Here is a 56,956-nt window from a genome sequence, read left to right on the forward strand (position 1 = left end):
CTCCAGAAATTTTTCAAGCTCTGTTTCAAGAGTGATGAGATCGAATCTTTCAACTGGGATTCGGCGCATAAGGGCTAGGACGTTGGTGTTGCCAAGTAAAATAAAGCGACATCCGTTAAGTTCCCCCCAGAAAAGGTTTAGTTGTAGTGCATCAGCAAACAGTTTTTCGTTTCCTACTGCAACCGGGCTTATAAGGAATAGGCTGTCTGTGGTTTGATCCAGTTCAAAATTTATTTCAAGCTCGTTGTCGAACATAAGCTTGCAGCTTCCGTCTTGATTAAGAGCAAGGGATTCAAGATCAATAATTTTGCCGAATTCTTTTAAAACACCCTGTATAATTGTATGGTTGTCCATAATCTGAACCTTTCTGTATTGGTTTATTAGAAGCCGGCGAGTAGGCGAGCTCGACTTTTACCTTTTACTTCATCTATTTTAATTATCGCGATTTCTTTAAAGTTTTCCCTGCCAAGCATAACGCCTTGCTTTTCTGCTGTGTATGCAGCGGTGCTTATAGCTTCTTTCATAGCAAATTTGGTTTGAGCATCATTGAGAGATATGCCTTTTTCTTGTGCAACCTTTGTAATAAAATCGCGAGTGATTATTTCTTTAGCGTTTTTCTTAACTTCGGAGGAAAGAGCTTTAGTATCGGCTTTAAAGTTGCTGTCGGTGCTATGTAAGTGTTTCTCTGTTCCAATTTTGATTGCTTCAACACGGTTCCAAGCTGAAGAATGCTTTAACGCTGTTTCGAGCGCGTGTTTAGCCATGCGGTGCAGATCGTTTTCTGTAAGCTCTTTGTCGGTTGCCTGTGCGTGGACCTCTTTTAAAACGTGTGAGGCAACGTATTCAGCACGGGAGCTTGTGAGTTTTTCTGGCGACGCTCCCATTTCCTTGAGAATTCCCTGCAGCTTGCTTTCATCTTTAACAAAATCTTTTGCCAAGGAGTGTTTTTTAATAGGGTCAGTGATTAATTCTGCATTGCTTAGGGGCGCTTTGACAGTGTTAGGGGTGGATTGTGCTGCTGTTGTGGTGCCTGTTTGAGCCTGTGAAGATACCGAATGCTGTGTAGCTTTTGGTGACAGTTTTTTTAATGGTTTAAGTTCTTTAAGTAGTTCTGTCTGGATTTCTACTTCATGCACGTTAGGTGTATCTGTCTGAGTTCCCATTTCGCAGGTTTGTGGCTTTGGATGCAATTCCAAAAACTTACTAACAGCAGCGGCTTCGTTAATGACAGAACGTGCTTCACCACATGTGAGAAGAGTCTCCTGATCTTTCATGCCGAGATCAATGCCTTTAATGAAGCGTACTTCGTCCATGCCGTGGAAACGTTGTTTCGTGTTTTCAAGGGCTGCGTGTAGGGAACGAGCACCATATTTTTCTTCCAAAACTTTTGAGAGCTTCCATGCTGTATTCCTGCTTCTTGCGACTTCTTGTTCGCGAAAATCAGTGCAGTATTTTTTGAAAATTCCAACTGTTTCAAGCATGGAAACGATACGTCCTTTCCACGATTTGCCTGCGGTGAGTTGGCGTTTATCGTTGAGGCTTATTGGATCTTTGTCATGTCCGATTTTGTAAAATTCCGTCAACTTAAGGGGTTGATTAAAGGACAGCTGTTTGTTTTCTAAAGCTTTCATATGGTAGTTTCTCCGATATATTGGGATGTACCCGAGATGAAAAAAATTGGTATGGTTTACAGAATAATGAAAGCAGGAATTGTACCAGCAGCTTAATTTTTTAAATTGGGTATCTATCAAGCTTGTTTATTTAAGAAAATTCAGGGGGGCGAAGATTTTTTTATGAGGGGGTATTTTTAGGATGTTGAGTTTTAAACGTATGTTGTAGGAATTTTGTTGGTGGTGCCTACAAAGTTGGCAGATGGAAGGTTGGATATCTGTGGTGGGTTTAAGAACGGGCGGAGCCTCAACAGAATGGTCAAAGAGCTTTCTGCATATTTTTTAGCAGTGGTGGATGGCTGCTATTTCAACCTATGTCTTTGCTTGCGGTAAGAAGCATAACTTATTAATTTCTATACAACAAAAAAAGCCCCCTGTTTGATTGGTCTGATCATTTAGGGGGCTTTTTTGTTTGAAGGGAACGAACGTTTTAGTTCAGCTCTTTGATAATTTGCTGAATACGTTTGCGGGCGTGTGATACGAAGTTGTCAAATTTTGCCTGGCAAACTTCAGAAAGTCCAATATTCCAAGTTGTAATATCGTAAGGCTGCATGCCGATAATCTCCATTCGTGGGCGCGTGCCGCAGCGCATTTCGCACATCTGGAGTGAGTCGAGCATGTCGATATCATGAATTGAAACTCGTTGTTTTTCGTTTGAGCGAAGATCGTCTTCTGTAAGTTCGTAGATTGTGCCCGGCTCATGTTCAGCGTGAATAACATCAAGAACTAACAGTCTGTCGTAGCCTTGGAATAGAGCATATATGTCTTGAGTAAATGTTCCTGCTTCCATCACAGTAACATTTTCCGGCCATTCTTCTTTCCAAAGAACTTCAGCAGCGTGAACGCCAATACCGTCGTCGGTGAGTAGGGTATTGCCGATGCCTAATACTAAAAGCTTTTTCATGACTAGTCCTTTAAGCAACAAGGTGAAAACTGTAGTAATGAGGTCCTCTATCAATAAAAAGATATTGATAGCTGGGCAAGGTGTTTTATTGAACTCTATTCTAAAAAAATGTTGGCAAAAAAAGAGGAACCCGAAGGTTCCTCTTTTATTAGGCAAGTTCAGGAGCGAGTCTTATTCGAACTCAACAACGGAAACTTTACCGGTCTCTGCGTTCATCACGTGAACGGCACAGCCCAGTCATGGATCAAAGGCACGAATGAGACGCGCCACGTTTACTGGGTTATCAACGTCCGGTACAGGAACACCGATGAGAGCTTCCTCAACAGGACCGCGTACACCCTTGTCATCGCGAGGGTTACAGTTCCAGAGAGTTGCAGAAACAATCTGGTAGTTGTTGATTTTGCTGTCCTTAACGTCAAGGTAGTGGAGCAGAGCACCGCGAGGAGCTTCTGTGAAACCAGTACCTTCGCCAGATTCAGGGATTTCGTAAGCAGTGAAGGTTTCTTCGTTTGGTTTAACTTCTTTGAGCCATGCGTCAATGAAGTCAAGGATGTACCAAGTCTCTTCAGCACGAGCTACGTGGCGACCCATGAGGGAGAATGCTGCATCTTCACCGAGATCACGGAAGCGTTTAGCGTCCATGCCGAATTTTTCTTTCAGCATTTTCTGACCAACAGGTGAAAGTGGAGGGTTCTCAACCCACATACGTGCGAGAGGACCAACTTCACAAGCAACGCCGTTGTAGCGAGGAGCTTTAACGAAGCTGTATGCACCTTTTTTATTAGGAGCAGGGATAGTTTTACCTTCAGAGTAGTGCAGACCGGAAGTGGAATCTTCGAACCATGAGTATTTAACATCTTCATGGATTTTGGAAGGATCAAACTTATGGTCTTTACCGTCGAAGTATACACCAGGGTTCATCATGAACTTGGAGTGAGCATTATCGAGTGGGAATACACCGTATGCGATACATGCTTTATGACCCTGTCCAACTTTGAACAGGTCAGGGTATACAGAACCAACGGTGTAAACAGTTGGGAGGTATTTGTTATTAACAAAGTCGCGAACTTTCTTGAAACGTACTGCGTATTCAAGAATGCGATCTTTGGTAGGCATTTCAGTTGCGCCACCAGCTACGAGACCTTGTACGTGAGGCATTTTACCGCCCCAGATAGCAACCATTTCGTGACAGACTGCACGTACGTCGAGAGCTTCGATGTACTGATCAACAGCTGCTGCGTTAACAGCTTTAAGATCTTTGTTACGGTCTTCAAGAAGGTCGGATTTCTGGTAACGAGGTACAAACGGTGCGCTATCAGGACCCTGAACGAAGTCCTGTGCTGCTAAGTGGTAGAAGTGCAGGATGTGAGACTGCAGGTAGTTAGCACCGAGTATGAGGTTACGGGTAACGCGAGCATTGTCAGTAACTTTTACGCCAAATGCTGCGTCCTGAGCCATAATAGAAGCAGTTGCGTGCGCTGTTGGACATACGCCACAGATACGCTGAACGATCTGTGAAGAGTCACGAGGATCGCGACCACGAAGGATCTGTTCAAACCCGCGGTACATACCGCCGGAAAGCTTTGCGTCCACAACTTTGCCATTCTCAACGGTAACGTCAGCTTTCAAGTGACCTTCGATACGGGTTACCGGATCGATTGCGATGTGAGCTGTTTTACCGCTGGCTGCTGCTCCATTTCTTTTGCAACCAGACATGTTAATTCCTCCTTAGGAATGTATAAGGGCGCACAAGCCGTTAAGCTGGCTCGTAGAACGGGGACTTACCATCAGGGAAGTCTGGCTCAACGCAACCGATACATACAGCGTTCTCTACGCACCAGTTCATGCCGTTGTTCCATTTACGTTTGTAACAGTCAGAGTTGGTATCTGGACCTTTACAACCGAGTTCCATGCGACAACCTTTAACATCAGTAAACTTAGTTGCCAGAACGTCGTTATCAAAGTCTTCAAGGTATGGGCAGTTGTCATGAATGTTCTCGCCGAAGAACGGAGTTGGACGTCCTTCATCATCAAGAATTTTAACAACTTCGCCAAGACCGTCTGCAAGACCATGCTTTTTGATAGCGTCAAGAGCAACAGTTACTGTTCCAACGATCCAGTCAGGATGCGGAGGACAACCAGGAATGTTAACAACAGGAGTTGCAATTTCTTCTGCTTCAAAGAACTCGCGAACACCTTTGGCACCGGTTTGGCTGCCTGCTGCTGCAGGAATGCCACCGTATGCAGAACAGGTACCTACTGCAAGCACTGCTGCTGCTTTAGGTCCAAGTTCTTTCATTGCGTCAACCATGGTAATTTCTCTGTGACCGGCTTCACCGATAACACAGTATTTACCTTCTGCTTCAGTAGGAATGCTTCCTTCGACAACAAGGAAGAATTTACCGTCGTACTTGTCTGCAATTTTGTACATGTGTTCCATTGCAGGTTCGCCTTCCCATGCCATCACTGTTGGATGGAATTCAAGGCTAATAACTTTGAGCAGAACGTCTTTAATGTGAGGGTTAACAGAGTTCAGCAGTGATACGGAACAACCCGTACAGCCTGCGCCCTGTAACCATAAAACTGGAGGACGGTCGCCGTTAAGTGAACCGGAAATCGCTTCACATACAGCTGGGTTGAACATCTGGGAAATCCCGAGTCCAGCCACAGTCCCTGTACACAGTTTAACAAAATCACGCCTATTGAGACTCATCCCTGCCTCCTTGCATTTGGGCGTTTGTAAACCATTAAGTATCAAACGAATCATAACGTTGAAGAACAATAAAAGTCGTACATCTTGCTGGCAAAATGTGTCAATAAAATGCCGATATTTTCTCCTGTAATTCATAGAAAAAATTGATAATATGCTCTGCGTGTAATGGTTGTTTACTCAATCGCCATTCTTTGTGTTAAAAAAAAACAAATAGTAACACGACTGGTTGAGTAACTAGTTGGGAGGGTAGCAATTAGTGGGCGCTCTTATTGGCAATCGCACTGAATTGTATTGAAAAAATAAATATGGATAAAAGAGGGTAATAAAAAAAGCACCGAGGCTGTTGCCTCGGTGCTATCTCTTTGAGTTATGTTGAGAATTAATTAGTTTCCTAATCAAGTTGTGGCGAATTTTTTGAACCTATTCGCCTGATAAGATGCATGGTGGAGTTTCCAAATGGACACCTCCCTAAAACTTTGATGTAATCAGTTAAGTTTAGTGGTGAACTAACTAACTTCAGCTTTTTATGCTTATCTTGACTAAACTATATCCCGAAAAAATGAGTTGAGCAATAATTTTGTTGTAAAATAAAAAATAAATTTTTCAAGCAGTTGAGTGTGTTTTAGGAAGTTAATGTCATTTTTGTGTGTTGCTGGCGCTGAGTAAAAGCTCGAATTGTTTTACATCATTAGCAGAAAAATCTCTGTTATCTGTCACAAAATACGAAGCTTTTGTAGCCCCTTTGTACATTTCTGATAGAAGGGAAGTTGTCATTGTGTTCTTAGCAATACATTTTTTTTCTGACATAGCTACTCCTTTTTGTTGTGAGTATAGCATAAAATTGTATTCAAAAGAACGCTCTGAGGTTGTTGGATAAGTTGTATAGGTTCAATAAAAGTGAATTATTAATGAATCGAGCGTGATATGTGTTGTCCTTTCGGAAAGAAATAATACGATGGTGTATGTCTCTTTTCTTTTAGGCTGAGAAGAGCCTTAGAATTGATGTATATAGTTGAATGAGTGAGATGAACTGGTTGACTTATCATGCTCACCATGATTTCACCTGTGCATGAGTTCTACAAGTAATCTTGCAAAAATAGCTGCTGAAATTTGTCCTGCCGATTTGAATGATCGCAATGTTGTCAGGGGACGTTTTGCGCCTTCTCCAACAGGGTATATTCATCTTGGTAATGCATGGTCTTTTCTCGTGTGCTGGCTTGCTGCCAGAAAGGAGCATGGCAAGCTTGTCTTGCGGATAGAGGACATTGATCCTGATCGATCTAAGCCGGAATATGTAGATGGTCTTATTGAAGATCTGCATTGGCTTGGTTTGGATTGGGATGAAGGGGCAGATATAGGTGGTAATTACGCACCATATACTCAAAGTGAATCTACAGGATTATATGAGCGTGTGATTGAAGCTCTTCAACAGGACGGGCTTGTTTATCCGTGTTTTTGCACCAGGAAAGAACTACGCTCTTTGGCTTCTGCGCCACATAAAGGTGATTACGGAACTGCCTATCCTGAGCTTTGCTTGAACCTTTCCATTGAAGAGCGCAGCCAGCGTGAAGCTGAAGGGCGCAGAAGCTCTATGCGACTACACTGCGCAAAAGATCAAATCAATTTTACCGATGTGTTGCATGGCGAGTGCTGCATGAGTTGGAAAGATTGTGGCGGAGATTTCCCGTTAAGACGCTCGGACGGTGTTTTTGCATATCAGTTAGCGGTGGTTGTCGATGATATTCGTCAGCGGATTACGCAGATTGTCAGGGGTGAAGATATCTTACACTGCACGCCTCGACAGGTTTATTTATATGAGTTGTTGGGTTGCCCTCCGCCTGAGTACATTCATCTTCCACTTGTTGTGGATTACGAAGGAGAACGGCTGGCAAAGCGCCATGGGCATTTTGAATTGCGCAAAATGCGTGAAGCCGGAATTTCAGCTGAAGCGATTGTGGGTTATCTTGCGCACCTCGGCGGGTTGTTGCCAGTTTGCCAAACTATAGACGCCAGAGAGTTGTTGGAACATTTTTCAATAGATAAAATTAATACCAAAGTATTGCAGCTTGAAAAAGATGTGATAGCGCGTCTTAAAGAGCTTTCTGGTGTTGCTGACTTAGTATAAAATCTATACGGTGCTTATATGAGCAGTTTTGAGCATTGTTATGTAACAAAATTGTTGCTGAAAATAAGTGTGCACATTTGATATAAAAAGGTTGGGAGTAAGTTATGCAGTTTGATACCGTGTTTACAAAAGAAAAGCTGGAAGAGTTGTTTCCGGCTTCAAAAACTGATGAATTCTTCGACGCACTCTACGGAGAAGCAGAAAGTGGTGCTTATGACATTGAGCTTGCTTTTGTGAAAGGCTCTGAGGACACCCTTGAATTCGCCTTTTTTTTAAATCAGCGTAATGGTGCATGTCTTGCCTGTAATTTGACTTATGGTCTTCCGCAGGTGTTTATGCGTCATCCTATCATTAATGTGAAAGGATTGGTTGAAGAGATCGCATCGTTAGCTGGTATGGACGAAGTAACTTTTGAGCTTGGAAGAACTCAAGAGGAATCTTCTGCACGCCACATTATTCCGTTGGTGATTAAAGCTGCATAACAGGGCTGGTCAAATTTTGGGTTAACACGGGCACGTTGTTAACCTTTAGGGATTGTGCATAAAAAAAAAGGAAGAGATACATCTCTTCCTTTTTTTTTACGTTAGCAGTGTTTGCTAGTCGTTCTTAATACTACGTGAAATAAATTTGAGGACTTCATCGTAAAGGTTAGCTGGTGCATAAGGTGTTAAAAGTCGGGTTCGAATTGCACCAACAAGGTTACAGGTCAGGACTGAAGTGGTTTCATGAGCAGGTAAGTCTTTGATGGAGCCATCTTCAATGCCTCTTCGTACATGATACTCAAGTTCGCGAGGTACTTGGTTGAACTTTTCATACATAACGTCACGATCAGTTTGAGTTTTCATGTCTGAGTATGGAGAGCAACGTACGAGAACAAGAAAGTGTGATTCCGGCGCGATAGAATAGTCTAAGTAGGTACGACAAAAGTTCATAACAGAATCGTAGCCGGTGTCACCTTGAGCACATGCTTCTCTCAGCTTGATAATGAAGTCATCCAGAACATCCAGTCCTGCTGCAAGAAACAATTTTTCTTTGTTTCCGTAATGGTGTGTAAGGAGCCCGAGAGCAACTCCGGCACGTTCAGAAATCTTTTTAAACGTAGTCTCGGCGTAACCATACTCACCAAAGAGCTCTTTTGCAGCCAGTAACAGAGCTTCTTTTTTTGTCATTGTCATAGCTTGACCCAATAGTTTTAGGGTTAATCCAGTAGAGCTTCGCGGCAACTCGAAACTCTACCTATAAACTGTTTGAGCACGCAATAATGCTTAGCTTACAATTTTTTTTGCGTCAATGCATGAGAAAAATTTTCTGTATTAACACGCCGTTTTTTTGTTTTCTAAACGTAGGTGGAATAGGAAAAAGTAAATATTTTCAATGAGTCAAAATAGTTCTGAGAACGTCTACATGTTTTGTAAAATTTTATTGTTTTTTTTACAAAATATAATGCCAGCCGGTGGTCTTGTGGCTGGCATTAGTAATGACACAATGTGTGAACTGCCCCGATTCCTGTATGAAAAATGGGCTGATGTTTTGTTGGTTATTTGGTCCACTTGTTCAAGGAATATTCAATAAAGTTGCATACAGTTGCATGAGTCTCTTTACCATTGCCTTCAGGAATGATTGGAGTATCAAACGCAAAATGAACTTTTTTCAAAATGTCGATTGGACCGAATTCCTTACTGTATTTGCTATGGCCCCAGCAGTCAGTCTTTAACGCTAAAGGCACAACAGGAACACCGGCTTTTTTGGCAAGCTTTACGCCAATAGAGTTAAATTTACTGCGATCAAACTTTGTGCTTCTTGTGGACTGGGGGAAAACGATAATAGATTTTCCTTGAGCCAGTTTTTCGCATCCTTCAGACAAAACAGTTTTTAAATCTTCACGTGGATTTGTTCTGTTGACCGCAATCGGTTCTCTGGAAGCCATAAGGTCTCCAAAGAACGGATAGGTGAGTAGAGAATTTTTGATAACGAATGTCACAGGCTTATGAGGCTGGATAATCGCTGGAAGAACAAATGTTTCAAGTGTGCTCATGTGGTTTCCAATGAACACGCATGGGGATTTTAGTTCTGTAAAAGCAGAGATGTTTTCAAATGAAAGAGAAACCCCGACCCGTTCCAGCGCTTTAATAATTTGTAAACTTGCCTTGACCCATGCCTGATCGGAAGATTTTCCCTGTTTTGCTTCTCTGTTGGCAGAGTAAGCAATTTTAGCCATTGATGGATAAAAAAAGAGGGAAGGCAACTTGCTGGAAAGAAAGCCTTTAGCATCGCTTGGAGTAGTATATGTATTGCTGTACATTACAGAGTAATTTTCCATGAATTCTCCATACAGAGGAAATATATTTGTCAATTCGCGTTTTAGCTAGCACAGAACTAAATGGCATTTCAACGTATTAGATTGAGGAAAAAACGTTGATTGATATACGTGGTGAGTAGTTAGCGAATGGGAAAGAAGTGACGCGCTTTTCTGGACAATTTTCGGCAAATGCGCAAGAAGAGAAAAAAATATGCATCCGCGCAAAATAGACTTGTTCTGTTTGCCTCAGATGTTGAGCCTATTTTGGGATGAAATGGTAACAAAAACAAGTAACTGAACTGCAGTTTACTAGTAGATTCAAGGTGGTAATATGAGTCAGAACGAGCCGGATAAGATTATTTATTCGATGGTTCGCGTGACAAAGCGTCACGGTCAGAAAGAGGTTCTCAAGGATATTTCTCTTTCGTATTTTTATGGTGCAAAAATTGGTGTGCTGGGCCTTAACGGTTCCGGTAAATCTTCCCTTCTCAAGGTGCTTGCAGGTGTTGATACTGCGTTCGAAGGTGAAACCCATGTTTCTCCAGGTTTTACTTTAGGCTACCTTGAGCAGGAGCCTCTTGTAGACGAAACACGTACTGTACGTGAAGTAGTAGAAGAGGGCGTTGGTGATGTTATGGCTCTTATTAATGAGTTTAATGACATCAACGCAAAGTTTGCTGAGCCTATGGAACCTGAAGAAATGGATGCTCTTATCGAGAAGCAGGCTCAGGTGCAGGAGCAGATGGATGCCAAAGGCGCATGGGATATTGATTCCCGTTTGCAGATGGCTATGGACGCGCTGCGTTGTCCTCCAGCTGATACACCAGTAAATGTTATCTCTGGTGGTGAAAAACGTCGTGTAGCGTTATGTCGTCTGCTCTTGCAGAACCCGGACATCTTGCTCCTTGACGAACCTACTAACCATCTTGATGCAGAATCTGTTGCATGGCTTGAACGCTACCTTCAGAACTTCCCGGGCACTGTTATTGCTGTAACTCACGACCGTTACTTCCTTGATAACGTTGCTGGCTGGATTCTTGAGCTTGATCGCGGCCGTGGTATTCCTTGGAAAGGCAACTACTCCAGTTGGCTTGATCAGAAGCAGAAGCGTCTTGCTTTGGAAGAAAAAAGAGAGTCCGAACGTCAGAAAACTTTGCAGCGCGAACTTGATTGGATTCGCATGTCTCCAAAGGGACGTCATTCCAAGTCTAAAGCTCGCATCAGTGCGTACGAATCTCTTGTTTCTCATGAGTCTGAAGCACATGCTAAAGATCTTGAAATCTACATTCCACCGGGACCGCGTCTTGGTAAGCAGGTAATCGAAATGAAAGACGTTACTAAGTCTCTCGGTGAAAAACTGCTTGTTGAGGACATGAGCTGCATTATTCCAGCAGGTGCGATTGTGGGTATCATCGGTCCTAACGGTGCGGGTAAATCTACCACATTCAAAATGCTTATCGGTGAAGAAACTCCTGATTCCGGTGAAGTTGTGGTTGGTGAAACTGTACAGTTTGCTCATGTTGATCAGGGACGTGATTCTCTTGAGTCTGGAAAATCCGTATACGAAGTTATTTCCGGTGGGTATGAGACAATCAAACTTGGAACTCAGGAAGTTAATGCTCGTGCATACTGCTCACGCTTCGGTATTACCGGTGCAGATCAGCAGAAGAATGTAGATGTTCTTTCTGGTGGTGAGCGTAACCGAGTGCACCTTGCACAGATCCTTAAGTCCGGTGCAAACGTAATCCTTCTTGACGAACCTACAAACGATCTCGACGTAAATACCATGCGTGCGCTTGAAGAAGCTCTTGAGAACTTCGCAGGCTCTGTGCTGGTTATTTCTCACGACCGCTGGTTCCTCGATCGTATCGCAACCCATATTCTCGCTTTTGAAGGTGATTCTCAGGTTGTGTTCTATGATGGTAACTACACCGAATACGAAGCTGACCGTAAAAAACGTTTGGGCAAAGATGCAGATCAGCCTCAACGAATTAAGTACCGTAAGCTTACTCGATAGTATCAGAAGAGATTTTTGTACGTTTTACGTACCATCTTTTGTTTATTAAAAATGAAGCGGACTCGAAAGGGTCCGCTTTTTTTAGTTGAGTCGCTTGATGCGCAAAGTACGACAGTCGTATAACTCACAGCGTGGATTTTTCTTTCAGGAGATAGCCATCGTTATTTCCACGGAATTGGCTGGTTATGGCATGGTTGGTAGGGTTGATCACAATGTGATGGTTAGCTTTGTACTGTGCATTGAATAAAAAAGGCAGACTCACATGAGTCTGCCTTCTGCATTTATTGCACCTGAATATATGAGGTAACAGATCGAACTTTTGGAACGGCTCTGGCGTGTTGGGTGATTTTTTGTTTTTCTTTGTTTGTCCCTACAATGCCTGTAAGAACGATGTTGCATTGTACGACGTCAACAGAAACATTTGTCGACCAAATTTCTTTGTCGGCAATCAGTGCTTTGTTAAGCTGTGCACTCATTGTCACATTGTCAGTTGTGCCACAAAAGTCTTTCTCATTTTTGAGGAGCAAATATGGCACAACGCTTTGGACGCCCTTAGTATTGCGTGCAGTTGAAATGGCACGGCTACGTTGTGAAAGTGAGTCGACTTCTCCAATAAGGTAAACTTTTTTATTGTAGGTCTTAACTGAGACGTCTAGTGCATTACTTGTTTTTTCTTTAATCAGCTTGTTGAGCACAGTGGCGGTAATAACAGTGTCTGAATATTGCTCACTGATGTTACGTTCGTCTACAGCGGTGTTGTACACGGCACACCCTGATAGGGTGTAGCAAAGTGTAAGTACTACTGTAACGCAGAATAGCTTCTTTAGCATGTGTGTCTCTCCTGATGCTATAGGGAATTAACGGAAGCTTTTTCTGGCGCGAGCAAGCCAAGCTGTCAGGCGTGGTTCAACTCCTTGCTCTCGCTGCTGGTAGAATCTACGGCCTGCGAGATCGTCAGGAAGATATTGCTGGGGAACATAACCTTCTGGATAGTTGTGAGGGTATAGGTAGCCTTTACCGTATCCCCATTCTTTTTGAAGTTTAGTAGAGGGATTTCGTAAGTGCAGTGGTACAGGTTTTCTTCCGTGTGTTCGTATTTCCTTAGCAGCGGCCAAGTATGCTGCATAGGTTGAATTGCTTTTAGGCGCAAGAGCCAAATATGTTACTGTTTCAGCCAATGGAATGAATCCTTCCGGCATCCCAACAAATTCTACAGCTTGCTGGCATGATACAGCCAAAGGTAATGCATTAGGGTCTGCAAGACCTACGTCTTCTGACGCAGAAAGAATTAGCCTGCGGCATACAAAACGGGGATCTTCTCCTCCTTCCAGCAGACAGGCCAGGTAGTAGAGGGCTGCATCAACGTCGCTACCACGGATAGATTTGATCATTGCTGATGCAAGTTCGTAGTGGCTGTCACCGTTTTTGTCATGACGTGCGATGACGTCAGGGAGGGCAGCCTTAAGTTGATCCGGCTCTCTGGCTTCAGTTGGAAGTTGGGAAATATATTCGACAAGGTTTAGCATGGTGCGCGCATCACCGTGGGCAATCCCTGCAACCATTTCATAGACAGCTTCATCAAGTGTTACCCCACATGCTTCTGCCCCTTTTTGAGCCAGAGCCTGAAGTGATGTGTTAGGTAATGGCTTTAGCTTAAGTGTATGGAGTCGGGATAGCAGTTGTCTTGTAACGCTGAATGAAGGATTCTCCGTAGTTGTTGCAATGAGCGTGATTTCACCTGATTCGAGAATAGGAAGAAAAAAGTCCTGCTGAGCCTTAGAGAATCTATGTAATTCGTCCAGAACCAGAACCTCAACGCCTTTAAGGGACTTCCGTAGCTGAGTGAGGCCTGCTTCCGGAGCACTGACACGCAGCCACTTTAAACCAGTGTGTTTGGCAAGCAATAACGCAAGAGTCGATTTTCCACATCCCGGAGGGCCGAACATAAGCAAGCTTGGAAGGCGAGTTGCTTTAGTCAGTGCGGTAATACGCGCAGAAAGGTGTTCTTGCCCTGAGAATTCCTCGAAGGAGTTAGGACGAATTTTGTCTGCAAGAGGTTGCTTTGCCTCCATCGACATCTCCTTGCTAACGTGCAGCATTGTTCACTTCACCTTTCCACCAAGCTAGGCCGAGGCACAGCAGTGCCGCTGTTTCCCAGCGTAAAATTCTTTTTCCAAGGCTGACTGGTTTAGCGCCTTGTTCCTGAAAGTAGTTTGCCTCAGCGTCAGAAAAACCACCTTCTGGTCCGATGATAAACAGTGTTTTTCCTGAAAGATCTAGTTGGGCAGATGAGAGAATGTCAGATGGAGATTGACCTTCCCACAGCATGAATATGTTGTCGAATTCAGCTGCGCGATTCATGACGCCTTTAGCACCATCAGTAAATGTAGCAAGTTCGGGAACCCAAGGATTGTCGCATTGTTTTGCTCCGGCCTGCATTTGGCCTTCCCATCCTTCTTTAATTTCTACAGGAACTTTGGATTGTGAACGGTCTGCTTGCCAGAACCAAAGTCCGGCGGCTCCAAATTCAACAGCTTTCTCAAAAATCCAGCCACGACGTACAGATTTTCCCCAACCGATAGCAACATAGTGCTCTGATTCCGGTTTGGGATGTTCTATGATTTCCTGCTGTTCAAGCGATACTGTGTGCTTGGTCGTATCTGTAATGATAAATGTACCCTCACGGCCTTTACCATCAAGTAGGCGGACAGTGTCACCTGTTTTCATTCGCAGCACTTTAATGGCATGCTTGGCTTCTTGTCCATCGAGCACGCAGTGCTCGTCCCATTTATCTGCTTCAAGAAAAAATGTTTTCATGAATTTATATCTCGTTATTGTATGTAGCTCAAAGGCAATAAAAAAGGGAAGCCAAACGGCTTCCCTTTTAATTTATTCATTTGCATGCAGCTTAGTCAACAAGCTTCATACGTGCTGTGCCGTCTTTGTAGAAAGGCAGTTCTGCTTTCGTTGCTTCAAGTGATGTACGAGCACCTTTAACGAGGAATTTCTCATTATCAGCTGCTTCAACTTTTACATATGCTAACGCTACAGAATGACCAACGCTAGGGCAGTAGGAACCACTGGTAACGCGTCCAACCTCGGTACCGTCTTCAAGAGTAACGACATCATCATGACGTGCAGAACGGCGACCAGGAATGGAAAGAGGAATAAGAAGCTCAGTGCCTTCACGGTCTTTGCCCTTTCCAACGTAGTCTGCTTCGGAGCGGAGCATCCAGCCCATACCGGCAGCGGTAGGGGAGTGCGTAGTATCAAGGTCTTGTCCGTAGAGTGGAAGGCCAACTTCAAGGCGAAGAGTGTCGCGTGCGCCAAGTCCAGCTGGTTCAACTTCTTCCTGCGCCATAAGTGCTTCCCAAAGTGGAAGTGCATTTTCTGCTGGGAGGTAGAATTCGTAACCAAGTTCACCGGTGTACCCGGTGCGGCTGATAATAAGTGGCTGGTCGTTGAATTCTACAGTGCGGAAGTTGAAGTATTTGAGGTCACGAAGGGAGCTGTCGAAAACTTTTTCGAGCACTTCGTATGCCTTAGGACCCTGAAGGTCAATTTTTGCTGTCTGGTCAGACATGTCTTCCAGAGTGAGGTGCTCAGGAAGGTTTTCTTTAATCCAGTTAAAATCGCTTTCGATGCATGCAGCGTTAACTACGAGCAGATATTCATCTTTTTCAAGGCAGTAAATAATAAGGTCGTCACGGATACCGCCCTCTTCGTTCAGCAAGAAGCCATAACCACATTTACCCGGAGCGAGTTTGTCCAGATTATGGGTTACGATTTTTGATAGAGCTTCACAAGCGCCGTCGCCTACAAGACCAAATTCGCCCATGTGACAGATGTCATAAATAGATGCTAGTTCACGGCAGTGGGTGTGTTCAGCAATGATACCGGTGTACTGGATAGGCATTTCCCATCCTGCAAACGGAGCCATCTTGGCACCAGCAGCTTTGTGCCAAGCGGTAAGCGGGGTTTGTAAGAGTTCAGACACAGCATGTCCTCCCGATCTGGTTAAAGTGTTGGTTGTTGTGGTTGTGATCATTAAAGGTCGAAGCCTTCAATAGATTTGTTTCGAGCTTTGCGGATTGCCTTGATGTCGTCAAGCAAAGAGACCAGTTTGCCGTATTCTTTTTTTATGCCTAACCCGTACTCTGAGAGGTCGTCATCACGCTTTGTGATATAGTTTCGGCATAGGTAACGGTCATTTAAAATAGCCTCTGTAATGCTGATCATGGAGGCAACCAGCTCTTCGAAATATGTTGTGATGTCGAATCGAAGTTCTTGGAGGATGTCTACAGATTGCTCCAGCATTTCTGCATAAGGGATTTTTTCACCCTTAATTTTGCGTTTCTTTAACCGTTCAAGAACCATGATTTTACGGGCTTGCTCAATATAGTTGTAGCGAAATTGAACGTCATGGTAGAGGGCTTTGTAGCTGTCAAATGCTTCTTCTTTTTCTGCATCATACAGGTAGCCTTCAAGGACCCTTACGACATTTGCGTAAAATTCATCAGAGTAACTGATAATGCGGCGCTGATGTTTAGACAGCCATGAGTATAGGAATTTAAGTCGCTTTTCTTCAGTGTCTGTGTTTTCGACAAGCTCAATACGCTTATAGGTAATGTGCCCGATATATTCACCGCGAACAATATCGTTCAGGCGCAGGATCATGTTGGTCGTATCTTTTATGATGTTGAGATCATCGATTGACCGGCCTGTAATCGGGTGAATAACTTCCTGTTTCGTAACAGAAAGTGCACGTTCTTGTCGGACGTTTTCCGGGTTGAACTTATGCTGCGTGTACGTAACACGCAAAATTACAACATGACGCTTTCTGTCTACGAAAAAACCACCTTCTTCCAGACGGCGAATCACTTCAGATTGATCTTCATCTACTTGTACAAGAGCGATTTTTTCTACAGTAGGGTAGCGACGTTTTGTTGAAGTAGAGGATATTGTTGTGATGACTCGGTCGGTTTGTCCAAGTACACGAACCATGAATTTTTCACCGGCCTTATGTAAGCGGCGGGAAAATAACGCGCTGGAGGTTCTGCGTTCAGAGCAAATGGTGAAGCCATAAAGTTCCATAAGATAGTGGTAAACAAAAAGCCTGTTTTGTTCGTACTTCTTGTGGTTTCCAACTTCAAATTTTTTCGCTCGGAGACCAAAACGCTTGATTTCAGGATCGAGGTCAGAAGGGAACGAACCATACACACCTGCAAGATGGAAGAAGCCTGAGGAGTCCAACGCGAGCACATGCGCTCTGTCCATTTCTAAAATATATGGCAGGAGTTGTGGGTAGTAATCCAGTACAGATGTGTCGACTTTGCCGAACTCTTCTTTGAATAGCTCGTGAAATTTACGCGGAATACGGTTTTGAATTGTCTCGACATTTTGCTCGATAGTACAGCTTTCTAAAGGACATGCGTATCCATCAGCCTTAAAGGTGACGTCCATTAAGGAATGTAAAATGTCGAATTGGAAAATTTCGGAAAAATATTGAAGTTCTCGTTCAAAAGCTACTAGTGAAAAACCGGGCAGGTCTTTGTATTCGAAAAAGTCGCTTTCAAATGATGGGAGCAGCTCTCCGCGTTCAACTAGTGGGTAGTCCTCTTTTTCAAAAAAAGGACGCAACAGACATTGCGTAATCTGGACGGCATCAAGAAAATCTTTAAGTTCGGAAAGATTTGTGATGCTGATAGGTTCGCTGAATGAAAACGTGTCTTTCCATGGTAAGCCGCATTCGCGGAAGGCATCTTTCCAGTGTTTTGGCATCGGCAATCGGGCTGGCTGTCGTTAAAAAAAGTAAAATAACTGGTTACGCAATAGTGCAATTTGCTTGCTAATCCTTGCATACTATTTTTTTTTCTAAAAAAACTCTAGCATTTCATGGAAAAAAACCAGTACTCTCATTGCTTGGCGTCTCATTAAAAAAATGATAATAAATTCTGAGGGCTTTATCTTTATATAGAGACTCAAGGGCTAGCCGGAAAAATGATGGTTAACCTGTGTTCTGTACGTAAAAACCGTTATAGAATGTGCGCTGCAGATTTACTATTTGCTTCTGTACAGATCAGAATACTTTGACTGGGTTATGTCGGATGAATACAACCGCTTGTTATGAAAGAATTTTGGGCATTATTTGCAGTGTCTTTGATGCATACTCTGCTGTGCTGATTATGCCGGATCGTTCCGGTAGTCACTTTTCTGTGGCCAGCAGTTTTAGCCTTGGTGACATGGTGAATAAAGACGAGACCTTTACTGCCGGAACAGGAAAGGGGCTGGTTGGGTGGATCATTAGCAATGAAGCACCGATGCTGGTTAACGACTTTGACACCAGACAGTATTACCTTGGCTACTATGCTCAGAATGAAGAGACAAAAATTAAAGCCTTTATGGGGGTGCCGCTTAAAAACGGTGCCGGCGTGTTGTGTTTAGACAGTAAGCGACAGTATTCCTTTTCAAGTAAAGATCAAAAAATTCTGCAACTGTTCGGGGATCTCGTATATGAAGTGCACTCCCGTTCTTTTGTTGTAGAAGAACAAGTAAACTTATCGCAGCAGTACCATTGTTTGCAGGTTATTTATTCCTTACGAAAGCATTTGAAAAAGTGGGATTCTTTTTTATCTAAGTTTCTCGTTCTTCTTTCAGAAACCTCTCGTTTTGAATATTGCAGCCTTGCAACAAGGGATGAGGGCGGTCAAAATTATCATATTGAGGGTGAAAACTATCAACTGCTACAAGGTGAAGTGGAAGAAATTCCATATGGTAGCGGTTTGGTAGGCTGGGTGTTTAAAAATAGTACCCCTTTTTTTGTTGAAGGTGGTAAGGCTGCAAGTCAAACTTCTCCATTATATGGAAAGCAAAAGGGTGTGCCGCAATTTGTCAGTGTTATTTGTATTCCGCTGGAAATTGGTGGTATGACTCGTGGGGTTTTAACCCTTGCGAGTGAAAGCTCTAAAGTTATTCCAGAAGAGCTTAAGACATTTTGTCAGATGGCTTCAGAGCATCTTTCCTTATTTTTGGAGAATTTGTATTTACGCAGCAAGCTGTACGAAGCGCATCGACAGGTGGATGACCTGCAACGCGCAGCAGCTTACGAACATGAAAATGAAGAACTGTTTTCATTTTCATCTAAGACCCAAGAGAGCGAATAAATGCTAGGAAAACTCTTGAGCATGTTCGGGAAAGATCTGGCCATGGATCTTGGAACTGCTAATACGCTTCTATATACTAAAAAAGACGGGATAGTGCTTAACGAGCCGTCAGTTGTTGCGATTGATGTCGAACGCAACAGTGTTCTCGCAGTCGGGCGTGAAGCGAAAGAATTTCTTGGTCGTACTCCTCAGCGTATTCGTGCAATCCGTCCTATGAAGGATGGGGTGATTGCGGATTTTGAGGTTACCAAGCAAATGATTTCATATTTTATTAAAAAGGTTATTACAGGCTTCAGTCTGGTAAAGCCTAATATTGTTATCTGTGTGCCTACCGGTATTACTCAGGTTGAAAAGCGTGCAGTAATTGAATCTGCTCAGCAGGCAGGTGCACGAGATGTCAAACTTGTTGAAGAGCCTATGGCAGCAGCGATCGGTGCTTCGCGTCCTATCCATCAGCCTGTTGGTACAATGGTTGTTGATATCGGCGGTGGTACTACCGAGGTTGCGATTATTTCTCTCTCCGCTATTGCGTATGCAGAATCAGTTCGCGTAGCAGGTGATGCTCTTAACAGCGCTGTACAAAGATATTTTCAGGAAGAGTTTCAGCTTCTTGTTGGGGAAAATCAGGCAGAGAAGGTTAAAATGACTATTGGCTCTGCTTTTCCTTTGCCGGAACCTTTGGTAATGACTGTACCTGGTAAAGATATTGTTTCAGGAACACCGACTTCGGTTGAAGTTACTGATGAAGATATCCGCCTTGCGCTTTCAGAATCAGTAAAAGCAATTGTTTTTGCTGTGCGTAAAGCGCTTGAAAAAACCCCGCCTGAGCTAGCAAGTGACATTGCAGAACACGGCCTGCTGTTAGCAGGTGGTGGCGCGTTACTTAAAGGGCTTAATGAGCTTATTATGCAAGAGACTGGGTTACAGGTCGTCATTGATGAAGACCCGCTGACCACAGTTGTTCGAGGGACCGGTAAGACTCTGGAAGATCGGGTAAAGTTCTCGGATGTGTATATAAACTAAATTACTAAGGCGGCCCTTGGGTCGCCTTTTTATCTTGGAATACAGAATGGATTTACAAAAGTTGTTACCACAGGTTCGAGCTGCTGTTATTGAATCTGGTGCACTTATTCGTGAAGCATGGGATAAACCGCGTAAAGTTCGTTACAAAGGTCGAATTGACCTTGTAACTGAAACTGATGTGGCTGTTGAGCATGATCTTAAGGCTCGTCTCGCAAAAATCCTTCCTGTAGCAAGCTTTCTTGCTGAGGAGAGTGAAGCAGATGCTCCGTTGAGCGACCTTACTTGGATTATTGATCCGATCGATGGCACAACAAACTTTACACATCAGGTTCCATTTGTTTGTACCTCTGTTGGGTTATGGCATAAGGATCGAATTGTATTGGGCGTAATTAACGCTCCAATCATGAATGAATGTTTTTATGCTGCCTCAGGCCTCGGAGCATGGTGTAACGATAAGCGAATCTTCGTTACACGGAACGACAAGATCGAGCATTCATTGGTTGCAACAGGATTTCCTTATACGGTTTCCGAAGAAGCTGATGAGGTTACAGATCGCCTGCGTCGCGTGTTAAAAGCAGCACAGGGGGTGCGTCGTCTGGGCGCAGCGGCATTGGATTTAGCATATCTTGCTGCTGGTCGTTTTGATGTGTTCTATGAAAAAGGTTTAAAGCCTTGGGATGTTGCGGCAGGCTGGCTGATTGTAAATGAAGCTGGTGGCTGGGTGACAGAATACGATGCATCGAAGGATTTTTCTTTGTATTCACCAAATATTTTGGCAAGCAACACATTGCTACATGCACAGATGACTAAGCTTATGTAACTGGTTGTTGTGAGTTCTGCTTATTATGAGGTTGAGGCAAAGATGATATTTGCTTCTATAGCCCATACAAGAACTGGCGTGAGCATGTCGGGAAAGTGCTCGTAGAGAGACTGCAGCTCTTCAGCGTCTACATATAGTCCATCTTGAACTTCGTCCGGATTTGGTGTGAGAGTTTTTGTGCCGATATTGGCAGAGTAGATGGAGCTCCACAGAGTAGCGTCGTCAATGCGCACCTGCTGTGATTTTTGGTAATGTAGTTTTGCTGCTGTCAGGTTGAGTTCTTTTAACAATACTCGTTCCGCGGCGGCTTCAAGCGCTTCATCTGCACCTACGTGAGTTGCGGCTGAAATATCCCACATGCCGGGTGCTAACGCTTTATTGTCTGCCCTTCGTTGCAGAAAAAACTTCCCTTGCTTATTGTAGATAAGAACAAAGACAGACTTCATGGCAAGTTGCTGTTGGTGTGCTGTTGCTGATGGCATGACCATGAGAGGTTTGCCATTGCTGTCTACTACTTCAATATGACTTCCCCGGGAAACTGCATTGGCGGCGGAAGTATTTGGATATGTAATGTCTGACATATTTGCTAAGATCGGGCCGCTGGAAGCTGATGGGTATGTCTTTTTTCGGTTAGAGAAGAAAGACAGTGCTGAAGTTGCAGCTCTTGAGAAAAAATGTTTTTCAACGCCATGGACTGAAAAAGAGTTTAGTCTGTCTTTTGATCAGAATATTTTTGAGGTGTTCGGATTAAAGAAAGACGATACTTTAGTGGCCTATATAGCCATGTATCATACCGCTGATGAGTTGGAAATATTAAACATAGCTACGGACCCTGAATTAAGAAGAAAGGGCGCAGGAAAACGGTTACTTGGTCTTATGCTTTGCATTGGGCAAAAATTAGGTATACAACATGCATTTCTAGAAGTGCGCAGAACCAATATTCCTGCCATCAATCTTTATGAACAGATGTGCTTCAAACAAATTGGGGTGCGAAAAAAATATTATAAAGACACCGGCGAGGACGCATTGCTTTACCGATGTGATCTTGCGGCTCTCTCCGAATGTCCGTGCTAAGTAAGGAGTAATGACCCATGAAAAAGCTTATGGCTGCAAACTGGAAAATGTTCAAAACTGCTCAGGAAGCTAAAGATACTGCAGCTGGGCTTGTTGAACTTGTTGGCGAACTTTCTGATGACAGAGAAGTTGTTGTATTCCCTCCGTTTACTGCATTGCATGCAGCGGGCGAAGTTTTCTCTAAGCACGAAGGCTACTCTTATGGTGGCCAGAATGTATGTGCAGCTCTTGAAGGCGCATTTACTGGTGAAATTTCCCCTGTAATGTTAAAAGATGCTGGTTGTAGCTGGGTTCTTACTGGTCACTCCGAGCGTCGTTCTCTTTTTGGTGAAACCAGTGAGCAGGTTGGTGAAAAAACAACTTTTGCACTGAACAACGGTTTGAATGTTTGCCTTTGCATCGGCGAAACTCTTGAAGAGCGCGAAGCTGGTAAGCTTGAGGCTGTAATCGCTGAACAGCTCGAAAAAGGTCTTGCAACTATTCCTGATGTAGCTTCTGAGCGTCTTGCTATCGCATACGAGCCAGTTTGGGCTATTGGTACCGGTAAGGTTGCTGGCCCTGAAGAAATTGTAGAAGCTCATGCAATTGTTCGTGCTAAACTTCTTGATATTTTGGAAGGAAAAGCTAATACTACCCGCGTTCTTTATGGCGGAAGTGTAAAGCCTGAAAATGCTACTCAGATCATTTCACTTGACAATGTTGACGGTGTCTTGGTAGGAGGCGCTTCCCTGAAGGCTGAAAGCTTCAGCAAAATTGTTACTGCTTAGCAACCGATACGGATTGATATAGCTCTTAGGAGGACGTTTCGTGGAAACCTTGATTCTGACCCTGCACGTTGTGGTCTGTCTTGCACTCATTTTGCTTGTTCTTTTACAGGCTGGTAAAGAGGGCATGGGTGTTATTTTTGGCGGCGGCAACCAGTCTGCTTTTGGCGGTGCTGGTGCAGGCGGTCTTCTTGTGAAAGTTACTGCAACACTTGCAGCAATCTTCTTCATTACTTCTTTGAGCTACAACTATATCGCTAGTGATCGTACTTCTGAAGATTCATCTATCATGAATATTCAGATCGAGCAGAAAGCTCAGCCAAGTCCTGACCAGACTAAAAAATAAGTTCACAATGCGCGTTTAGCGTATCCTCAGTAACGTCCGCGTTACATATTTGCCCAGGTGGTGGAATTGGTAGACACGCTATCTTGAGGGGGTAGTGGGCCACGCCCGTGGGAGTTCGAGTCTCCCCCTGGGCACCATGAATATTTAGGGATCATAGATTATATCTGTGATCCCTTTTTTTGTTGCCTTGTGAGGAGAGCCTGTTTGATGAGGCTTTTTGCAGCGAGAACGGTAGAGGTGTCGACTCATTGAGAACGTCACAATTTAAGTTTCTGCATTGTCAAATAGAAGTGGAAAGTTGGGATGCGAGAGTCGGTCGTTTGGCGTGGCAGGAATGAGAATAGGCACGTTAGACGGTGATTAAGTGCTAACAGGTCGAGAGTCGGTATTAAAAAAGCCCGCATGCGCGGGCTTTCATTTTATTATTCTTCGTTTCGTAAGTCGAATACGCGTTTGGCTTTGCCTTGTGAGCGCTCAATGGAGCGCGGCTCAACCAGACGTACTTTTGTTGAAACGCCAAGGAACTCTTTAATAGTTTTCTGAATGCGCATTTCAATACGCTGAAGGTTCTTAATAGCATCAGAGAAGAGTGATTCGTCAATCTCAACCTGAACTTCAACAGTATCAAGGTTGCCCTCACGTTTAACAATGATCTGGTAGTGAGGTGATGCGCCTTCAGTTTCCAGAATGATAGATTCAATCTGGGATGGGAATACGTTAACACCACGAATGATGAGCATGTCATCGCTACGTCCTGTAATGCGGTTCATACGGACATGGGTACGGCCACATTTACATGGAGTATAGTTTAAGGAAGTAATGTCACGTGTTCTGTATCGAATAAGCGGAATGCCTTCTTTCGTCAGAGTTGTGATAACCAGTTCGCCGGTTTCACCAGCTGGAAGTTGCTCACCAGTTACAGGATCAATAATTTCAGGCAAGAAGTGGTCTTCAAAGATATGCATGCCATCTTTAGCCACAGCACATTCGATAGATACACCCGGTCCCATAATTTCAGACAGACCGTAAATGTTAACAGCGTCAATCCCCATTTTTTCCTGCAGGTCGTTACGCATTTCGTCTGTCCACGGCTCAGCACCGAAGATACCGACTCGAAGTGGAAGGTCGCGCATGTCGATGCCAACTTGCTTTGCAGCTTCATGCAATACAAGGCCATATGATGGAGTACTGCATATTACGGTTGCTCCAAAATCCTGCATCAGTGAAACCTGACGCTTAGTGCCGCCACCGGAAATAGGAATGACAGTCGCGCCGAGGCGTTCAGCGCCGTAATGTACCCCAAGACCACCTGTGAAGAGACCATACCCGTATGAGTTGTGGATAAAGTCACTACGGTCAGCACCTGCTGCCATAAATGAACGAGCCATAAGCTCAGCCCAGTTGTTTACATCGCGTTGGGTGTACCCAACAACTGTTGCTTTGCCTGTGGTCCCGCTGGAAGCATGAAGACGTACAATATTCTCTTTTGGAACAGCAAAAAGCCCAAACGGGTAGTTGTCACGTAGATCCTGCTTTTCAGTAAACGGAAGCTTAGACAAGTCGCTGAGGCTCTTGATATCGGCAGGAGTAACTCCTGCCTTAATAAACTGTTCGCGATAGTGAGGAACATTTGCATACACACGTTCACAGAGGTTCTGTAGACGACGTAACTGAATTGCTTCTAACTCTTCGCGAGGCAGTGTTTCTTGCTCAACATTAAAAATCATACATGACTCCTGATACAATAAGAATAAAATAACTACACGTTTCAGGCGGATATAATTAGTGTCTAAATTGACCCTATCATCGTTCCTGAATCCTTTTGGACCTAGCCAGCGTAGTGGCTGTAGCTATGTGCAAACATAGGGAATGCACCATAATCGGGAGGCGGGTCAAGCCTGTTTTTCAAAATTGTCATTTAAAATGAAAATTCTCTGCTTCTTGTTAATTGCGTATAGACCGTAAATAACGTAGGAAGGTGCAGGATTTTTAGACTGGTAAAGTTGGAGACATGTTTCTCCAGACTTTGCAGGAAGAGAATGTATATTGCCTCGTAGCGGCACAGGTGCTGCGAGGGATTAAATTATAAGCATTGCATGAGCTGTGCAGAGTAGCCTAAGCTTAGTCTGCAATATACAAGCGCAGCCCTAACGAGTGGATAAAAAAATGATCGGAAAAATGAAAAAAAAATACAGCACTGTTTCTTCTCAGGAAAAAGTAGCTAAAATTATTGAATGGCTTGAAGCCAAAAAAGCTACCAACGTAGTTGTACTTGACCTTGAAGGTGTTAACTCATTTACTGATGCTGTGATTATTGCCACTGCAAAATCTGTTCGTCAGGCAAAATCATTGGCAGATGAAGTGTCCATGCGCGCTAAAGGCGAAAACTACGAACATATGCGTGTTGAAGGGAAAGACAACGCTCAGTGGGTCCTCGTTGACTTGAACGATGTTGTTGTGAACATCTTCCAGGAAGATGTACGTGAAGCTTTCAACCTTGAAGGTCTTTGGGCTGACGCTAAAGTTTTATACAAATCTGAAGCTGAATAGGAAGACATACCATGACACCAACCCTTTTGCTGATTCTTGATGGTTGGGGCATTGCACCCGCAGGTGAAGGAAACGCAGTTTCTCTTGCTAATACGCCGAATCTTAATCGCTTGCTTGCCGAGAATCCAGTGTCACGCCTTGCCTGTTCCGGTCGTTCTGTTGGACTTCCGGGAGGTTTTATGGGCAACTCTGAAGTTGGACACATGAATATCGGTGCCGGTCGAACTGTCTATCAAGATATGACTCTTATTGATGTTGCGCTTGAAGATGATAAGTTTCAAAAGAATCTTGTCCTTAACAACGTTATGACATCTGTAAAAGCAAAGGGTGGAACCGTTCATTTAATGGGCTTGGTTTCTGATGGTGGTGTTCATAGTCATATCCGCCACTTGTTCGCGCTGCTTGAAATGGCAAAAAAACTTGATGTAGATGTTTGTGTCCATGTTTTCCTCGATGGTCGTGATACATCTCCAACAAGTGGGTTTGGTTTTGTTACTCAGCTCCAAGAAGCTATTGATCGTATCGGTGCTGGACGTATTGCCTCTATTTCCGGTCGCTACTACGCAATGGATCGTGATAAGCGCTGGGATCGCAACCAGCTTGCATGGGATTGCTTTGTTCACGGCAAGGGCAAAACCGCAACTGATCCATTAAAGGCTATTCAGGATTCCTATGACGAAGGGATCACGGATGAATTTTTTGTTCCGACTTCAATCATTGAAGAAGGCGGTCAGCCAACTGCAATGAAAGATGGTGATTCTGTCTTTATGTTCAACTTCAGGGCGGACCGCATGCGTCAGATCGCTCAGGCAATGTGTACTGACGATTTTACTGAATTTGACCGTGGTGAGTTCCCAAAACTTTCTGCCATTGCTTCAATGACTTGTTACGAGAAACACTTCGGTTTACCTGTAGCATTCTCTAAAGACGATTGTCCTGATCCGCTTGGTGAAGTCGTAGCAAGGCTTGGTGTGAAGCAACTTCGTATTGCAGAGACTGAAAAGTATGCACACGTGACATATTTCTTTAACTGTGGTCGTGAAGAACCTTTTGAGAATGAAGACAGAGTACTTATCAACTCACCGCGTGATGTCGCTACATATGATTTGAAACCGCAGATGAGTGTTGAAGAAGTAACTGAAAAGCTTATTAACGCTATTAATTCAAAAGAGTACTCATTAATTGTATGTAACTTTGCGAACCTTGATATGGTCGGTCATACAGGCATCATTGACGCAGCAGTCAAGGCCTGTGAAGTGGTCGATGCTTGTGTTGGTAAAGTGATTGGTGCTGTCCGTGAAAATGGCTATAGAGCACTTATAACAGCAGACCACGGCAACGCAGAAGAATTATTGAATCTTGAAGGAAAAACTCACACAGCCCATACTACAAACCCTGTACCGGTTGTTCTTGTTGACGAGAATGCTTCATGGAAATTGCGTGAAGAGGGGATCTTGGGAGATATTTCTCCGACGATTCTTGATATGTGGAATGTTGAGCAGCCTTCTGCTATGACCGGCAGCAGTCTTGTTTGTAAGGATTAGTTATGAGTAATTCTAATAAGCCGATTGCGCCAGTTAAGCCGGTAGGCATGGAAGTTATCTTTTTTTACCCATGTCCTCATTGTGGTCGTAAAGTGCCTATTATTGGTGCTGTACAGCCTTCAATGGAGCGTTGTGATGCCTGTCAAAATCTTTTTCCGATCGTCCCTGTTGATCGACGAACTTTGCAGTATCTGAAAATTTCGTTAGCAGATGGCGGAGCAGCAATCGATCCCGATTTTATGTAACGGCGGATCATTAGTTAATGAACAAAAAAAGCGGAACCTAGAGTACTGGGTTCCGCTTTTTTTGTTCTGATTTTAGAAGAATTATTTTTTCGCGCTGTTGTATGCGTCAGTAATTCTGTCTTTAATGTATGCACGCATTTCTGCATCGTCTTCGTCAAGGTTGAAGCAACATGCATCTTCACCCATCAGGCCACCTGGAACCCAGTCGCCAAGTTCATCTGCATCATTAATCATGTCTGCATAGAAGCAAACAGAAAGCCAGCGATCTGCTGGGTCATCATCTACAACGTCTACCAAAACAAACAGCTCACGTTCGCTCTGGTTTTCGTGTTTTGCACGCAGGGAAAAGCTTACTCCAGGTCTACCCTTGAAAGAAAGGCTCAGTCCTTCAAAAGAAAGAAGCAAGTCTTTGTATTCAATAAATGCAGCTTTTGTTTTTGCTTCAGATTCGGTCCAGTCTTCAAGAAGGGCGTCAAGCGCTTCACGATGAGAATTATCGGTAAACATACATCTCTCCTGAATAGAGTGTCGTGAAATTAATTACTAAAAGCACTGAAATTTCTCACGAGAGGAGGCTGGTGTCAATACTGATCAAGTCATCAAAGAAAGACCTAATAATGCATAAGGTGCGCATTTTAGTGCTAATCTGATAATGATAGAAATGAACATTTTGGTTAAATGGCAAGTCGACTATAACAACTTTCTTGTTATAGTTGGAAATATTGATATGGTTAATAAAACAGATAATTATCTTCATTTTTTTCAATTTTGAGAAATTTGATTGAACAATTCTGTAAGAAATGAGTAGACATTTTTGTGATCTGAACGTACTTCGAACTTAACGAATGGGAAGTGAACGCCTGATGCAGGCAACAGTTTTACAAATTTGAGAGTAAGCATCCCGACGATTGTGCCGAAAATATCGTCTGCTGCTACTGTATTCTTCAAATTGTAATGTTTATTCTGCTGAAAGGTGCATTCACTGTTGTGTGTTAAATTTAGTCGAGGTGTTGCTATGGAAAATCGTGAACAGTGGGGATCCCGCGCGGGATTCATTCTTGCTGCTGTTGGTTCTGCTATTGGCTTGGGTAATATCTGGCGTTTTCCGTACATGGCGTACGAAAACGGCGGTGGTGCATTCTTCATTCCGTACATTTTTGCACTGCTGACTGCAGGTATCCCGTTTATGATCATGGAATTTGGCCTTGGTCATAAATATAAAGGCTCTGCTCCTAAAGTTCTTGCCGCTGTTAACTCAAAATACGAATGGCTTGGTTGGGTTCAAATCGTTATCGCAGCAATTATTGCAGTTTACTACGCTGCAGTAATCGGCTGGACAATGAATTACCTTGGCTTTGCTATTGATGGTGCTTGGGGCACCGATACCAAAGGGTTCTTCTTTGGTGAGTACCTTGGTCTTACTTCTTCCCCGACAGAGCTTGGTGGAATTCGCTGGCCAATTTTTGGTGCCTGTGCACTGACATGGGGTTTAACATGGCTTGCTTGTAACTCAGGTATCCGCGGTGGTATTGAGCGTGCTTGTAAGATTCTTATTCCGCTTCTTTTTGCACTGGTACTCGTTTTCATTGGTCGCGTAATTACACTGCCTGGTGCTACTGTAGGTCTTGATTTCCTTTTCACTCCAGACTTTTCTAAGCTTACAGACTTTGGTGTTTGGGCAGCTGCATATGGTCAGATATTCTTCTCTCTGTCCATTGGCTTCGGTATTATGATCGCTTACTCAAGCTACCTGCCTAAAAATGCTGATATTTGTAACAACGCAGCGATGACAGTATTCATTAACTGTGGTTTCTCTATGCTTGCCGGTATCATGATCTTCTCTGTTCTTGGCAGCATGGCGCATTCTACAGGTCAGGCGGTGTCTGACGTAGCAGGTGCAGGTGTTGGTCTTGCCTTTGTCACCATTCCTGCTGCTATCAACACAATGCCAGCACCACTGTTCTTTGGTACTGTATTCTTCCTGTGTCTCACAATGGCTGGCGTAAGTTCCCATATTTCTATTGTAGAAGCGGTTGCTTCTTCCCTGATCGATAAATTTGGTGCTTCCCGTCAGAAAGCGGTAACAGTTCTCTGTATTGTCGGATTTTCTCTTACTGCTGTGTTCACCACAGGCGCTGGTTTGTTGATTCTCGATATCGTTGACCACTTTATCAACAACATTTGTTTACTCTTTGCAGCTCTCGTTGAAATTGTGCTCATTAGCTGGGTTATTGGACTTGATGAAGTTCGTGAAGATGTGAATGCACATTCCGACTTCTCTGTAGGCAAACTTTGGGCATTCAGCCTGCGTATCATTACAGTGCTTGTTCTTGGCTACTCTTTCCTTTCTAGCCTCTACAACAAGATTACTGTTCCATACGGTGGGTACCCAATGTCTGACCTTGTGATGTTTGGTTGGTCTATTTTGCCTCTGGCATTTCTGGTTGCAATTTTCCTCCAGAAAAAGCAGTCACATAAACAATTCCAGCACTACTCTTAATAGAGAATTTAAGGAGATAATATTATGACTACTTCAGCAATCATCATGATGGTACTCGGTCTTGGCGTAACTTGGGGCGGCGCAGCATGCTGCATCTCCCTTGCTATCCGCAAACGTGAAATCTAGACTGAACGATATATACGAATTAAAAAGACGCTGTCTCTGGACAGCGTCTTTTTTTGTTCGCAATAAGGAGAGAGGGTTACCTTACCTAATGAGGGACTGCTTTTGAACTATAGCGGTGAGATGTGAAAGCGGGTTGAGAACAGTCCATTTGTGTGGGGCAGGGAGGGCCGAGGTCTTTCATTGAGGAGAAAAGAAACGACGCAGCTTAAGGGCTACAGACAATAAAAAACCTCGCCGAAGCGAGGTTTTTTATTGAATACCAAAGTCGTTCTTACTTATTCATAGAAAGGAAGAACTCGTTGTTGCTTTTGGTCTTGCGCATTTTGTCGAGTAAGAAATCCATGCTGTCAATGGTGGACATTGGAGCAAGAATTTTGCGAAGAATCCAAATCTTATTGAGCATTTCAGTACCGAGAAGAAGATCTTCCTTACGGGTACCAGTGCGGTTGATATCAATAGCCGGGAAGACGCGTTTTTCAGCGAGATGACGGTCAAGGTAGATATCAAGGTTACCAGTGCCTTTAAACTCTTCAAAGATTACTTCGTCCATTCTGGAGCCAGTATCAATAAGAGCTGTGGCAATAATGGTTAAGCTGCCGCCTTCCTCAAGATTACGTGCCGCGCCAAAGAAGCGCTTTGGACGTTGCAGTGCGTTAGCATCCAGACCACCGGAAAGAACGCGACCGGATGAAGGTGTAACTGCGTTGTATGCACGTCCGAGTCGAGTAATAGAGTCAAGCAGAATAACAACGTCTTTACCGCGTTCTACGAGACGCTTAGCTTTTTCTTGAACCATCTCTGCAACCTGAACGTGGCGCTGGGGAGGTTCATCAAAAGTAGAGCTAATAACTTCTGCGTTTTTAACTGTACGCTCCATATCTGTTACTTCTTCAGGGCGCTCATCAATAAGCAGGATGATAAGGCATACATCCGGGTTGTTTGCATTGATGGAGTTAGCCAGAGACTGAAGAAGAATGGTCTTACCAGTTCGTGGAGGTGCGACAATGAGACCACGCTGTCCACAACCGATAGGTGCCATCAGATCGATAACTCTGCCGGAAAGATTTTCTTTTCCGTTTTCCATTACGAGCTGACGCTCTGGATAGATAGGAGTGAGGTTGTCGAAAAGGACTAAGTTACGGGATTTCTCTGGTGGTTCAAAGCCAATTTCGTTGACTCTGAGGAGGGCAAAGTAGCGTTCGCCTTCTTTGGGAGGTCTAATTTGTCCTGAAACTACGTCACCTTTACGTAGGCCAAAACGTCTAATCTGAGAAGGAGAAACATAAATATCATCCGGCCCAGGCATGTAGCTGTACATTGGTGAGCGTAGGAAGCCAAAACCATCTGGAAGGATTTCGAGAACCCCTTCGCCAAAAATAGCACCATTTTGTGCAGCACATTTTTGCAGTAACGCAAAAATTAGTTCCTGCTTGCGCATATTGCTTGGGTTTTCAATCTCGTATTCCTTCGCAAGCTCCATGAGCTCAGCTGCAGGCTTACGTTTCAGTTCAGAAAGATTGAGACCTTCGCTTGGATCGGCGTTTGGATCGGGGGTAAATTGAGGCGCTGGGGCTCGTCGGGATTTTTCACCGCGAGGAGCAGCAGGGGTTCTGCGTTTACGGGTCGTAGGACGAGTAGCTGTTGTTCTACGAGGTTTTTCCTGCTTCGCTTCTTCGACGTCTTTTTTAGTTGCCATATAGACTCAAAGGAAAGGTTTAATTTGAATAGAACATGTACGTGCGTACATAGAAAAGCTATGAGACATAGCCGATGACATAGTTAGGGAAGTATATGCGTCCCCCGACGGAAGGACAAAGACGTTGAGCAGTGTCAATTAGGGGGACTGAAGAAAACGTGTAACGTATCTAGAAGAAAATAGCTTATCAGGAAAAAAATGACAAGAAAGTGTGACTATTTTTTTTCCTGTGCAGCGATTACATCTGCAAACATTTCTTCAATTTGTTCTTGAACAGCTTCTTGGGTACGGTCAGTTGCGTGAGCAATTTCAAGGGTAATAAGACCCATTGCCTGCTCCAGCAAGCGACGCTCACCGAATGAAAGTTCTTTATCTTTACCGATAAGAAGGAGTTCCTTAAGAACGTACGCAACGTCTTCAAGAGCACCACTTTTCAGTTTATCGGAATATTCACGATAACGACGGTTCCAGTTTTGACCGGTGTAACCAGTGAAGCCAGAACGGTCATCAAGAGATTTAAGAAGATCAAGACCTTCTTCATGGGTACACAACGGACGTAATACGTTGCCAGCAGTGACAACTGGTACCATGAGGGTCACATTGTTGCTCAGTATCCGGATGAAGTAGAATTCAGCCTCGGTACCGCCAACAGTCTGAGTCTCGATTCTTTCTACTTTGCCTACACCCTGAGCTGGGTATACTACTAATTGATCCTGAGCGAACACAGCGAGTCTCCTTGCAATATCTGCGTTACATCATGTAACGCGAATCACACTCTAACGCAAAGTGCACTAAGAGTCTATGGTTATCTAATCGAAGAATTAGGGAAGTTTAAAGGCGTTGGTTACTTTGACAGCTTCATCAAAGCCGGATGTAACAAACGCTTCAATACCTTTTCGGGCACCTTCAAGAACCATTTCAACATCAGCGAGTTCTGATTTTGTGAAACGGTTGAGAACGTAGTTGGATACGGAACCATGTTCTGGTTTGCCGATACCAAGACGCATGCGATTAAAATTGCGGCTCCCGAGGTGTTGTTCAATGGAGCGTAGACCATTGTGACCTGCGTGACCGCCACCAATTTTAAACTTCATTCGTCCAAGTGGTAAATCTAATTCGTCATGCAATACAACGACCTGTTCTGGTTTGATGTCGAAATATTTACATGCATGACCAACTGCTTCACCAGAAAGGTTCATGTAGGTCATTGGCTTAATGATGAGCCAAAAATTACGGGATGTGCCTATTCTGCATTTCCATGCATCATATTTTTTCTTTCCGATAGAAAGAGGGGAGCATGCATCTGGTGAAAAACGCTGCGCATCTTCCAGCAGATAGTCAGCAACCATGAAACCGAGGTTGTGCCGGGTACTTTCGTACTCTTTACCCGGATTTCCTAATCCAACGATTACTCCGGAAATATTCATAGCTATCCTGTTACGTGAATCCAATAAAAGCAAATGGCCTCATGCCAAAGCATGAGGCCAACGATTTCACTAGGAATTCGCTTATTCAGCTTCTGCTGCTTTAGCAGAACCACGACCAGGTACTACTGCGAGTACTTTGAAGTCGTCGTCGTAGTAAGCAGAAACGTTTTCTGGAAGCTCGATTTCGCTAACTTTAACAAAAGTGTTGATATCAAAGTCAGTGATATCAACAACAACTTCGTTAGGAATATCTGCAGGCTTAGCAGAAACGGTAATTACCTGACGGTACTCTTCAAGACGGCCACCGAGTTTAACACCCTTAGAGGAACCGGTGATGCGAACTGGAATTTTGATGCGGAGTTCTTTTTCTGCATCAACACCGTAGAAGTCAACATGCTGGAGACGGTTTTTGAACGGATGGCGCTCAAGTTTCCAGATGAGACAATCTTTAACTTCGCCGTCAATATCGAGAGCGATAACGTTGGTAAGGCCAGCTTTTTCGTAAAGTTTTACGAGAGGCATTTCATCCATCTGTACAGGGATGTTTTCGCCGGTAGTGCTGTAGAAGATACCAGGAACTTTAGCTTCAACACGAAGTTTACGGTTAGCGCCTTTACCAAGACCTTCACGCTTAGTTACGGAAAAAGTGATTTTTTCAGACATTTAAATGACTCCTTAAAGTTTCCACCACGAGGTTTTTCACTCGCTGCAGACGCGCTCTTTAAACAAAAAGAACGCTAACGGAGGATTCCGTGTGGATATTATGAATTGCTTTAGCAAGAAGACCTGCAATAGAGAGTACTTCAAGCTTTTCGCAACGGTTGAGTTTGTCACCGAGCTCAATAGTATCGGTAACAAAAACTTTTGTGAAAGCTGAGTTACAAAGACGTTCAATGGCAGGACCTGAGAGAACAGGGTGAGTGGTACAAGCCATAACTTCTTTGGCACCGTTGTTCATAAGAACGTCTGCAGCAGCGCACATGGTGCCTGCTGTATCGATCATGTCGTCGACAACGATGGCGATTTTATCTTTTACATCACCGATAACGTGCATTGCTTGAGCCTGGTTTGGCTTGTCACGACGTTTATCGATGATTGCAAGACCGGCGTTAAGACGTTTTGCGTAAGCACGAGCACGTTCAACACCACCAGCGTCAGGAGAAACCAGTACAATTTCACCTTTTTCGCTCTGGATTCCACGGAGGCGGTCAAGCATAACAGGAGCAGCGTAGAGGTTGTCTACAGGAGCATCAAAGAAGCCCTGAATCTGGCCTGCGTGGAGGTCTACGGTTACGAGGCGGTCCATACCTGCAGCAGTCAGGAAGTCCGCAACAACTTTTGCGCTGATAGGCGCACGAGGAGCAACTTTACGATCCTGACGTGCGTATCCGTAGTAAGGAACGACTGCAGTCACGCGGCCAACACTAGCACGCTTGAGGGCGTCGAGCATAAGGCAAAGCTGCATGAGGTTATCGTTAACTGGAGCAGAAGTAGAGAGAACAACAAATACGTCGTCGCCTCGTACATTTGCACCGATCTCGATGCGGCATTCGCCATCGCTGAAAGTTTCACAAAGGGTTGGAGTAAGCTCGCAGCCTAAGTGGCTACAGATTGCTTCTGCCAACGCAGGATTGGAAGAGCCGGTGAGGATTTTTAGATCGCCGTTCATGGTACCATATTGGGGGTTGTAGTTAGTTATCTGTAAAATGGCTGGGACGGCAGGACTCGAACCCGCGAATGTCGGGACCAAAACCCGATGCCTTACCAACTTGGCTACGTCCCAGTATTACAATTACAGATGGTGGAGATATGTGGCAACGCCTTCAGCCTTTAAGGCAGTTGCAGCACGAGCAGCCTGTTCCATTTCTCTATACAAAGCAAAGATGCTAGAACCGCTTCCACTCATGACAGCGCCTACGGCACCAAATTCAATGAGTTTATCTTTGTACGCCCGCAGCTTCGGAAAGGCCGAGTATACCACCACTTCAAAACTATTAAAAAGCCACAAGGCACGAGAGGAGTGCTTTCTATCTTTTGAAGTTGCAGTTGTCAAGAATTCTTTCTTATTATTACAGCTAGGCTCTTGAAGCATTGCTTTGTCCCATGCCGCAAAAGCCCATGGGGTGGAGATGCTCACATCCGGACAGATAAGAACAAGAGAGTATCCTTCTAATGTTATATCTGATGGAGTTAATACATCACCTATGCCGGTTGCATGCGCTGGGACGTTATTAAGAAAGAACGGGACATCGGCGCCGATGGTTGCTGCAAGTTTGTTCAGCGCATCGGCAGACAGTGCATTATTTGGGCAGTATTTATTAAGATAATTGAGAACAACTGCAGCATCTGAGCTACCACCGCCAAGGCCTGCACCGTCTGGAATGCCTTTTTCAACGGAAATCTTCAGATCTGGTTTCCAGCCAGTGGCTGCACCAAATTTTTCCCAGCTTTTGTAGATAATATTTTTTTCAGGGGGAATGGAGAGAGCAGGACAATTAAGTATTAGGCCTGTTCCGGCAGAACCTTTAGCAATCGTAATGGTGTCGAAGGGCTCTTGAAGGGGAAAGAAGAGGGTATCAAGCTCATGATACCCGTCTTCTCTAACTCCTGTAATTTCTAGATGAAGATTTATCTTACACCCTGCGCGCAGGGTGACAGAGTCTGGCTGTGTGATGGTCATGTGTTATGCGCTAATGGTTTCGACAGTGAGGTTCTCGTTGGTGAATACGCAGATTTCGGCGGCAATAGCCATTGCGTTGCGGCAAATGTCTTCGGCATCCATTTCTGTATGACGCTGTAAACTACGTGCTGCAGAAAGTGCATATGCGCCACCGCTGCCAATTGCTGCGATGTTGTCGTCCGGCTCAATTACGTCACCATTACCGCTGATGATAAAAATATACTCAGCGTCTGCAACAATAAGCATTGCCTCAAGCTTACGCAGGTACTTATCGGAACGCCAGTCTTTAGCCATTTCTACAGATGCACGGAGAAGGTTACCGCCAAACTCTTCAAGTTTAGCTTCGCAACGTTCGAACAGAGTAAAAGCATCTGCTGTCGCACCAGCAAAGCCGGCAATGACTTTTTCACGGTAGATACGGCGAACCTTACGTGCCTGATGTTTCATAACAATAGACTGTCCAAGCGTTACCTGACCGTCACCAGCCATTGCTACGCCATTAGCATTTTTAACAGCAAGAATAGTTGTTCCACGAAGTTCCATAACAAATCCTTATATTATGCTTATCGAATGTGAATCGAGGTTATTCAGATAGAAAGGGGAATGGTGTTGCTTGGTTTGGTATGCAACATAAAAAATTATTCCCAGTAGGCAGCTCGTTCATCACGTTGTTTTTTAAGTAACTCAAGAGCCGCTGTTTGCTTCTCATTAGTAGCAACCGCTTTAGCTTTTTTCATATGATATGCTGTCTTCTTAGCGTCGTTCCGGTACAAAGCACTGTATGCAAGATGTAGGTGCCCGTTGAACTCGTCGCCACTTTGTCCAAGCATTTTTCCATAGAAAAAATGTACTTCAGAGTCTTCAGGAAGCACTTGTAAAATTTTCTGGTAATATGTTGCTGCTGTTTTTGAATCACCTTTATCGTTTAATAAGCGTGCGTAGTAGAAAAGGGTCATCAGGTCATCTGGATTTCGAACAGCGGCTTTTTGAAGCAGAAAAATCGCTTTATTAGTGTCGCCTTTCGTGTAGTGGAATTTACCGGCCTCACGGAGAACTAAATAATCTTTTGGCGCGCCTTCCACTGCACGCTCAAAAAAGTCGGCAGCTTGTTTTACTTTATTAATTCTTGCTGCTGCAATGCCTTGTCCCATAAGGATTAATGGGGTTTGTTCCTGTTTTGCGAAGTAAGTAAGTGCAGTTGCTGGATCGGTGAACTGGGAGCGAACGAGGGTTTGGACTCGTTTAAATTTGGTGTCATTTTCAGGGCGGTCTTGCAAATCCTTAGGCAGAGATGCAACACGGTCTGCTAAGTAATCCTGACGCTCTTCTACAGCAGGGTGAGTGGAAAGGTATGTCGGCATGTTGGAGCCGGATTGCCATTTACGTTTGCGGATTTTTGCAAAGCTGTTAGCTAAGCCTTTTGGGTTGTATCCTGCCTCAGTAAGGTAAATAAGTCCCATATGGTCAGCTTCACGTTCATCATCACGGCTGTAGTTAAGCAGGGCAGCTTGCCCCGCAGCCATAGAGCCGGTGATGAGCCCGCCGGTAACATTTGAGCCACTTTCAGTTGTTGCGCCAAGAACCGCACCAGCGAGCATTCCCACAAGACTTATTAATTGAACTTTTTGTGATTTTTCAATGCGCTTTGCAATATGTCTCTGTGTGATGTGAGCAAGTTCGTGAGCAAGTACGCCTGCAAGTTCGGATTCGTGTTCCATTTCCAGCAGCATTCCTGTGTGAACAAAAACGTACCCCCCTGGTACCGCGAAGGCATTCAAGGTGTCGTCCACAATAACATTAACTTCAAACGGGAATGGCTGGGGTGGGATATGTTCTTGAAGCCTGTCGAGAACTCCTTCTACGTAGGAGACTATTTCTGGGTCTTCAATGATCGGCATTCTAGATTTGACGAGAATGCTGAACTTTTTACCAAGCTCAGCTTCTTCTTTAACACCGAATTTCCCGAACGTGTCGAGAATATTTGCTTTTGCAAGTTGAACAGGCGGCAGGGCTACAATAAGCACTGCAACAAGAGCGCACAAGAGGTTTTTCCAGAATGGAGCGTTGTTCGTTGTGTGATAATGTTGCAGTGCTTTTTTCATAGTTAGATTACATCCCATACAGGGCCTGCAGGTGTATCTCGTACATCTACGCCCAATTCAGTAAGTTTTTCCCTGATAGTATCAGCGGCTTCAAAGTCTTTGTTTTTTCGGGCTTCGAGACGCTGTACCATAAGGTCTTCAATGGCATCAATGGAGATGTTTTTGCGGGTAGCGCGCTTGATTTTAAGATCCTGCAGGAAAGCTTCTGCATCAAGGCCGAATATACCCAACACGTTGCTCCATTTAGTGAAGTCGGCAATGAAGTGCTCGAAAAGTGCTTTAGCACCTTCGGATTTACGCATGCCTTTATCTTCAATGATGCGGTTCATAAGACGAACGAGGGTGAAGATATGACCGGTTGCGCCTGCAGTGTTCATATCATCAGCCATAGCAGCATCAAATGCAGCGTTTTGTTCTTCGTATTCTTTTACAATGTCTTCAGGAAGAGCTGCTTTGCTCCACTTGGACTTGTTGAGTTCGTTACGAACAGCGAGCTTAGTTTCGTAAATACGTTTAATGCTCTTTTCAGCTTCGTCCATAGCGATAAAGCTAAAGTCGATAGGGCTGCGGTAGTGCTTGGTCAGTAAGAAGAAACGAAGCACTTCTGGAAGGTATGACTCCAGAATGTCTCGGATGGTTTTAAAGTTACCGAGAGATTTGGACATCTTTTCAGAGTCAATCTGTACAAAACCGTTATGAACCCAGAAGCGAGCCATCTCTTTTTCAGTAGCAGCTTCGCTCTGTGCGATTTCGTTTTCATGATGCGGGAAGATTAGGTCAAGTCCACCGCCGTGGATATCCAGAGGCAAAGGCATATGGCGATGACTCATAGCAGAGCATTCAATATGCCAGCCTGGACGCCCAGCGCCCCAAGGGCTTTCCCATGAAGGTTCACCTGGTTTTGCGCCTTTCCAAAGTGCAAAATCAAGTGGATCCTCTTTTTCATCACCCGGTGCAATGCGTGCGCCAGAGCGCATGTCGTCAACATCACGGCCGGAAAGCTTACCGTAGTCTTTGAATTCACGAACGCGGAAGTATACGTCGCCGGATTCAGTAGAGTATGCTTTGCCTTTTGCAATGAGGTCTTCACACATAGTGATCATGTCATCAATGTGTTCAGTACACTTTGGCTCAATATCGGCACGAAGAACATTAAGTGCATCCATGTCTTCATAGAAAGTCTGGATGTACTTTTCTGCGATCTCTTTGCTGCTCAGGCCTTCTTCGTTAGCGCGTTTGATGATTTTGTCATCAACGTCGGTGAAGTTACGTGCAAACATAACTTCAAGACCAGTGCTGCGAAGGTAGCGAACGAGAACGTCAAAAACCACTGCAGATCGAGCGTGACCAATGTGACAAAGGTCGTATGCGGTGATGCCACATACATACATATTCACTTTGCCTTCTGTGAGAGGAGTAAACGTCTCTTTCTTATGTTTAAGAGTATTGTAGAGCTGCATGGTCGTAGGATTCCTTCTACGCTTTGTCGAACTGGTCAATGCGACGCTGGTGACGGCCGCCTTCAAATTCGGTTTCAATGAAAATTTCAGCAAGGTTTATTGCAACGCCAGGGCCAGTAACACGTTCGCCAAGGCAAAGTACGTTTGCGTTGTTGTGCTGGCGGGTAAGGCGAGCATGGAATTCGTTAGTTGCAAGCGCAGCACGAATGCCCGGAATACGGTTGGCAGCCATGGACATGCCGATGCCAGTGCCGCAAACAAGAATACCAAGCGCGTTTTCTTCCAGAACCTTTGTACAAACTTTTTCTGCGTACATTGGGTAGTCTGTGCTTTCGGTGGAGTAACAGCCCATGTCTGCAACATCGTAGCCTTTCTTAGTAAGGTGTTCTACGAGAGCGACTTTAAGTGAATAGCCACCATGATCCGCGCCGATAAATACTTTCTTAGACATTGTTACCTCTATGTTACTCGCGGCGTAATCGCCGAGTTATGCGTCCTGCTTGTGCGCTTCTTTAAGGCGCGCAATTTCTTCTTTTAAGAAGCTTATCTGTTTTGCAGCGCTTGTCATTTCAAAAGACGGAACAGCAGGTTTATCTTCATGTTCCTCAAGATGGTAGGAAGTCACCTTGCCGAGTGCTGCATACTCTTGCTCTAAACGCTTTTCAAGCTGCTTTATCTCAAAAGAATGAAGAATGTCAGAAAACATGCGTTTTATGTTCTGTTTCCAGACGGAAATTCCAAAGCAAAGGTTTTCGAAAACAGATTTTTCTTTCTCAGGTGCAGAATTGTCAGACATTGTTCCCTCGTATAGTTTGCAATGCTTCAGAGCATATTGCGGTGGTTACTGCGTATTAATCGGGTAAGCAGTATGTACCATACAGTAAAAAGTTCCAGTGCTTAAAGCATTGGTCTCATTTGTTCAAGTTTAGTGTCTGGTGGTAGTACAAGATCAAGTGCTTGTGGCTCAAATGGGCTTACCGGAGTTGTGCGTTCTTTGATTAAAAAGAGTGCACTTCTTTCTGTTCCGGCAAACACTTTAATCTTGTTAGGTAGTCCTTTGTCGTATTTCTCAAAAGAGATGGACATGGACTTATCTTTTTGCTCCCAGACAACAGGAAGTCCTTGTTTATTTAAGACAAGGACGCCATCCGTCAATGTTTGTGACGTGTTATTACTCTTCGACTGTGAAGAGAATGTATACGCAATATTAGAAGTCCCTTCAACGTAGGCAGTGTCATATGTTGTTGGGAAAAGCTTTTCGTAGTTACCGCGCAAGAGTGCGATGATGTCCTGAACAGATACCGGTACCGGTAGCCCCAGGCGCACGAATAGATTTTGTCCTGAATCAGAATAGACCGCACGTTTGCTTTCCGGTTCATAGACTACTGATCGGGTCTCACTGAGGCGCAAGCTGGCGACCACGGATCCGAATGGCCCAAGGATGTCTATACGGGCAGGAGCTTGACCATTTCCCCAAACTCGTAATGATGCCCGATTGCTTGAGTCCGGAGTCTTGAAACGAAAAGATGAACTCAGGCTGAATGGCCTTGCTGATGATTTTTGCTCAGCATTTGCACGGTATTTTGCCCATACTCGTTGGGCTTCAGTTTGCGGTGCCTGCTGGTCTATGCGTATCTGTGGTGCGCGCTGCGCACAGGCGGTCAGAAAAAGAATGCTGAAAAGAACAGAAGCCAGACGGAGCAGTCTTTTCATTTATAAGTCCTTGAGCTTTTGTTTGATTAACGCCGGATTACTGTGTTGTCTGAGCGCATTTTCATAGCCTTTTTGGGCTTCAACTATATTTCCGCGCTGCTTGGCAATGTCACCGTAATGTTCCCAAATGGTTGGATCGTTAGTTCCAAGAGTTACGGCTTGGGTAATATATGTCCATGCGTTTTTGTAATCATTACGTAAAAAATAAACCCACGCTAACGAATCAAGGATATATGGCTGGCCTGGTGCAAGGGTCGCAGCAGTGCGAACTAACACCAGTGCACGATCGAGATCTTTTCCCATCTCAGCAAGAGTGTAGCCTACAAAGTTCAGCGCCTTGAAGTATTCAGGATCATTACTGATGATTTGCTCCATGGTTTCAAGTGCAAGTTTTTTCTCACCAATGGAATGATAAATCGATCCCTTGGTAAACAGTAATTCCTGATCGTCGGGCCAAGTTTTGAGTGCTGAATTAATGGTTTTTAACGCGTCCTTTGGGCGTTTGGCTGCCATTAATAATTCAGTTTCAAGTTCAAGAATGAATCGACTTCTTGGGTCTCGCTCGCGGGCAGATTGAACCAGCGCAATAGCTTCATCTGTTTTGCCCAGTTCGTACATAAGCCGGCTTCTAAATTCTAAACTTTTTGTCCAAGTAGGATTGCCCTGTGGGATGTTGTTCAACAACTCAAGAGCCTTTGGGAGATTTTTTTCGTATTCAAAAGCAATGAGTGCGAGGTGGAAGAAAACTTCAACAGGCCTTTTGGCTTCAGCAAATGGCTCAAGCATTGTTTTAGCTTCTTTGTAGAATCCTTCACTAATAAAGATTGTAGCTGCTTCTAGTGTGAATTCGTCAGATGCAGGGCCTATTTCCACAAGTTCAACAGCCTTAGCCGGATTGTTGAGCTTGAGGTTAAGGTTGATAAGACGCAGCCAGCTAATTTCATTTGAAGTGTCAGCAGTAATAAGTTGCTCGTATGCCTGTTCTGCCAGAACATAATCTTGTTTTAGTTCGTAGAGGCGTGCCAGTTCAGACCATGTCTCGAGTATATTGTTTTTTTGTTCAGTTGCGCTGAGTAATTCTTTTTCAGCGTCATCATATTTTTTAAGCTGGATGAGTGCTTTTGCAAGGTATAGGCGAGTGATGGGAGAGCGCTTTTTTTCATCACTTTCACGGAAGGCATCAACGGCTTCAGGAAATTTGCCACTGTCAAAATAAAGCAGTCCGATTGCGCGAAACGCATCATCTGATTTTGGGTGTTTTTCTAAATAGTCTCTTAACACCTCAACTGCACGTTCCAGTTTGTCTTCCAGTCGATAGGATTCTGCTTTGAGCAGCACTAATCGAAAGTTATCAGGAAATGCTTTTGTGCCCTGGATCGCTACCTTGCGACCGGTAATGATCCTGTTGTTGCGAAGGTGAAATGTAACAGCTTCGACATACAATTCCGGCGGAGGCGACAGTGTCAGGAGTTTTGCTAGCGCGTCTTCAGCTTTGCGGTAGTCGTTGTTTCTCGCAGCTTCCTCAAAAAGAAGGTAGTGATAGGTTGTTGCAGCATCTGCATTAAGTACTTGGGAAGTTGCAGTCTGCGGCTCAGGCATATTTGCAGCACAACCGGAGACGAGCAACAGCGCGCAGCAGAACATGATAACAGAACGAAAGCGTTTGTTATTTGTACGCATAGTTAAAGTCCATATTAGGGATAAATGTTTGGGGTAGCTGGAATACCCCTAGCGCTGAATCCAATCTTTGGAAAAGTCTTTAATTTCCTTAAATAAGTGATCACGAATTTTTTGCAGCAATCGTGCCTCGATTTGTCTGACTCGTTCGCGTGTAATGCCGAACTGTTCTCCGATTTCACGCAGCGTTACCGGATCATCAGACAATAATCGTTTGTGCAGGATTTCAAGTTCCTTATCGTTGAACTTGTGTTCAATCTCGCTAATTTTTTGAGTAAGCATTTCAGCCATTTGATGATCTGAAAGAACATCTTCAATGCCTGGGCCGAGGGCAGGCAGAAAGTCCATTTTAGTGGCGCCACCTGTGTCATCCCCAACCGGAATGTTAAGTGACATGTCAGAAGCATCCAGACGTTGTTCCATTTCAACGACCTGTTCTTCTGAGACATTGAGTTTTTTTGACAGCATGGCAGCGTCTGGATCAAACCCCTGAGAGATCAGACGCTGGCGTTCTTTGTTAAGATTGTAGAACAGTTTTCGCTGAGCCTGCGTAGTACCAACTTTTACAAGTCTCCAGTTATCCATAATAAATTTTAGAATGTATGCTTTAATCCAGAAGGAAGCATAATAGGAGAATTTGATGCCTTTATCAGGGTCAAACTTGTTAACTGCGCGCATAAGACCAACGTTGCCTTCCTGAATCAGGTCGAGAACGTTTTGCATCCAGCGGCGCTGGAAGTCCATTGCAATTTTAACAACAAGGCGGAGATGGGAGGAAACAAGACGAAACGCAGCATCTGAGTCGTTATTCTCCTGCACACGTTTGGCTAATTCAAACTCTTCGTCAGGTTTGAGCATGGGAAACTTGCTGATTTCGCGTAAATATGTACTCAGGGAGTCGGTTGAGCGAGCGCGCGCAGAAGAGCTTTTATCTACGAATACCGGCAAGGTGTCAGGCGTTTCGCTGTCGTCTTCTTCTGTAATATCGATAACAGGATCAATATCTAAGCTTTCCTCTTCGTCAGAATCTTCTATGTCGAGAGTTTCGACATCAGTTGCATTGTTGTCTTCAAGGGAATTCTTAGTGTTGTTTTTAGATTTGGTCATAATCCTGTTTTTATATAATCCTTTATGGCTTGGCACAAACACTGTTGTTACGCAGTATCTATGTCTGGTTAACCGTGTGGATACGTGCTATTTACCAATAACAAACTATATAGTTTTTGTTTGTTCTTTTCAATGTTTTTCAGTAGAGCAATACTTTCTTAAATTAATGATTTGACGCCGTGTGTGGCGCGAAAATACTTTTTGGACACGTTTAGGAGTTGTTTGTGGCAGATTTTCGTAGTGCCTTGTCTTCTGGTGAGTTTATATTTTTCGATGGTGCAATGGGAACAATGCTGCAAGCACGCGGGTTGACAGCCGGTGTAAGTCCGGAAGTCTGGTGTATGTCAAACCCTGATGTTTTGCAGGGGGTTCATAGTGACTATGCCCATGCCGGTGCTACAGTTCTTACTACTAATACTTTTGGCGGAACTTCATATAAGCTTCCGGAAGGTATCGATGTTGTTGGTTTTAACCGCGAAATGGCAGCTGCTGCCAAGCGTGCAGCCGTTGAATCCGGTAGAGAAGTTTATGTAGCAGGTAGCGTTGGTCCTACCGGACATTTTTTGCGCCCATTGGGTGATGTTGAGTTTTCTGAGCTTGTTAATTCATACAAAGATCAGATTACTGGCCTTGTAGAGGGTGGTATTGATCTTGTTATTTGTGAAACTCATTTTGATGTAGCAGAATTACGTGCGGCTGTAGTGGCAGTGCGTGAAGTATGCGACCTGCCTGTGGGCGCATCCATGACGTTCGAAAACGGCATGTCTCTGACAGGTTCTTCTCCGGAAGTATTTGTTGAAACCATGCTTAACATGGGCGTTGATTTTGTTGCAACAAACTGTAGTGCAGGGCCAGAACAGATGGTTTCTGTAGTGCAGGAGATGCTTGAATACTCAACAGTTCCAGTGCTGGTTATGCCTAACGCTGGTCTTCCTGAACTTGATGAAGATGGCAATACAGTTTTCCGTCTTGATCCAGAATCTTTTGCTACACAGACTAAGGTGTTTGCAGAAATGGGTGCCCGTTGCCTTGGTGGCTGCTGTGGTACCTCCCCTGATCATATCGCGGCTTTAGTTTCAGCTGTTGATGGGCTGACTGCTAAACCTGTTCTTCGCGTGAATGATTGCTTATGCCTGACCTCCCGTTCACAGGCCGTTCGTTTCGGCAAAGATCATCCTGCTCGTATTATTGGTGAGCGTATTAACCCAACTGGAAAAAAACAGCTGATTGCCGAACTTCAGAATGGTCAGCTGACATCCGCATTGATGTTTGCTCAGGAGCAGCTCGACTGCGGAGCCCCTGTTCTTGACGTGAATGTGGGCGCGCCAATGGTTGATGAGACTGTCATTCTGCCAGAGCTGTTAGAAAAGTTGGTATCCCAGTTCCCTGTACCGCTTTCTATTGACTCTTCGAACATGGACGCGGTTGAAGCTGCATTAAAGGTTTATCCTGCGTCTGCGCTGGTAAACTCTATTAGTGGTGAAGAAGGTCGTTTGGAACGGTTGGGGCCTTTGTGTAAGAAATACGGTGCGCCTTTCATTATGCTTCCTCTCACAGGCAGCAAACTGCCAGTGGCGGCGAAGGACCGTGTCGCAATCATCGATAATATGTTGGAAAAAGTAGACGCTCTTGGTATCCCGCGTCGTCTTGTTATTGTTGATGTTCTTGCTCTTGCTGTATCTTCCAAGCCAGAAGCGGCGTTAGCATGCCTTGAAACAGTAGAGTACTGTACGAAGCTTGGCTTGCCGACTACTATCGGGCTTTCTAATATTTCTTTTGGATTACCGGCCAGACCGTTATTGAACGGTACTTTCCTTGCTATGGCTGTAGCAAAAGGTTTGAGCTCCTGCATTGCACATCCGGGTAACCCGCAGATCTGTGAGACACTTGCGGCTTCTGAGGTTCTGCTTGGCCGTGATGAAAATGCTGAACGTTTTATTGCTGGTTATACTGACTGGAAATCTGGGGCCGGTACTGTTGTTGCCGGAGGCTCTGTTTCCAGCAGTGCCGCAACCACTGTCTTTGAAGCTGTCGTGAAGGGCAACAAAGATGCTGTTCTCGGCTTGATTGAAGCTGAACTGGAAAAGAACATTGAACCGTTTGAAATTGTGAACGGTATGCTTATTCCAGCTATTACAGAAGTGGGTGTAAAGTATGAGCGTAAAGAGTATTTCCTTCCACAGCTGCTTCGGTCTGCTGAAACTATGCAGCACGGTTTTTCTTTGCTTCGTCCTTTGTTGGAGAAGGATGCTGCAGCAGCCGTCCGTCCTAAAGTAATCATGGCAACAGTTGAAGGCGATATTCATGATATTGGAAAAAATATCGTATGCTTAATGCTTGGCAACCATGGTTTTGATGTCATTGATCTTGGTAAAGACGTTAAAGCGGAAACAATTGTAGATGCAGCCGCAGAGCAAGGTGCAAAAATTATTGGGCTTTCTGCTTTGATGACAACAACAATGGTGCGTATGGAAGATACTGTGTCCTTATTGAAAGAACGTGGCATGGATGATGTGAAAGTAATGGTCGGCGGTGCTGTTGTTACTGCTGCTTTTGCTGAGACAATCGGTGCCCATGGCTACTCTGAAGATGCAGTTTCAGCTGTACGAGTCGCACAATCGTTTTTAGAGGAGAAATAGTCAGCATGAAATCTATTAAATCCGTAATTCACATTGCATTATTATGCATGGCGATATCTGTCCTTTTCGGGGCGAAGTCAGCCGTAGCTGAACCACTGAAGAAAGTTGATACTGTCGAAGTGATTAAACTTATTAATAGTGGTAAAGGCAAAGTTACGGTTGTGAATTTTTGGGCTTCATGGTGTCCGCCATGTCGTGAAGAGATGCCGGATTTAGTAAAGACGCGTGCTGCGTTTTCTGATGACGATTTGTTGTTGATTGGAATTTCAGTAGATGAAGACGTGGCACTTGCTGAAAAAGCAGTGAAAGAGTTTGGGCTGAATTATCCGGTCCATGTAGCAGAATCTGATGTATATGAAACGTTTGGGATTCAGTCCATTCCACGTCTTCTTGTGTATGATACTAAAGGCAAGCTTGTTGTCGATCACGTAGGCCCTGTGACCTTCGAGGATTTGAAAAAGCTTGTGGATGAAGTTTTAAAGGAAAAATAGAAATAATGTCTGAGCCGTTTATTCGCAAAGCACAGATGCGGGATGTGAAGGTAATTCATCACCTGCTGTTAACGTGTTCTACTCAAGGTATCCTTCTTCCTCGTTCATTAACTCAGTTGTACAATAGCCTGCGAGAGTTTAACGTCTTAGACCCTGGTGACGGGGGGGACATTATTGGTTGCTCGGCTCTTTCCATTGTTTGGGACGGATTGGCAGAAATTCGTTCGCTCATAGTTGATGAAAGTGTTCGTCGCGGCGGGTATGGTCGTATGCTTGTAGAAGCATGTTTAGACGAAGCTCGCACATTAGGTATTTACAAAATCTTCACTCTCACATATCAAGATGCCTTTTTTCAGAAGCAAGGCTTCGTAGAAGTGTCGAAGGAAGTACTGCCTCAAAAAATATGGGCAGACTGTGTTAATTGTCCAAAATTCCCCGAGTGTGACGAAATCGCCATGCTCATCGAGATACAACCAGATGATTCTGGAGAGAGTTAATGGAAATCAAGGAACTTAAAGTAGTTTATAGCGAAGAACAGATTCAGGAACGTGTTAAAGAGCTTGCAGCACAGATTAACAAAGACTTTGAAGGTAAAGACCTTGTAGTCGTCTGTGTGCTCAAAGGTGCTTTCATGTTTTTCTCAGATTTATTAAAGCATCTGACCGTTAAACCCGAAATAGATTTTGTGCGTTGTGCCAGCTACGGCAAAGGTACAACTAGCTCTAAAACAGTTTCTTTCACAAAAGACCTTGAAGTTTCCATTGATGGAAAACATGTTCTCATCGTGGAAGACATTGTTGACACTGGTCATACTATCTCCTTCCTCATGTCTCAGCTTAAAGCTCGAGGTGCAGAATCCCTTAAGCTTGCTTCTATTGTAGAAAAAGTTGAGCGTCGCGAAATTGATGTCGTTGTTGACTATCCTGGTTTTACTCTGGAAAAAGGGTTTATTGTCGGGTATGGAATGGACTACGCTGAAAAATATCGTGAGTTGGGAGCTATTTACGAAGCAACTGTGATCGAATAACGGTTTTTGAAACGTAATTGGGAAGCGTTATGCACATTACCTGTCCAAATTGTTCTACAAAGTTCAGTCTTCCAGATGAAATGTTCAAAGAGGGAGCGCAGGCTCGTTGTACTGTATGCGACGAAGTTTTTTCTCTTATTCAAACTCCAGAGCACAATGTTGAAGTAGAACCTCAAGAAGATCCTTTCGTTGAATCGCTTGAAGCGAAAGAGACTATTGCTCCTGAGGGAGATACTGATACGCTTATTGGAGGGGAGGGGACATTTGGGCTTGGCGAACCTAAGAAGAAGGAAAAGTCAGGCAAGGGATGCCTTATCTTTTTCCTTATCCTTACTCTGCTGGGGGGGGCCTGCGCAGGTGTATGGTATTTAGCACCTGATCTTGTTAAGCGTTTTCTGCCAATGGAAGAAAAGGCTGAGAGTTTACCCACTTCAGTAGCGAATGACGTTTCTCGAATTTCGCTCAAAAATATTAGTCAGTATTACATTACGAATGAGAAGATCGGTCAGGTTTTTGTTATCGAAGGTGATGCAGAAAATCGTTTTGGTGTTCCTAAGGAACTCATTAAGGTTGAAGCCACTTTATATGATGCAAACAACGTAGCAATTGCTAGTAAGCAGCAGCTTGGTGGTTCCGGTGTTTCTTTATTCCAGCTTCAGGTATTAGCCAAAGAAGAGCTCGCTGATGCTCTGAACAATAAAGTTGAGATTTTAACCAACAACACCAATGTAATGCCAACAAAATCTGTTCATTTTATGGTTGTATTTTATGATCCTCCAAAAAATGTAGCAGAGTTTGGTGTGAAGGTTGTTGAAGCAAAAAATCCTCCTATTCAGTAGCTTATAGTGAAAACTCGCGAAATATATATTTGTTCCGCTTGTGGGGCTTCAGCTGCACAATGGCGTGGACAATGTCCGAAATGTAAGGAGTGGAACACTCTTGAGGCTCGCACTGTTTCTAAAGAGCAGGCCAAAAGGCGTGGTTCCACTCCTTTAGTCTCTTCTGGTTCAGCCATTGTCCCTCTTCGGGATGTGAAAGAGGAAAAGCATACTCCGTTCGAAACGGGGATGGCTGAACTGGACCGCATTCTCGGTTCTGGTCTTGTTCCAGGTGCAGCCCTACTGATTGGTGGTGAGCCTGGTATCGGCAAATCTACTCTGCTACTTCAAGTGGCGGGTAGTGTTGCAGAGTCTGGTAGGAATGTGCTGTATGTTTCCGGTGAGGAATCGCTGGGACAGCTTCGAGCACGCGCGGCTCGACTAGATGCGCTAGATGAAAATCTTACTGCAATTTCCACTTCCAAATTAGATGATGTCCTGCCTGTACTTGAGTCAGCAAATCCACCGGATTTGTTGATAGTGGATTCTGTACAGACTATTTCCTCACTCCGTGTAGAAGGTTTGCCAGGCAGTGTGACTCAAGTTCGTGCTGTATCTATAGAGCTTATCGAAACCTGTAAGCGAGTAGGTACATCTTTACTGCTTGTTGGGCATGTGACAAAAGATGGACAGCTTGCCGGTCCTAAGCTTCTTGAGCATATGGTGGATACTGTAATCTCCATTGAAGGCGATCGCAGGCAGATGTACCGTATGATGCGTGTTATTAAAAACCGTTTTGGTCCTAATCAGGAACTTATTGTTTTTGAAATGGTTCAGGATGGCATGCAGATCATCGATGATCCTTCAACCTATTTTCTAGGTGCGCGTGATCCACAACTTTCCGGCACAGCTGTTGTGATGGCTGTTGATGGTCAGCGGCCTTTTGCTGTTGAAGTTCAGGCGCTTGTGAGCCGTAGTTACCTTTCTATTCCGCGTCGTACAGGGCTTGGCTTTGATGTTAATAGGTTGCACTTGCTGCTTGCAGTGCTGGAGAAGCGTCTTCGCTTAAATTTTGCAGAAGTAGATATTTATGCGAAAGTCGGAGGCGGGATGAAACTTCAGGATCCGGGAATGGATCTTGCGTTGATCGCAGCCGTGCTTTCATCTTTTTACGATCTTCCCCTTCCTTCTAAATCTGTATTATGGGGAGAGGTTGATTTGAACGGACAGATACGTCCAGTAGCCTCTCACGACATCAGGCATCGTCAGGCTGCTAGACTTGGATACCGTCCTATATTATGTCCTGAGAGTGAGCCCGAAACAGGCTTACGCACTATTGTTCAGTTGCAGGAAGCTCTTTTTAGTAAAAATGGATAGCGGCGCATCGGCACGTTGTTTTGTGTAGATGCTTTGGTATGCAGCAATGCACCAAAATCTCCTAGCGAGTTTTGGTGTTTTTTTTGCCGCTTTTTCTGCGAGTTTTTCACTATCGTGGGCACGGGAAAGTTGAGTGTTACATTCTTCTGGAAATAAAGGTTAAATGTAATGTTAGATGACGTTCGAATACAGTGTGACAGCGCTGCTGGTTACCTGAATCACTCAGAGTTGGCTGCTACTTCTGCTCATGCCAATACTGATAGTCAATTGTGCACCATGTTCTATGTGCGTCTGACATTACAATCTGATCTTGCCAATGAAACTCCGGCTTCAATATTTGCTGCTCATAAAGAACAGGGGACTATTTTTTACTTACCGGAACTGACTGCTCTTCCAGCTTTGGACGAATACACGGTTGGCAAACGGTATTTGCAATATCACGTTTTAATACAAAGCCCATTACAGGAAGGGGTAGAGCCAACCTGTCCTGTGTTTGAATCTCTTGGTTCAGCAGAAGTAAGCCAGCTTGGTATTATTGAAAGCGAGCATAGCAAAGATGCTACTGCATTTTTCTCTCAATACTTTTTGTCTTTCGCTGGACGTGGGCATGCAGATATTTCTGAAATTGCTGTTGGATTGCAAAATTTATTGCAACCTCTACTCATTCAAGAGGTTCCCCAGCATTCTTCGAACAATGAAGTAGCTCCCATTTCTCAGGCCAGTGATGTTGAGCCACCGGAGAAATCCTTTCATTTTCCAGAGGAATCACAAGACAGCCATTCAAGTGCACCAGATATTTTTTGTGAAGTTGATGATGCAAAAAATGAATTATTGAATCTGGAAATTACTTCTCCAATCTCAGAGTTAGAATTTTCGCTTAATGCACCACGTGGTACTGCTGACGAAATTGAGCTCCCCGATGTGATATCAAATGGAAGCAGCGCCTCTTATATAGCCAAAGTTTGCGATCAACTTGTTCCTTCTCTTGAAGGCGATATGGATGTTCCTGCATCAGGAAAAGACATATCTTCTATTACTTGTTTCACAGAGATTTTGGCGTCTAAAAAGTTTTCTGATTACAGCCAACAGCGATCAGCTCAGCAAGAGGAAAAACTTGATAGGCTTATCTCGCATGTGAGTGAGTTGTCTGGCATACAGTCAAAGTTGTATGATTATGCTCTGACACATGAAGATGATTTGCTGCGCAGCATGGCTGATGAGTTTGACAGGCTGTACTGCGTGCTGCGTGATTCTGCACTTGAATTACGAATGGTATCCTTGGAACCGTCACTGATTGCTGTAAAGGAATGGCTTGAAGATGCAGTTCAAGCTATGAGTAAGCAAATAGAATTTAGTGTGCAGGGTGCTGATGTTCAAGTGGATGCGATTGTTGCAGAGGCTTTAACAGACGCATTGTCAGCATATTTTTCTTCAAGTATTTCCTTAGTTCTTTCTGCTAATGATCCAGCAATGATCTCGCTCTCTGTCGAATACTCCGGAACAGACGTGCTGTTGTTCTTGAAGCATACGGGCAGCACTGTTTTGTCTGGACGCGATAATATTCAAATTTCTGAAGCATTGCTTGGATTGCAGGCAGAAATTTTTGCGTTGCATGGAGCCATGGCTGTTGAACAAGGATATCAAGGAGAGACTTGCGTAAAAGTGAGCTTCCCTGTGACCAAAGCAATGATCGAAGGTTTAATCGTGCAGTGTGGGGATGAGCAGTACCTTGTTCCAATGAACCAGATTTCAGAATGTGTTGACTGCAATCCTCGCATGGGCGTTGAAGCAAAAGAAAACAAGGTCATTCTTGGTGGTGAGACTATTCCATGTGTTCGTCTTCGTGAGTATGTTGAGTTAGATGGCAGAGCAGAAAATGAACAATGTGTTATCATCCAATCGTTGTCTGGCACATTTGGACTTATTGTTGACGGAGTGGTAGGTGAACTACAGGCTGCCGTAAAGCCAGTAGGCTTTTTGTATGAACATATTGAAATGATTTCAGGTGTTTCAATTAAGGCTGATGGTGTTCCGTGTCTTGTCTTAAATCTGCAACATCTTCAAACAGTTGCAGATTGCTTGATTATAAATTAGAAGAATATTGAACTGATCGATCAAACAGTTGGTGGGCTATTTTTTTAATTGTCCGTAAGCAATGCGTGACAATAAGTAGCTGACTGTTTGTTTTTGGTATTGGTTGAAGAATGAGTATGGATTAAGTGAGAATGACTTTCCGCCGTGCATGAAGCAAAAATTTTCTTCGGAGGAAAGGGAATCCTTTCTTAATCGAGTATAATTCCTATTAAGCATGGACAGTGGCAAAGCTGTAGTGTAAAAGCGCAACATATACAGAGAATAAAAAAGTTCTTTTAATGCATGCTTGTAATCGTCTTATAAGAAAAATAACTATTAAGAAGGTGAGATATGACTACTCCAGATGGTGCAATTTTACAGCGCGATAAAGAAACATATGCAATCGTTCCTCGTACCCCGGCAGGTATGCTGACTCCAGACGTTCTTGAAACGATCGCTTATGTGTGTCGTAAGTACGAAGTGCCGATTATTAAAATTACTTCCGGCCAGCGCATGGCTCTTGTTGGTATGAAAGAAGAGCAGGTTGAACCAATTTGGGAAGAGCTTAAGTGGAAAGTGGGCCGTGCTACAGAGCTTTGCGTACATTACGTTCAGGCATGTCCTGGTACAGCAGTCTGTAAACTTGGCGTGCAGGACTCTCTCGGTTTTGGCCTTGAAATCGAAGAAGCGCTGTACGGCAAGCCATTCCCTGCAAAAGTTAAGTTTGGTGTCTCTGGTTGTCCAATGTGCTGTGGCGAAAGTCGGGTACGTGATATCGGTATTATCGGCACCAAAAAAGGCTGGGAAGTTGTTGTAGGGGGTAACTCTGGTCCTCGTCCTCGCATTGGTGATACTCTTGCAAAAGACCTCACTCAGGAAGAAGCTTGGGCTCTTATTGAAAAGTTCCTTGAGTACTACCGTGAAAACTCCGGCAAACGAGTACGTATTTCTAAGTTCGTAGAAAAAGAAGGTATTGAGGCTATTAAAGCAGCGATCTTATAGTCTTACCTGAAAAAAATAAAAAAAGCTCAACGGTATGCATTTCTTGCAGATCGTTGAGCTTTTTTTATTTTAAGATTTAGTCTTGGGTGCAACTATTGTTACGTCTTCTTGCAGAATAAGAGCTTCTGCAGTGAATTGCTCTAATTTCGGAATAAAGCTTTGAATGTTCTCTTTTGTGTCGATAATTTGTATAAGAAGGGGGAGGTCTTCTGAAATACGCAAAATGCCCATGGAGTGTATCTTTTTGTCTCTGCCGTAGCTGTATAGTCCGCGGAAGACAGAAACTCCTGCCAGATTGGAGTCTTTTGCCTGTTCCATGATGACTTCGTATAGGCTTTTCCCTTCAAACTGGTCTTTTTCACTGATGTAAATACTTAGCCGTTGAACGGTGCCTTGTAAGTGATGCATTGTATTCTCCTACAAAAGTTTGCCAAGAGAGAGGCCAAATTTTAGAAGGATAACTCCAGTAATTATTTGTCCTACAACATTTAAGAGAAAGTATGGCCACTGCGTTGAGTCTAGAAGGGCAGTAGATTCAAAAATAAAAGTTGAGAATGTGGTGAAGGCGCCCATAAAACCAGTGAGTACAATTGCACGGAAGTCCGGTGAAAGAGAGAGTCTATCTTGTGCGTATGCCCAGATAAGGCCGAACAAGAAGCAGCCGATAATGTTGACGAGATATGTGCCAATTGGAAAACTGATGTTTATGGCACGTTGAAATACTCCAGAGAGTAAATAACGGCTTAAACTCCCCAGCCCCCCGGCACAAAACAGTAAGATGATCTTAGTCATGCTGTTTCCTTGATTATGATAACAAAAAATCGGGAAGTAACTATATGGCGTTCGAAATCGAACTGAAATTTATACATATTGATCCTGTATTGGTGCGCGAGAAACTATCAGCACTCGGTGGTTTGTGTAAAGGAAGACATCTAGAGCGTAATGTTGTTTTTGATTCTCCTGAGCGTGATATGAAAAATGCTGGCAAGCTGTTACGGTTGAGAACAAAGCAGTGGAAAAATGAGCATGAGACAGTTCTTACATTGAAACTTCCGCCAAAAGGTGACATGCCTGAAGATGTAAAAATATACGACGAGCGAGAAACAAAAGTCGAGAGCTTTGAGGGAACGTATGCTATCCTCGAAGGGCTCGGATACGAAGGTGCCTTCCGTTATGATAAAATGCGCGAAGAGTGGACGCTCGATAATGTAGAAATTTGTATTGATGAACTTTCATTTGAAACTGTTATTGAGTTGGAAGGCGAACGCGATGATATTTTTGTTCTAGCGGATAAGCTTTCGTTGCCGAGGGAAAATGCCTCAACGGCTACATATCACGAGCTTCATAGGGCGTATCGCGAGAGAAACAATCTTGCTTCGCAAGATAGTTTCTATTTTACTGATGAAGAATGCCAGAACCTGCTGAACACCTTGTAAGGAAGAACACAGGGAAATACGTTTTGGGTGCAGATTGTTTTCTTCCTATTTGGCATTAATAAATAATTACGAGTAATGGATTCATTATGGCTGAACACCATAGACCTGACTTAGATTCTGATATTCTGCTTGAAGACGAACTGAAAGAGCCTCGCAAGTTTCGAGTGCTCATGCATAATGATGATTATACCACAATGGATTTTGTCATTTTAATCCTTGTTGAAGTGTTTCGGAAAACCACTCAGCAAGCAACACAGATTATGCTGAGCATTCACGAAAAAGGTGTCGGAGAATGTGGAATCTATACTGCTGAAGTTGCAGAAACGAAGATTGCAATTGTCCGTGCCCGCGCGAAAGAAGCTGGCTATCCTCTAAAATGTACAATGGAAGAGGTATAATATGCTGAGTACGCATTTAGAACAGGCTATTGCAAATGCTGTTCATGAAGTACAGGAACGAAATCACGAATTTCTCACCCTTGAACACCTTCTGTACGGTATCGCACAGGAAGACCAAGGGTACTATATCTTAGAACAGGCCGGTGCGGATGTGCCGTCTTTGTTAAATCGTATAGAAGTCTTTTTTTCATCACACCTTGAACCGTTGCCGGAAGATGTCCCTACTGAGATTATCCGTACTATCAGCGTTCAGAGAGTCTTGCAGCGTGCAGCAATGCAGATGCAGGCTTCTGGTCGCGATGTTGTAGAAATCGGTGATGTGCTTGCAGCAATGTTTGAGGAAGAAGATTCCTACGCATTGTATTTCCTGCGTCATATGGAAGTTACCCGTTTAGACATTCTAGAAGTTGTCTCTCATGAGATGGATGGAAATGAATGGGCTATGATGGGCGAAGAAGGCATGAATGAATCCCGCACAGACTCTTTGGCAGAGTTCTGTGTTGACCTTACCGAGAAGGCCAAACTGGGAGAAATTGATCCTCTTATAGGCAGGAAGTCAGAGCTGGAACGCACTATTCAGGTACTTGCCAGACGCCGTAAGAACAATCCTTTGTTTGTGGGTGAACCTGGTGTTGGTAAGACTGCACTTGCAGAAGGGCTTGCCGTTCGTATTGTTGATGGTAATGTTCCTGACAGCTTTCATGATTCACAGATCTATGCTCTTGATATGGGCGCCTTGCTTGCCGGAACCAAATACCGCGGAGACTTTGAGTCTCGTCTAAAAGGCGTTATTCAGGATCTTAAAAAGATTGAAGGCGCAATTCTCTTTATTGATGAAATCCATACTATTGTAGGTGCAGGTGCAACCACAGGTGGTTCTATGGATGCGTCTAATATTCTTAAGCCAGTTCTGGCCAGTGGCGGCATTAAATGCATTGGTTCTACTACCTATGAAGAATACAAGAACCATTTTGAGAAAGACCGTGCTCTCTCTCGTCGGTTCCAGAAAATTGATGTTCCGGAGCCGACCACTGATGAGTGTATGGCTATCTTGAAGGGACTTAAACCATACTATGAAGAGCATCACGGTGTGCGTTACAGCCAGCCTGCAATTAAAGCAGCAGTTGAACTTTCCGCACGATACATTACAGAGCGCTTCCTTCCTGATAAAGCCATTGACGTAATTGATGAAGCTGGTGCGGCTTATCGTCTGCATGGTACTCATCGTAAGAGCAACACCATTACTGCAAACGATATTGAACGTGTTGTTGCGAAGATGGCACGTATCCCAGAACAGCGAGTGTCCACTGGGGATAAGCAAAAACTCTCCAACCTTGTTGATGACTTGAAAGCTCAGGTGTTCGGACAGGACAAGGCTGTGGATATTGTTGGCAGAGCGATTCTGCGAAGCCGTGCAGGTTTGGGTAGAGATGATCGCCCTACAGGGTCTTTTCTTTTCTATGGCCCTACAGGTGTGGGTAAAACAGAGCTTGCCCGTCAGCTCGCAGAACAGCTTGGTGTTCAGTTCCTCCGGTACGATATGAGTGAATACATGGAGAAGCATGCGGTTTCTCGTCTTATCGGGGCGCCTCCGGGTTATGTTGGTTTTGATCAGGGTGGTCAGCTTACAGATGCTGTCCGTAAACATCCTCATGCTGTTGTTTTACTTGATGAGATTGAAAAAGCACATCCGGACATTTTCAATATTCTCTTACAGGTAATGGATTATGCAACATTGACGGATAACACCGGTCGTAAGGCTGATTTCCGTAATATTATTCTTATTATGACTTCTAACGCCGGTGCCCGTGAAATGGCAGCCAAGTCCATTGGTTTTGGTGCTAAGGATAAAATGGATGTAGCCCAGCGTGGTTTGAAAGCTGTAGAGCGTACTTTTAGTCCGGAATTTAGAAACCGACTTGATGCAATGGTTCCGTTCCATGGCCTTGG

The 56,956-nt window shown here is 44.1% G+C and carries 58 protein-coding genes and 2 tRNA genes (2 of these 60 running past the window's edge); 27 read left to right on the forward strand and 33 right to left on the reverse strand.

The genetic code is table 11. The features are described from left to right. From BUR09_RS03175 to BUR09_RS16790, 6 genes are all read right to left on the reverse strand, one after another. Positions 1-354, reverse strand: the 5' portion of a protein-coding gene (locus tag BUR09_RS03175) for a type III secretion system chaperone (RefSeq protein ID WP_074215487.1). The gene continues 105 nt to the left of window position 1, outside the view; the window shows 354 of its 459 coding nt (coding positions 1-354); it begins with the start codon at positions 352-354; the stop codon falls past the left edge of the window. Between the two features lie 26 nt (positions 355-380). Next, complete coding sequence (locus BUR09_RS03180; RefSeq protein WP_074215488.1) at positions 381-1,631, reverse strand: hypothetical protein; 1,251 nt, start codon at positions 1,629-1,631, stop codon at positions 381-383. A gap of 469 nt (positions 1,632-2,100) precedes the next feature. Beyond that, the gene (gene hysD, locus BUR09_RS03185) at positions 2,101-2,574 is read right to left on the reverse strand and encodes a NiFeSe hydrogenase maturation protease (RefSeq protein WP_074215489.1); all 474 of its coding nucleotides are present in this window, start codon (positions 2,572-2,574) and stop codon (positions 2,101-2,103) included. A 237-nt stretch (positions 2,575-2,811) separates the two neighbouring features. Then, entirely contained in the window at positions 2,812-4,290 is a 1,479-nt protein-coding gene (hysA, locus tag BUR09_RS03190) for a NiFeSe hydrogenase large subunit HysA (RefSeq protein ID WP_074215490.1), read from the reverse strand. 40 nt (positions 4,291-4,330) lie between these two features. Then, complete coding sequence (gene hysB, locus BUR09_RS03195) at positions 4,331-5,287, reverse strand: NiFeSe hydrogenase small subunit (RefSeq protein WP_074215491.1); 957 nt, start codon at positions 5,285-5,287, stop codon at positions 4,331-4,333. A 636-nt stretch (positions 5,288-5,923) separates the two neighbouring features. Then, positions 5,924-6,094 (reverse strand): hypothetical protein, encoded by a 171-nt coding sequence (locus tag BUR09_RS16790; protein ID WP_175565977.1) that lies wholly within the window; start codon positions 6,092-6,094, stop codon positions 5,924-5,926. A gap of 262 nt (positions 6,095-6,356) precedes the next feature. Between BUR09_RS16790 and gluQRS the strand changes: the two genes are divergently transcribed. Then, the gene (gene gluQRS / locus BUR09_RS03200; RefSeq protein ID WP_074215492.1) at positions 6,357-7,412 is read left to right on the forward strand and encodes a tRNA glutamyl-Q(34) synthetase GluQRS; all 1,056 of its coding nucleotides are present in this window, start codon (positions 6,357-6,359) and stop codon (positions 7,410-7,412) included. Between the two features lie 104 nt (positions 7,413-7,516). Next, positions 7,517-7,894 carry a pancreas/duodenum homeobox protein 1 gene (locus tag BUR09_RS03205; RefSeq protein ID WP_074215493.1) on the forward strand — a complete coding sequence of 126 codons (378 nt, stop codon included), beginning with the start codon at positions 7,517-7,519 and terminating at the stop codon, positions 7,892-7,894. Between the two features lie 114 nt (positions 7,895-8,008). On the opposite strand, the gene BUR09_RS03210 is transcribed toward BUR09_RS03205, so the two are convergent. After that, a complete protein-coding gene (locus BUR09_RS03210; RefSeq protein WP_074215494.1) occupies positions 8,009-8,587 on the reverse strand; it encodes a TetR/AcrR family transcriptional regulator in 579 nt (192 codons plus the stop codon). Between the two features lie 362 nt (positions 8,588-8,949). Continuing rightward, positions 8,950-9,732 (reverse strand): lysophospholipid acyltransferase family protein, encoded by a 783-nt coding sequence (locus BUR09_RS03215; protein ID WP_074215495.1) that lies wholly within the window; start codon positions 9,730-9,732, stop codon positions 8,950-8,952. Between the two features lie 310 nt (positions 9,733-10,042). Between BUR09_RS03215 and ettA the strand changes: the two genes are divergently transcribed. Next, on the forward strand, positions 10,043-11,728 hold the full coding sequence (gene ettA, locus BUR09_RS03220) for an energy-dependent translational throttle protein EttA (protein ID WP_074215496.1): 1,686 nt from the start codon (positions 10,043-10,045) through the stop codon (positions 11,726-11,728). Positions 11,729-11,825: 97 nt separating this feature from the next. Next, entirely contained in the window at positions 11,826-11,975 is a 150-nt protein-coding gene (locus BUR09_RS16795; protein WP_175565978.1) for a hypothetical protein, read from the forward strand. Between the two features lie 34 nt (positions 11,976-12,009). Here BUR09_RS16795 and BUR09_RS03225 read toward each other — a convergent pair whose 3' ends face one another. From BUR09_RS03225 to BUR09_RS03245, 5 genes are all read right to left on the reverse strand, one after another. Then, positions 12,010-12,558 (reverse strand): BON domain-containing protein, encoded by a 549-nt coding sequence (locus BUR09_RS03225; RefSeq protein ID WP_074215497.1) that lies wholly within the window; start codon positions 12,556-12,558, stop codon positions 12,010-12,012. Positions 12,559-12,585: 27 nt separating this feature from the next. Next, positions 12,586-13,800, reverse strand: coding sequence for a replication-associated recombination protein A (locus tag BUR09_RS03230; protein WP_074215498.1), 1,215 nt, complete (start codon positions 13,798-13,800; stop codon positions 12,586-12,588). 13 nt (positions 13,801-13,813) lie between these two features. Next, a complete protein-coding gene (locus BUR09_RS03235) occupies positions 13,814-14,545 on the reverse strand; it encodes a 16S rRNA (uracil(1498)-N(3))-methyltransferase (protein ID WP_074215499.1) in 732 nt (243 codons plus the stop codon). 91 nt (positions 14,546-14,636) lie between these two features. Beyond that, the gene (gcvT, locus tag BUR09_RS03240; RefSeq protein WP_139296725.1) at positions 14,637-15,725 is read right to left on the reverse strand and encodes a glycine cleavage system aminomethyltransferase GcvT; all 1,089 of its coding nucleotides are present in this window, start codon (positions 15,723-15,725) and stop codon (positions 14,637-14,639) included. 50 nt (positions 15,726-15,775) lie between these two features. Next, positions 15,776-17,509, reverse strand: coding sequence for a hypothetical protein (locus BUR09_RS03245; RefSeq protein WP_074215501.1), 1,734 nt, complete (start codon positions 17,507-17,509; stop codon positions 15,776-15,778). 326 nt (positions 17,510-17,835) lie between these two features. Here BUR09_RS03245 and BUR09_RS03250 point away from each other — a divergent pair, with 326 nt between their 5' ends. From BUR09_RS03250 to BUR09_RS03260, 3 genes are read left to right on the forward strand one after another with little or no spacing between them, the layout of a single operon-like run. Further along, the gene (locus tag BUR09_RS03250) at positions 17,836-18,891 is read left to right on the forward strand and encodes a GAF domain-containing protein (protein WP_074215502.1); all 1,056 of its coding nucleotides are present in this window, start codon (positions 17,836-17,838) and stop codon (positions 18,889-18,891) included. Continuing rightward, on the forward strand, positions 18,892-19,914 hold the full coding sequence (gene mreB / locus BUR09_RS03255) for a rod shape-determining protein (protein WP_074215503.1): 1,023 nt from the start codon (positions 18,892-18,894) through the stop codon (positions 19,912-19,914). A gap of 46 nt (positions 19,915-19,960) precedes the next feature. Beyond that, on the forward strand, positions 19,961-20,734 hold the full coding sequence (locus BUR09_RS03260) for an inositol monophosphatase family protein (protein WP_074215504.1): 774 nt from the start codon (positions 19,961-19,963) through the stop codon (positions 20,732-20,734). 23 nt (positions 20,735-20,757) lie between these two features. On the opposite strand, the gene BUR09_RS03265 is transcribed toward BUR09_RS03260, so the two are convergent. Next, the gene (locus BUR09_RS03265) at positions 20,758-21,315 is read right to left on the reverse strand and encodes an NUDIX domain-containing protein (protein ID WP_074215505.1); all 558 of its coding nucleotides are present in this window, start codon (positions 21,313-21,315) and stop codon (positions 20,758-20,760) included. Between BUR09_RS03265 and rimI the strand changes: the two genes are divergently transcribed. From rimI to BUR09_RS03285, 4 genes are all read left to right on the forward strand, one after another. After that, positions 21,305-21,808, forward strand: a complete 504-nt coding sequence (gene rimI / locus BUR09_RS03270) for a ribosomal protein S18-alanine N-acetyltransferase (protein ID WP_074215506.1) — start codon at positions 21,305-21,307, stop codon at positions 21,806-21,808. The genes BUR09_RS03265 and rimI overlap by 11 nt on opposite strands. Positions 21,809-21,825: 17 nt before the next feature. Next, a complete protein-coding gene (gene tpiA / locus BUR09_RS03275) occupies positions 21,826-22,575 on the forward strand; it encodes a triose-phosphate isomerase (protein WP_074215507.1) in 750 nt (249 codons plus the stop codon). A gap of 40 nt (positions 22,576-22,615) precedes the next feature. Next, positions 22,616-22,918: a preprotein translocase subunit SecG gene (gene secG, locus BUR09_RS03280; protein WP_074215508.1), complete on the forward strand. Its 303-nt coding sequence runs from the start codon at positions 22,616-22,618 to the stop codon at positions 22,916-22,918. Between the two features lie 51 nt (positions 22,919-22,969). Continuing rightward, a tRNA-Leu gene (locus BUR09_RS03285) sits at positions 22,970-23,055 on the forward strand. Between the two features lie 285 nt (positions 23,056-23,340). Here the strand turns inward: BUR09_RS03285 and BUR09_RS03290 are convergent. Continuing rightward, positions 23,341-24,645, reverse strand: coding sequence for a phenylacetate--CoA ligase family protein (locus BUR09_RS03290; RefSeq protein WP_074215509.1), 1,305 nt, complete (start codon positions 24,643-24,645; stop codon positions 23,341-23,343). 439 nt (positions 24,646-25,084) lie between these two features. Here BUR09_RS03290 and rsfS point away from each other — a divergent pair, with 439 nt between their 5' ends. Genes rsfS through BUR09_RS03305 form a run of 3 tightly spaced genes read left to right on the forward strand, consistent with a single transcriptional unit; the run spans position 25,085 to position 27,257 of the window. Continuing rightward, positions 25,085-25,468: a ribosome silencing factor gene (gene rsfS / locus BUR09_RS03295; protein WP_074215510.1), complete on the forward strand. Its 384-nt coding sequence runs from the start codon at positions 25,085-25,087 to the stop codon at positions 25,466-25,468. An 11-nt stretch (positions 25,469-25,479) separates the two neighbouring features. Beyond that, entirely contained in the window at positions 25,480-27,012 is a 1,533-nt protein-coding gene (gpmI, locus tag BUR09_RS03300) for a 2,3-bisphosphoglycerate-independent phosphoglycerate mutase (RefSeq protein ID WP_074215511.1), read from the forward strand. Positions 27,013-27,014: 2 nt separating this feature from the next. Next, on the forward strand, positions 27,015-27,257 hold the full coding sequence (locus BUR09_RS03305) for a hypothetical protein (RefSeq protein WP_074215512.1): 243 nt from the start codon (positions 27,015-27,017) through the stop codon (positions 27,255-27,257). 81 nt (positions 27,258-27,338) lie between these two features. On the opposite strand, the gene BUR09_RS03310 is transcribed toward BUR09_RS03305, so the two are convergent. After that, positions 27,339-27,764 carry a hypothetical protein gene (locus BUR09_RS03310; protein WP_074215513.1) on the reverse strand — a complete coding sequence of 142 codons (426 nt, stop codon included), beginning with the start codon at positions 27,762-27,764 and terminating at the stop codon, positions 27,339-27,341. Positions 27,765-28,272: 508 nt separating this feature from the next. Between BUR09_RS03310 and BUR09_RS03320 the strand changes: the two genes are divergently transcribed. Both BUR09_RS03320 and BUR09_RS16630 read left to right on the forward strand, forming a co-directional pair. After that, positions 28,273-29,757: a sodium-dependent transporter gene (locus BUR09_RS03320; RefSeq protein WP_074215515.1), complete on the forward strand. Its 1,485-nt coding sequence runs from the start codon at positions 28,273-28,275 to the stop codon at positions 29,755-29,757. A 24-nt stretch (positions 29,758-29,781) separates the two neighbouring features. Further along, the gene (locus BUR09_RS16630; RefSeq protein WP_139296726.1) at positions 29,782-29,883 is read left to right on the forward strand and encodes a methionine/alanine import family NSS transporter small subunit; all 102 of its coding nucleotides are present in this window, start codon (positions 29,782-29,784) and stop codon (positions 29,881-29,883) included. Between the two features lie 271 nt (positions 29,884-30,154). Here BUR09_RS16630 and rho read toward each other — a convergent pair whose 3' ends face one another. The 15 genes from rho to BUR09_RS03395 all read right to left on the reverse strand — a co-directional run bounded on the left by rho (position 30,155) and on the right by BUR09_RS03395 (position 43,745). After that, positions 30,155-31,579, reverse strand: coding sequence for a transcription termination factor Rho (gene rho, locus BUR09_RS03325; protein WP_281248130.1), 1,425 nt, complete (start codon positions 31,577-31,579; stop codon positions 30,155-30,157). Positions 31,580-31,794: 215 nt separating this feature from the next. Further along, positions 31,795-32,304, reverse strand: a complete 510-nt coding sequence (locus BUR09_RS03330; protein ID WP_074215516.1) for a CarD family transcriptional regulator — start codon at positions 32,302-32,304, stop codon at positions 31,795-31,797. A 96-nt stretch (positions 32,305-32,400) separates the two neighbouring features. Next, positions 32,401-33,006, reverse strand: coding sequence for an aminoacyl-tRNA hydrolase (gene pth, locus BUR09_RS03335; RefSeq protein ID WP_074215517.1), 606 nt, complete (start codon positions 33,004-33,006; stop codon positions 32,401-32,403). A gap of 81 nt (positions 33,007-33,087) precedes the next feature. Continuing rightward, positions 33,088-33,669 carry a 50S ribosomal protein L25 gene (locus BUR09_RS03340; protein WP_074215518.1) on the reverse strand — a complete coding sequence of 194 codons (582 nt, stop codon included), beginning with the start codon at positions 33,667-33,669 and terminating at the stop codon, positions 33,088-33,090. A 58-nt stretch (positions 33,670-33,727) separates the two neighbouring features. After that, on the reverse strand, positions 33,728-34,675 hold the full coding sequence (locus BUR09_RS03345; RefSeq protein WP_074215519.1) for a ribose-phosphate diphosphokinase: 948 nt from the start codon (positions 34,673-34,675) through the stop codon (positions 33,728-33,730). 38 nt (positions 34,676-34,713) lie between these two features. Continuing rightward, positions 34,714-34,789 (reverse strand) — tRNA-Gln (locus tag BUR09_RS03350). Between the two features lie 9 nt (positions 34,790-34,798). Continuing rightward, positions 34,799-35,686 carry a 4-(cytidine 5'-diphospho)-2-C-methyl-D-erythritol kinase gene (gene ispE / locus BUR09_RS03355; protein WP_074215520.1) on the reverse strand — a complete coding sequence of 296 codons (888 nt, stop codon included), beginning with the start codon at positions 35,684-35,686 and terminating at the stop codon, positions 34,799-34,801. A 3-nt stretch (positions 35,687-35,689) separates the two neighbouring features. After that, entirely contained in the window at positions 35,690-36,229 is a 540-nt protein-coding gene (gene hslV / locus BUR09_RS03360; RefSeq protein WP_074215521.1) for an ATP-dependent protease subunit HslV, read from the reverse strand. Positions 36,230-36,324: 95 nt separating this feature from the next. Further along, positions 36,325-37,806, reverse strand: a complete 1,482-nt coding sequence (locus BUR09_RS03365; RefSeq protein ID WP_245796690.1) for a beta-barrel assembly-enhancing protease — start codon at positions 37,804-37,806, stop codon at positions 36,325-36,327. Continuing rightward, complete coding sequence (gene cysS, locus BUR09_RS03370; protein ID WP_074215523.1) at positions 37,791-39,248, reverse strand: cysteine--tRNA ligase; 1,458 nt, start codon at positions 39,246-39,248, stop codon at positions 37,791-37,793. The genes BUR09_RS03365 and cysS overlap by 16 nt, the downstream gene beginning before the upstream one ends. 16 nt (positions 39,249-39,264) lie before the next feature. Continuing rightward, positions 39,265-39,699, reverse strand: a complete 435-nt coding sequence (gene rpiB / locus BUR09_RS03375; RefSeq protein WP_074215524.1) for a ribose 5-phosphate isomerase B — start codon at positions 39,697-39,699, stop codon at positions 39,265-39,267. A 36-nt stretch (positions 39,700-39,735) separates the two neighbouring features. Then, positions 39,736-40,044: a hypothetical protein gene (locus BUR09_RS03380; protein ID WP_074215525.1), complete on the reverse strand. Its 309-nt coding sequence runs from the start codon at positions 40,042-40,044 to the stop codon at positions 39,736-39,738. 101 nt (positions 40,045-40,145) lie between these two features. Then, positions 40,146-40,961: a LolA-like protein gene (locus BUR09_RS03385; protein ID WP_074215526.1), complete on the reverse strand. Its 816-nt coding sequence runs from the start codon at positions 40,959-40,961 to the stop codon at positions 40,146-40,148. Beyond that, on the reverse strand, positions 40,962-42,641 hold the full coding sequence (locus tag BUR09_RS03390) for a tetratricopeptide repeat protein (RefSeq protein WP_074215527.1): 1,680 nt from the start codon (positions 42,639-42,641) through the stop codon (positions 40,962-40,964). A gap of 48 nt (positions 42,642-42,689) precedes the next feature. Then, on the reverse strand, positions 42,690-43,745 hold the full coding sequence (locus BUR09_RS03395; protein ID WP_074215528.1) for an RNA polymerase factor sigma-32: 1,056 nt from the start codon (positions 43,743-43,745) through the stop codon (positions 42,690-42,692). A gap of 224 nt (positions 43,746-43,969) precedes the next feature. Here BUR09_RS03395 and BUR09_RS03400 point away from each other — a divergent pair, with 224 nt between their 5' ends. From BUR09_RS03400 to BUR09_RS03435, 8 genes are all read left to right on the forward strand, one after another. After that, positions 43,970-46,384, forward strand: a complete 2,415-nt coding sequence (locus tag BUR09_RS03400) for a homocysteine S-methyltransferase family protein (RefSeq protein WP_074215529.1) — start codon at positions 43,970-43,972, stop codon at positions 46,382-46,384. A 5-nt stretch (positions 46,385-46,389) separates the two neighbouring features. Further along, positions 46,390-46,875 (forward strand): TlpA family protein disulfide reductase, encoded by a 486-nt coding sequence (locus BUR09_RS03405; RefSeq protein ID WP_074215530.1) that lies wholly within the window; start codon positions 46,390-46,392, stop codon positions 46,873-46,875. A gap of 5 nt (positions 46,876-46,880) precedes the next feature. After that, on the forward strand, positions 46,881-47,372 hold the full coding sequence (locus tag BUR09_RS03410; RefSeq protein WP_074215531.1) for an N-acetyltransferase: 492 nt from the start codon (positions 46,881-46,883) through the stop codon (positions 47,370-47,372). Then, positions 47,372-47,902, forward strand: a complete 531-nt coding sequence (gene hpt / locus BUR09_RS03415; RefSeq protein WP_074215532.1) for a hypoxanthine phosphoribosyltransferase — start codon at positions 47,372-47,374, stop codon at positions 47,900-47,902. Before BUR09_RS03410 ends, hpt begins: the two co-directional genes overlap by 1 nt. A 29-nt stretch (positions 47,903-47,931) precedes the next feature. Continuing rightward, complete coding sequence (locus BUR09_RS03420; protein WP_074215533.1) at positions 47,932-48,741, forward strand: zinc-ribbon and DUF3426 domain-containing protein; 810 nt, start codon at positions 47,932-47,934, stop codon at positions 48,739-48,741. Positions 48,742-48,744: 3 nt separating this feature from the next. Continuing rightward, entirely contained in the window at positions 48,745-50,097 is a 1,353-nt protein-coding gene (gene radA, locus BUR09_RS03425; RefSeq protein WP_074215534.1) for a DNA repair protein RadA, read from the forward strand. Between the two features lie 168 nt (positions 50,098-50,265). Then, entirely contained in the window at positions 50,266-52,191 is a 1,926-nt protein-coding gene (locus tag BUR09_RS03430; RefSeq protein ID WP_074215535.1) for a chemotaxis protein CheW, read from the forward strand. 330 nt (positions 52,192-52,521) lie between these two features. After that, entirely contained in the window at positions 52,522-53,172 is a 651-nt protein-coding gene (locus tag BUR09_RS03435; protein WP_074215536.1) for a nitrite/sulfite reductase domain-containing protein, read from the forward strand. A 69-nt stretch (positions 53,173-53,241) separates the two neighbouring features. Here BUR09_RS03435 and BUR09_RS03440 read toward each other — a convergent pair whose 3' ends face one another. Beyond that, a complete protein-coding gene (locus tag BUR09_RS03440) occupies positions 53,242-53,580 on the reverse strand; it encodes a DUF190 domain-containing protein (RefSeq protein ID WP_074215537.1) in 339 nt (112 codons plus the stop codon). A gap of 9 nt (positions 53,581-53,589) precedes the next feature. Beyond that, positions 53,590-53,964 (reverse strand): fluoride efflux transporter CrcB, encoded by a 375-nt coding sequence (crcB, locus tag BUR09_RS03445; protein ID WP_074215538.1) that lies wholly within the window; start codon positions 53,962-53,964, stop codon positions 53,590-53,592. 44 nt (positions 53,965-54,008) lie between these two features. Here crcB and BUR09_RS03450 point away from each other — a divergent pair, with 44 nt between their 5' ends. The 3 genes from BUR09_RS03450 to clpA form a co-directional block, all read left to right on the forward strand. Beyond that, positions 54,009-54,608 (forward strand): class IV adenylate cyclase, encoded by a 600-nt coding sequence (locus tag BUR09_RS03450; protein WP_074215539.1) that lies wholly within the window; start codon positions 54,009-54,011, stop codon positions 54,606-54,608. A gap of 86 nt (positions 54,609-54,694) precedes the next feature. Further along, positions 54,695-55,006, forward strand: a complete 312-nt coding sequence (locus BUR09_RS03455) for an ATP-dependent Clp protease adaptor ClpS (RefSeq protein WP_074215540.1) — start codon at positions 54,695-54,697, stop codon at positions 55,004-55,006. A 1-nt stretch (position 55,007) separates the two neighbouring features. Further along, positions 55,008-56,956: the 5' portion of an ATP-dependent Clp protease ATP-binding subunit ClpA gene (gene clpA, locus BUR09_RS03460; RefSeq protein WP_074215541.1), read on the forward strand. 328 nt of this gene lie beyond the right edge of the window; 1,949 of the gene's 2,277 nt are visible here — the first part of the coding sequence; it begins with the start codon at positions 55,008-55,010; its stop codon lies beyond the right edge, outside the window.

The sequence above is a fragment of the Halodesulfovibrio marinisediminis DSM 17456 genome, from assembly GCF_900129975.1.
GTDB lineage: Bacteria > Desulfobacterota > Desulfovibrionia > Desulfovibrionales > Desulfovibrionaceae > Halodesulfovibrio > Halodesulfovibrio marinisediminis.

Coding starts and splice junctions, on each gene's coding strand:
- BUR09_RS03320 (WP_074215515.1), top strand. CDS start 28,273: ATGGAAAATCGTGAACAGTGGGGATCCCGCGCGGGATTCATTCTTGCT.
- BUR09_RS03210 (WP_074215494.1), bottom strand. CDS start 8,587: ATGACAATGACAAAAAAAGAAGCTCTGTTACTGGCTGCAAAAGAGCTC.
- BUR09_RS03390 (WP_074215527.1), bottom strand. CDS start 42,641: ATGCGTACAAATAACAAACGCTTTCGTTCTGTTATCATGTTCTGCTGC.
- BUR09_RS03215 (WP_074215495.1), bottom strand. CDS start 9,732: ATGGAAAATTACTCTGTAATGTACAGCAATACATATACTACTCCAAGC.
- BUR09_RS03440 (WP_074215537.1), bottom strand. CDS start 53,580: ATGCATCACTTACAAGGCACCGTTCAACGGCTAAGTATTTACATCAGT.
- BUR09_RS03245 (WP_074215501.1), bottom strand. CDS start 17,509: ATGCCAAAACACTGGAAAGATGCCTTCCGCGAATGCGGCTTACCATGG.
- cysS (WP_074215523.1), bottom strand. CDS start 39,248: ATGCAGCTCTACAATACTCTTAAACATAAGAAAGAGACGTTTACTCCT.
- BUR09_RS03420 (WP_074215533.1), top strand. CDS start 47,932: ATGCACATTACCTGTCCAAATTGTTCTACAAAGTTCAGTCTTCCAGAT.
- BUR09_RS03250 (WP_074215502.1), top strand. CDS start 17,836: ATGAATACAACCGCTTGTTATGAAAGAATTTTGGGCATTATTTGCAGT.
- pth (WP_074215517.1), bottom strand. CDS start 33,006: ATGAATATTTCCGGAGTAATCGTTGGATTAGGAAATCCGGGTAAAGAG.
- BUR09_RS16790 (WP_175565977.1), bottom strand. CDS start 6,094: ATGTCAGAAAAAAAATGTATTGCTAAGAACACAATGACAACTTCCCTT.
- hysB (WP_074215491.1), bottom strand. CDS start 5,287: ATGAGTCTCAATAGGCGTGATTTTGTTAAACTGTGTACAGGGACTGTG.
- BUR09_RS03310 (WP_074215513.1), bottom strand. CDS start 27,764: ATGTTTACCGATAATTCTCATCGTGAAGCGCTTGACGCCCTTCTTGAA.
- hysD (WP_074215489.1), bottom strand. CDS start 2,574: ATGAAAAAGCTTTTAGTATTAGGCATCGGCAATACCCTACTCACCGAC.
- BUR09_RS03345 (WP_074215519.1), bottom strand. CDS start 34,675: ATGAACGGCGATCTAAAAATCCTCACCGGCTCTTCCAATCCTGCGTTG.
- BUR09_RS03230 (WP_074215498.1), bottom strand. CDS start 13,800: ATGGAGGCAAAGCAACCTCTTGCAGACAAAATTCGTCCTAACTCCTTC.
- BUR09_RS03365 (WP_245796690.1), bottom strand. CDS start 37,806: ATGGGATGTAATCTAACTATGAAAAAAGCACTGCAACATTATCACACA.
- BUR09_RS16630 (WP_139296726.1), top strand. CDS start 29,782: ATGACTACTTCAGCAATCATCATGATGGTACTCGGTCTTGGCGTAACT.
- BUR09_RS03405 (WP_074215530.1), top strand. CDS start 46,390: ATGAAATCTATTAAATCCGTAATTCACATTGCATTATTATGCATGGCG.
- ispE (WP_074215520.1), bottom strand. CDS start 35,686: ATGACCATCACACAGCCAGACTCTGTCACCCTGCGCGCAGGGTGTAAG.
- BUR09_RS03450 (WP_074215539.1), top strand. CDS start 54,009: ATGGCGTTCGAAATCGAACTGAAATTTATACATATTGATCCTGTATTG.
- hysA (WP_074215490.1), bottom strand. CDS start 4,290: ATGTCTGGTTGCAAAAGAAATGGAGCAGCAGCCAGCGGTAAAACAGCT.
- BUR09_RS03260 (WP_074215504.1), top strand. CDS start 19,961: ATGGATTTACAAAAGTTGTTACCACAGGTTCGAGCTGCTGTTATTGAA.
- BUR09_RS03435 (WP_074215536.1), top strand. CDS start 52,522: ATGACTACTCCAGATGGTGCAATTTTACAGCGCGATAAAGAAACATAT.
- gpmI (WP_074215511.1), top strand. CDS start 25,480: ATGACACCAACCCTTTTGCTGATTCTTGATGGTTGGGGCATTGCACCC.
- BUR09_RS03455 (WP_074215540.1), top strand. CDS start 54,695: ATGGCTGAACACCATAGACCTGACTTAGATTCTGATATTCTGCTTGAA.
- rimI (WP_074215506.1), top strand. CDS start 21,305: ATGTCTGACATATTTGCTAAGATCGGGCCGCTGGAAGCTGATGGGTAT.
- BUR09_RS03410 (WP_074215531.1), top strand. CDS start 46,881: ATGTCTGAGCCGTTTATTCGCAAAGCACAGATGCGGGATGTGAAGGTA.
- BUR09_RS03235 (WP_074215499.1), bottom strand. CDS start 14,545: ATGAAAACATTTTTTCTTGAAGCAGATAAATGGGACGAGCACTGCGTG.
- BUR09_RS03205 (WP_074215493.1), top strand. CDS start 7,517: ATGCAGTTTGATACCGTGTTTACAAAAGAAAAGCTGGAAGAGTTGTTT.
- tpiA (WP_074215507.1), top strand. CDS start 21,826: ATGAAAAAGCTTATGGCTGCAAACTGGAAAATGTTCAAAACTGCTCAG.
- BUR09_RS03290 (WP_074215509.1), bottom strand. CDS start 24,645: ATGATTTTTAATGTTGAGCAAGAAACACTGCCTCGCGAAGAGTTAGAA.
- BUR09_RS03380 (WP_074215525.1), bottom strand. CDS start 40,044: ATGTCTGACAATTCTGCACCTGAGAAAGAAAAATCTGTTTTCGAAAAC.
- mreB (WP_074215503.1), top strand. CDS start 18,892: ATGCTAGGAAAACTCTTGAGCATGTTCGGGAAAGATCTGGCCATGGAT.
- gluQRS (WP_074215492.1), top strand. CDS start 6,357: ATGAGTTCTACAAGTAATCTTGCAAAAATAGCTGCTGAAATTTGTCCT.
- ettA (WP_074215496.1), top strand. CDS start 10,043: ATGAGTCAGAACGAGCCGGATAAGATTATTTATTCGATGGTTCGCGTG.
- BUR09_RS03265 (WP_074215505.1), bottom strand. CDS start 21,315: ATGTCAGACATTACATATCCAAATACTTCCGCCGCCAATGCAGTTTCC.
- BUR09_RS03180 (WP_074215488.1), bottom strand. CDS start 1,631: ATGAAAGCTTTAGAAAACAAACAGCTGTCCTTTAATCAACCCCTTAAG.
- crcB (WP_074215538.1), bottom strand. CDS start 53,964: ATGACTAAGATCATCTTACTGTTTTGTGCCGGGGGGCTGGGGAGTTTA.
- rpiB (WP_074215524.1), bottom strand. CDS start 39,699: ATGTCTAAGAAAGTATTTATCGGCGCGGATCATGGTGGCTATTCACTT.
- BUR09_RS03430 (WP_074215535.1), top strand. CDS start 50,266: ATGTTAGATGACGTTCGAATACAGTGTGACAGCGCTGCTGGTTACCTG.
- hslV (WP_074215521.1), bottom strand. CDS start 36,229: ATGGAACTTCGTGGAACAACTATTCTTGCTGTTAAAAATGCTAATGGC.
- BUR09_RS03305 (WP_074215512.1), top strand. CDS start 27,015: ATGAGTAATTCTAATAAGCCGATTGCGCCAGTTAAGCCGGTAGGCATG.
- hpt (WP_074215532.1), top strand. CDS start 47,372: ATGGAAATCAAGGAACTTAAAGTAGTTTATAGCGAAGAACAGATTCAG.
- BUR09_RS03340 (WP_074215518.1), bottom strand. CDS start 33,669: ATGTCTGAAAAAATCACTTTTTCCGTAACTAAGCGTGAAGGTCTTGGT.
- BUR09_RS03395 (WP_074215528.1), bottom strand. CDS start 43,745: ATGACCAAATCTAAAAACAACACTAAGAATTCCCTTGAAGACAACAAT.
- BUR09_RS03385 (WP_074215526.1), bottom strand. CDS start 40,961: ATGAAAAGACTGCTCCGTCTGGCTTCTGTTCTTTTCAGCATTCTTTTT.
- BUR09_RS03225 (WP_074215497.1), bottom strand. CDS start 12,558: ATGCTAAAGAAGCTATTCTGCGTTACAGTAGTACTTACACTTTGCTAC.
- rsfS (WP_074215510.1), top strand. CDS start 25,085: ATGATCGGAAAAATGAAAAAAAAATACAGCACTGTTTCTTCTCAGGAA.
- rho (WP_281248130.1), bottom strand. CDS start 31,579: ATGGCAACTAAAAAAGACGTCGAAGAAGCGAAGCAGGAAAAACCTCGT.
- BUR09_RS16795 (WP_175565978.1), top strand. CDS start 11,826: ATGCGCAAAGTACGACAGTCGTATAACTCACAGCGTGGATTTTTCTTT.